General features: G+C 51.4%; 41 protein-coding genes (2 of these 41 only partly in view). 16 read left to right on the top strand and 25 right to left on the bottom strand.

Features of this window, described 5'->3' with window-relative positions:
- Positions 1–140 carry the end of an alkaline phosphatase PafA gene (gene pafA, locus ACYU8Y_RS20825; protein WP_460940018.1) on the top strand. Its footprint begins 1,531 nt before the window's first position, so 140 of the gene's 1,671 nt are visible here — the last part of the coding sequence; its start codon lies off the left edge, out of view; it ends in the stop codon at positions 138–140.
- Positions 141–178: 38 nt separating this feature from the next.
- Here the strand turns inward: pafA and ACYU8Y_RS20820 are convergent, their stop codons facing one another.
- Entirely contained in the window at positions 179–961 is a 783-nt protein-coding gene (locus ACYU8Y_RS20820) for a biotin--[acetyl-CoA-carboxylase] ligase (RefSeq protein ID WP_460940017.1), read from the bottom strand.
- A 111-nt stretch (positions 962–1,072) separates the two neighbouring features.
- On the opposite strand from ACYU8Y_RS20820, the gene rsfS reads away from it, so the two are divergent.
- Both rsfS and ftsH read left to right on the top strand, forming a co-directional pair.
- The gene (rsfS, locus tag ACYU8Y_RS20815; protein ID WP_460940016.1) at positions 1,073–1,468 is read left to right on the top strand and encodes a ribosome silencing factor; all 396 of its coding nucleotides are present in this window, start codon (positions 1,073–1,075) and stop codon (positions 1,466–1,468) included.
- 214 nt (positions 1,469–1,682) lie between these two features.
- On the top strand, positions 1,683–3,710 hold the full coding sequence (gene ftsH, locus ACYU8Y_RS20810) for an ATP-dependent zinc metalloprotease FtsH (RefSeq protein ID WP_460940015.1): 2,028 nt from the start codon (positions 1,683–1,685) through the stop codon (positions 3,708–3,710).
- A gap of 48 nt (positions 3,711–3,758) precedes the next feature.
- On the opposite strand, the gene ACYU8Y_RS20805 is transcribed toward ftsH, so the two are convergent.
- The 10 genes from ACYU8Y_RS20805 to ACYU8Y_RS20760 form a co-directional block, all read right to left on the bottom strand.
- The gene (locus tag ACYU8Y_RS20805) at positions 3,759–4,250 is read right to left on the bottom strand and encodes a metallophosphoesterase family protein (protein ID WP_460940014.1); all 492 of its coding nucleotides are present in this window, start codon (positions 4,248–4,250) and stop codon (positions 3,759–3,761) included.
- A 15-nt stretch (positions 4,251–4,265) separates the two neighbouring features.
- Positions 4,266–5,957 (bottom strand): fatty acid--CoA ligase, encoded by a 1,692-nt coding sequence (locus tag ACYU8Y_RS20800; RefSeq protein ID WP_460940013.1) that lies wholly within the window; start codon positions 5,955–5,957, stop codon positions 4,266–4,268.
- Positions 5,958–6,130: 173 nt separating this feature from the next.
- Entirely contained in the window at positions 6,131–7,372 is a 1,242-nt protein-coding gene (locus ACYU8Y_RS20795) for a NupC/NupG family nucleoside CNT transporter (protein WP_460940012.1), read from the bottom strand.
- A gap of 186 nt (positions 7,373–7,558) precedes the next feature.
- Positions 7,559–9,925: a polyphosphate kinase 1 gene (gene ppk1 / locus ACYU8Y_RS20790; RefSeq protein WP_460940011.1), complete on the bottom strand. Its 2,367-nt coding sequence runs from the start codon at positions 9,923–9,925 to the stop codon at positions 7,559–7,561.
- Positions 9,926–9,992: 67 nt separating this feature from the next.
- Positions 9,993–11,993 carry a DNA topoisomerase (ATP-hydrolyzing) subunit B gene (gene gyrB / locus ACYU8Y_RS20785; RefSeq protein WP_460940010.1) on the bottom strand — a complete coding sequence of 667 codons (2,001 nt, stop codon included), beginning with the start codon at positions 11,991–11,993 and terminating at the stop codon, positions 9,993–9,995.
- Positions 11,994–12,466: 473 nt separating this feature from the next.
- On the bottom strand, positions 12,467–12,871 hold the full coding sequence (locus tag ACYU8Y_RS20780) for a hypothetical protein (RefSeq protein ID WP_460940009.1): 405 nt from the start codon (positions 12,869–12,871) through the stop codon (positions 12,467–12,469).
- A gap of 11 nt (positions 12,872–12,882) precedes the next feature.
- On the bottom strand, positions 12,883–14,094 hold the full coding sequence (locus tag ACYU8Y_RS20775) for an alanine dehydrogenase (protein WP_460940008.1): 1,212 nt from the start codon (positions 14,092–14,094) through the stop codon (positions 12,883–12,885).
- A gap of 136 nt (positions 14,095–14,230) precedes the next feature.
- Positions 14,231–14,653 carry a tRNA (adenosine(37)-N6)-threonylcarbamoyltransferase complex ATPase subunit type 1 TsaE gene (tsaE, locus tag ACYU8Y_RS20770; RefSeq protein WP_460940007.1) on the bottom strand — a complete coding sequence of 141 codons (423 nt, stop codon included), beginning with the start codon at positions 14,651–14,653 and terminating at the stop codon, positions 14,231–14,233.
- A 331-nt stretch (positions 14,654–14,984) separates the two neighbouring features.
- Positions 14,985–16,742 carry a phospho-sugar mutase gene (locus tag ACYU8Y_RS20765; RefSeq protein WP_460940006.1) on the bottom strand — a complete coding sequence of 586 codons (1,758 nt, stop codon included), beginning with the start codon at positions 16,740–16,742 and terminating at the stop codon, positions 14,985–14,987.
- Positions 16,743–17,014: 272 nt separating this feature from the next.
- Positions 17,015–18,310: a DUF4249 domain-containing protein gene (locus tag ACYU8Y_RS20760; protein ID WP_460940004.1), complete on the bottom strand. Its 1,296-nt coding sequence runs from the start codon at positions 18,308–18,310 to the stop codon at positions 17,015–17,017.
- A gap of 623 nt (positions 18,311–18,933) precedes the next feature.
- On the opposite strand from ACYU8Y_RS20760, the gene ACYU8Y_RS20755 reads away from it, so the two are divergent.
- From ACYU8Y_RS20755 to ACYU8Y_RS20745, 3 genes are all read left to right on the top strand, one after another.
- Positions 18,934–19,386 carry a response regulator gene (locus ACYU8Y_RS20755; RefSeq protein ID WP_460940002.1) on the top strand — a complete coding sequence of 151 codons (453 nt, stop codon included), beginning with the start codon at positions 18,934–18,936 and terminating at the stop codon, positions 19,384–19,386.
- A gap of 77 nt (positions 19,387–19,463) precedes the next feature.
- Positions 19,464–20,543, top strand: a complete 1,080-nt coding sequence (dinB, locus tag ACYU8Y_RS20750) for a DNA polymerase IV (RefSeq protein ID WP_460940000.1) — start codon at positions 19,464–19,466, stop codon at positions 20,541–20,543.
- A 332-nt stretch (positions 20,544–20,875) separates the two neighbouring features.
- Positions 20,876–21,022, top strand: coding sequence for a hypothetical protein (locus ACYU8Y_RS20745; protein WP_460939998.1), 147 nt, complete (start codon positions 20,876–20,878; stop codon positions 21,020–21,022).
- Between the two features lie 149 nt (positions 21,023–21,171).
- Here the strand turns inward: ACYU8Y_RS20745 and ACYU8Y_RS20740 are convergent, their stop codons facing one another.
- From ACYU8Y_RS20740 to ACYU8Y_RS20730, 3 genes are all read right to left on the bottom strand, one after another.
- Entirely contained in the window at positions 21,172–24,084 is a 2,913-nt protein-coding gene (locus ACYU8Y_RS20740) for a PQQ-dependent sugar dehydrogenase (protein ID WP_460939997.1), read from the bottom strand.
- A gap of 12 nt (positions 24,085–24,096) precedes the next feature.
- Positions 24,097–25,074, bottom strand: coding sequence for a sugar phosphate isomerase/epimerase family protein (locus tag ACYU8Y_RS20735; RefSeq protein ID WP_460939996.1), 978 nt, complete (start codon positions 25,072–25,074; stop codon positions 24,097–24,099).
- Between the two features lie 83 nt (positions 25,075–25,157).
- A complete protein-coding gene (locus ACYU8Y_RS20730; RefSeq protein WP_460939995.1) occupies positions 25,158–27,764 on the bottom strand; it encodes a TonB-dependent receptor domain-containing protein in 2,607 nt (868 codons plus the stop codon).
- 256 nt (positions 27,765–28,020) lie between these two features.
- Here ACYU8Y_RS20730 and ACYU8Y_RS20725 point away from each other — a divergent pair, with 256 nt between their 5' ends.
- The 6 genes from ACYU8Y_RS20725 to ACYU8Y_RS20700 all read left to right on the top strand — a co-directional run bounded on the left by ACYU8Y_RS20725 (position 28,021) and on the right by ACYU8Y_RS20700 (position 32,551).
- The gene (locus ACYU8Y_RS20725; RefSeq protein WP_460939994.1) at positions 28,021–29,088 is read left to right on the top strand and encodes a sensor histidine kinase; all 1,068 of its coding nucleotides are present in this window, start codon (positions 28,021–28,023) and stop codon (positions 29,086–29,088) included.
- Entirely contained in the window at positions 29,085–29,849 is a 765-nt protein-coding gene (locus tag ACYU8Y_RS20720; protein ID WP_460939993.1) for a LytR/AlgR family response regulator transcription factor, read from the top strand. Before ACYU8Y_RS20725 ends, ACYU8Y_RS20720 begins: the two co-directional genes overlap by 4 nt.
- A gap of 98 nt (positions 29,850–29,947) precedes the next feature.
- Entirely contained in the window at positions 29,948–30,352 is a 405-nt protein-coding gene (locus ACYU8Y_RS20715) for a response regulator (protein WP_460939992.1), read from the top strand.
- Between the two features lie 39 nt (positions 30,353–30,391).
- Positions 30,392–30,775, top strand: coding sequence for a hypothetical protein (locus ACYU8Y_RS20710; RefSeq protein ID WP_460939991.1), 384 nt, complete (start codon positions 30,392–30,394; stop codon positions 30,773–30,775).
- A 203-nt stretch (positions 30,776–30,978) separates the two neighbouring features.
- Positions 30,979–31,581, top strand: a complete 603-nt coding sequence (locus tag ACYU8Y_RS20705) for a TetR/AcrR family transcriptional regulator (protein WP_460939990.1) — start codon at positions 30,979–30,981, stop codon at positions 31,579–31,581.
- Between the two features lie 229 nt (positions 31,582–31,810).
- Positions 31,811–32,551, top strand: coding sequence for an SDR family oxidoreductase (locus ACYU8Y_RS20700; RefSeq protein ID WP_460939988.1), 741 nt, complete (start codon positions 31,811–31,813; stop codon positions 32,549–32,551).
- Between the two features lie 216 nt (positions 32,552–32,767).
- Here ACYU8Y_RS20700 and ACYU8Y_RS20695 read toward each other — a convergent pair whose 3' ends face one another.
- Both ACYU8Y_RS20695 and ACYU8Y_RS20690 read right to left on the bottom strand, forming a co-directional pair.
- The gene (locus ACYU8Y_RS20695) at positions 32,768–33,496 is read right to left on the bottom strand and encodes a 3-keto-disaccharide hydrolase (RefSeq protein WP_460939986.1); all 729 of its coding nucleotides are present in this window, start codon (positions 33,494–33,496) and stop codon (positions 32,768–32,770) included.
- A 214-nt stretch (positions 33,497–33,710) separates the two neighbouring features.
- Positions 33,711–34,256, bottom strand: coding sequence for a GAF domain-containing protein (locus tag ACYU8Y_RS20690; RefSeq protein ID WP_460939985.1), 546 nt, complete (start codon positions 34,254–34,256; stop codon positions 33,711–33,713).
- Between the two features lie 195 nt (positions 34,257–34,451).
- Here ACYU8Y_RS20690 and ACYU8Y_RS20685 point away from each other — a divergent pair, with 195 nt between their 5' ends.
- Positions 34,452–34,697 (top strand): hypothetical protein, encoded by a 246-nt coding sequence (locus tag ACYU8Y_RS20685; protein ID WP_460939984.1) that lies wholly within the window; start codon positions 34,452–34,454, stop codon positions 34,695–34,697.
- A 90-nt stretch (positions 34,698–34,787) separates the two neighbouring features.
- Here ACYU8Y_RS20685 and ACYU8Y_RS20680 read toward each other — a convergent pair whose 3' ends face one another.
- Positions 34,788–36,305: a DUF4832 domain-containing protein gene (locus ACYU8Y_RS20680; protein WP_460939983.1), complete on the bottom strand. Its 1,518-nt coding sequence runs from the start codon at positions 36,303–36,305 to the stop codon at positions 34,788–34,790.
- Between the two features lie 122 nt (positions 36,306–36,427).
- On the opposite strand from ACYU8Y_RS20680, the gene ACYU8Y_RS20675 reads away from it, so the two are divergent.
- The 3 genes from ACYU8Y_RS20675 (at position 36,428) to ACYU8Y_RS20665 (ending at position 43,607) form a co-directional block, all read left to right on the top strand.
- Positions 36,428–38,614 (top strand): sensor histidine kinase, encoded by a 2,187-nt coding sequence (locus ACYU8Y_RS20675; protein ID WP_460939982.1) that lies wholly within the window; start codon positions 36,428–36,430, stop codon positions 38,612–38,614.
- Between the two features lie 379 nt (positions 38,615–38,993).
- A complete protein-coding gene (locus tag ACYU8Y_RS20670) occupies positions 38,994–42,215 on the top strand; it encodes a SusC/RagA family TonB-linked outer membrane protein (RefSeq protein WP_460939981.1) in 3,222 nt (1,073 codons plus the stop codon).
- Positions 42,216–42,224: 9 nt separating this feature from the next.
- Positions 42,225–43,607, top strand: coding sequence for a RagB/SusD family nutrient uptake outer membrane protein (locus ACYU8Y_RS20665; RefSeq protein ID WP_460939980.1), 1,383 nt, complete (start codon positions 42,225–42,227; stop codon positions 43,605–43,607).
- Between the two features lie 138 nt (positions 43,608–43,745).
- Here ACYU8Y_RS20665 and ACYU8Y_RS20660 read toward each other — a convergent pair whose 3' ends face one another.
- The 8 genes from ACYU8Y_RS20660 to ACYU8Y_RS20625 form a co-directional block, all read right to left on the bottom strand.
- The gene (locus tag ACYU8Y_RS20660; protein ID WP_460939979.1) at positions 43,746–45,524 is read right to left on the bottom strand and encodes a DUF885 domain-containing protein; all 1,779 of its coding nucleotides are present in this window, start codon (positions 45,522–45,524) and stop codon (positions 43,746–43,748) included.
- Between the two features lie 183 nt (positions 45,525–45,707).
- A complete protein-coding gene (locus tag ACYU8Y_RS20655; protein ID WP_460939978.1) occupies positions 45,708–46,616 on the bottom strand; it encodes an FHA domain-containing protein in 909 nt (302 codons plus the stop codon).
- 51 nt (positions 46,617–46,667) lie between these two features.
- On the bottom strand, positions 46,668–50,636 hold the full coding sequence (locus ACYU8Y_RS20650) for an FtsW/RodA/SpoVE family cell cycle protein (protein WP_460939977.1): 3,969 nt from the start codon (positions 50,634–50,636) through the stop codon (positions 46,668–46,670).
- A gap of 101 nt (positions 50,637–50,737) precedes the next feature.
- Complete coding sequence (locus ACYU8Y_RS20645) at positions 50,738–52,024, bottom strand: serine/threonine-protein kinase (protein WP_460939976.1); 1,287 nt, start codon at positions 52,022–52,024, stop codon at positions 50,738–50,740.
- A gap of 7 nt (positions 52,025–52,031) precedes the next feature.
- The gene (locus tag ACYU8Y_RS20640; RefSeq protein WP_460939975.1) at positions 52,032–53,606 is read right to left on the bottom strand and encodes a serine/threonine protein kinase; all 1,575 of its coding nucleotides are present in this window, start codon (positions 53,604–53,606) and stop codon (positions 52,032–52,034) included.
- Positions 53,606–55,069: a PP2C family protein-serine/threonine phosphatase gene (locus ACYU8Y_RS20635; protein ID WP_460939974.1), complete on the bottom strand. Its 1,464-nt coding sequence runs from the start codon at positions 55,067–55,069 to the stop codon at positions 53,606–53,608. The genes ACYU8Y_RS20640 and ACYU8Y_RS20635 overlap by 1 nt, the downstream gene beginning before the upstream one ends.
- A gap of 176 nt (positions 55,070–55,245) precedes the next feature.
- On the bottom strand, positions 55,246–56,262 hold the full coding sequence (locus ACYU8Y_RS20630; protein WP_460939973.1) for an FHA domain-containing protein: 1,017 nt from the start codon (positions 56,260–56,262) through the stop codon (positions 55,246–55,248).
- 277 nt (positions 56,263–56,539) lie between these two features.
- Positions 56,540–57,671 carry the 3' portion of an acyltransferase family protein gene (locus tag ACYU8Y_RS20625; protein WP_460939971.1) on the bottom strand. The gene runs 5 nt beyond the window's last position, so only the last 1,132 of its 1,137 coding nucleotides appear in the window; its start codon lies off the right edge, out of view; its stop codon occupies positions 56,540–56,542.

The following is a 57,671-nucleotide window of genomic DNA, read 5'->3' as shown; positions in this document are numbered from 1 at the left end:
TGTATGGCTGGGGTATCAAGCCAGGCCAGACGCTCCGCCGAACCCACGTTCACGACATTGCGCCAACGATCACCGCGTTGCTTAGCCTGCTCGAACCCAGTGGCTGCATCGGTAACCCGGTTGAGGAAGCGCTCAAATAACCAACCAGTGAAAGAGTGGATGGAGCCTGTTCACTCTTTCACTCCTTCATTCTTTCGCCTATCAGGAAGCTTACTTCTTTAAATCCGAAATGCTTCACCTCGCCATCAACGCTGATGGCTAGCCGTCCGCTGGGGTCTATACCACAAATTGTCCCCCTGAAATAACGACCTTCGCTTTCAAAGGTGTGCTCTTCCTGGTATCGGTATAAAATCTGTAAATAGTCTGTTTTGAGCGTATGGCGCTGGCCGGAAAGTAATTGTAGGTATCGTTGTTCCAGCGTCTCACAAAGCCGGTTGAGCAGACCGGATAAATCGTAAGCATTTGGCAGGGGAGCCTGACATTGTAACGACGTAGCCGTTGCGTAGCCGAATTCTGTCTGATTTACGTTTAGCCCTATACCCACGACCGACCAGGCAATATTGTAACCATGCAAGGTATTTTCAATCAAGATCCCGCCGAGTTTCTGATCATCGACGTAAATATCATTGGGCCATTTTATGCGTAATGAGTGACCGATCAAAGGTTGTAGCGCGTCGTAGATACCCAGTGAGATGGCCATATTGAGCCAGAATTGATCTGTTGCCATTAAGAAGGAAGGGCTCAGAATCAGCGAGAAGGTTAGGTTTTCGCCAGGCTTTGCTTCCCATTGATTGCCACGTTGTCCACGACCCGCCATTTGATTGTCGGTTATGACAAGTAGTCCTTCATTTGGGGCCGATTGGGCAATCAAAGCAGCCGCTTCGTCGTTAGTTGACTGACAGCTTGGCAGATATTGGATTATTTGTCCAATAAAAAGCGTTTTGGGATAGATTTTGTACAAAATATTGTATAGTTTAGTAGTAGAGAGTTGATGTATGGTGCTGCGGGCTTCTAAACACCCATAGGCAATGCACCCGCTGATTAGCTTATCGTGCAATGTTAAACCGAAAGCATGAGAATTAACAAAAACAGTGAATTTACCGCCGAGCAGATACGTGACTTTGTTGTTCGGGGCATGCAGGAAAAAAAAGGACAAGATATTGTCGTGATGGACCTGCGAAAAGTTAAGAATGCTATTTGCGATTATTTCGTTCTTTGCTCGGGTACCTCCGACACACAGATTGACGCTATATCGACTTCCGTAGAGGAAGAAGTCTATAAAGCCAGCAAGCAAGACCCCTGGCATAAGGAAGGTAAATTGAACCGAGAGTGGATTTTGCTTGATTATGTTGACGTAGTTGTTCACGTTTTCAAGAAAGATCGGCGCTCATTCTACGACCTTGAACAGCTTTGGGGAGATGCCGAGATTCATGTAATCGAAGATAACGATTTTGCCGTGGCGTCTTAAAATCAGTTTGTAAGCATTTTGCTGGTAAGATATTGATTTTTAGTGTTTTATGGTGAAATTGTGACGCAGCTGCTTTTGAATATAGTAATCGTGAACAGGCTCATTTTGGGCCGCTTATGGGGCTGACAGACCGTTCGTCCTAACCATTTCGTAGTAGAAACAATCATTCGCGAAACGGTGTTACCCTTGAAATCCGTTAGTACAACCTGAGGAAATGGCAGAAAATAATAAAAATCCGTTAGTACCCCGTGGTGGGCCACGTAAGCCCAACTTTCAGGGCTGGATTGTTGCATTGCTGATTGCCGCCATTCTTGGCATTACATTCTTTAACCGAAGTTCAGCTACGCGCGACATCACGCAAAAGCGATTTGAGCGTATGGTTAAAGACCACGAGGTTGCTGAAGCCATTGTTGTCAATGACAAGATAGCCGAAGTAACACTCACGCAACAGGCCGCCCAAAGCCCTAAATACCGAAATCTCTTTGCTGAGAAACCATATTTTGGCAATAACCAGGGACCACATTTTCAATTTCAAATCGCATCCGGCGAAACGTTCAAGAAAGATTTGGACTTGTTGCAGCAGGGCATGCCTGACAATGAGAAGATCGACCTCAAATTCGAAACACGAAGCGATTTTGGCAGTATTATTAGCACATGGGGTTTCCTCATTGTGATGATTCTGGCGATGTACTTCCTACTCGGACGTATGTCGGGAGCCGGTGGTCCGGGTGGTCAGATCTTTAATATTGGCAAGTCGAAGGCTGCGTTGTTTGATGCTGACAATAAGGTAAAGATTACGTTCAACGACGTTGCCGGGCTGGATGAAGCCAAGGAAGAAATTAAGGAAATCGTCGATTACCTGAAAAATCCAACCAAGTTTACCAAACTCGGAGCGAAGATTCCTAAAGGAGCCCTTTTAATTGGCCCTCCGGGTACAGGTAAGACGTTGTTAGCCAAAGCCGTAGCCGGCGAAGCAGGGGTTCCATTCTTCTCACTATCAGGGTCTGATTTCGTAGAAATGTTTGTTGGGGTGGGTGCCGCTCGGGTACGTGACTTGTTCAAACAGGCGAAAGAAAAAGCCCCCTGTATCATCTTTATCGACGAGATCGATGCGGTTGGTCGTTCACGAGGCCGTGGCTCTATGCCCGGTGCCAACGACGAACGTGAAAATACACTGAACTCTTTATTGGTCGAAATGGATGGATTTGCAACTGATTCCGGGATCATTATCCTGGCTGCTACAAACCGTCCTGATGTATTGGATCCTGCCTTGCAGCGTCCGGGCCGTTTCGACCGTCAGATCAGCATTGATAAGCCGGATATTATTGGTCGGGAAGCGATCTTCCGGGTTCACCTGAAGCCGATAAAATTGTCAGCCGATGTTGAGCCCAAAGAACTGGCTGCCCAAACACCCGGTTTTGCCGGAGCAGAAATCGCCAACGTTTGTAATGAAGCTGCCTTAATCGCTGCCCGTAGCGACAAAGAGTCGGTCGATATGAAAGATTTTCAGGATGCGATGGATCGTGTGATCGGTGGCCTGGAAAAGAAAAATAAAATCATTTCGCCGGAAGAAAAGGAAATTGTTGCTTACCATGAAGCAGGTCACGCCGTAGCTGGCTGGTATCTCGAACATGCCGATCCGCTCGTGAAAGTGTCGATTGTGCCGCGTGGGGTAGCTGCTCTTGGCTATGCGCAGTATCTGCCGCGTGAACAGTATCTGTATCGTACCGAACAACTTATGGACGAGATGGGTATGGCCTTGGGCGGCCGGGCTGCTGAAGACCTTATCTTTGGTAAGGTATCGACGGGCGCTCTGAGCGATCTGGAACGAATCACCAAGTTAGCGTACAGCATGGTGACTATGTATGGCATGAACGACAAAATCGGGAATGTATCGTTCTACGATTCCAAACAGTCGGATTACAACTTCAACAAGCCTTATTCCGAAGAGACGGCTAAGCATATTGATGAAGAAGTTCGTAAAATCATCAGTGCGGCATACGATCGGACGAAGAACCTGTTGAGTGAACACCGGGATGCCCTGGAAATTCTGGCTAAGGAATTGCTTGAGAAAGAGATTTTGTATCAAAATGATCTGGTACGTCTGATTGGCAATCGTCCGTTCGAACGGGAAACGGTTTACCAGGCTTACAAGAACAAAGGGGTAGCTGAAGAGGTGAAGGAAGAAATTGGTTTAGATTCTAAACCGGCTGAAACCGAGCCAGAATCGTTACCGATATAATTCGAATGACATAAAAAAAGGCGCTTCAATGAAGCGCCTTTTTTTATGTCATTTTTTACCTAGCTCAATGACCTGCATATCGAGAATCTTATCTGCATCAAGCGAGAACCGGATCACCGTTCGTATTTTGTGGAAACCAGTTTTGCCAGCCGCGCCGGGATTAATGAATAGCAAATTGTTTTTTGTGGGATCCCGTACGACCTTAAGAATGTGGGAGTGGCCACAAACAAATATGTCGGGGGGAGTGGCTGTCAGTGCAGGTCGTGTTGTTGGGTTGTAGGAGGGTGGCGTACCGCCGATATGCGTTATCCAGATATCCAGTCCTTCGAGTGTAAAGCGCTGATTGGCGGGTAAGTCGGATGATACCTTGTCAATGTTGCCGCTCACAACCCGTAAGGGGCGGAACGCCCGTAGTTGTTCAGCAACCGCCAGAAGTCCTACATCACCCGCATGCCATATTTCATCGCAGGATTCGAAGTGGGTGAAAATCTGTGGATCGAGGTAGCTATGGGTGTCTGACAATAGCCCTATTCGCGTCATACTGAAGTAGGTGTCTTAGGCAGCAAGAATCAATTCTTTCATTTCGCTTCGAATCTTCTTCTTATCAATCTTACCGACGCTTGTCTTCGGAATTTCTGATACAAACAAAATTCGGTCGGGCACATACCATTTGTGTAGCTCCCCCCGCTCTACTTTGGCTTGTAACTCTGCTTTTATACCGGCAGCAGTTAATGTGTAACCCGGTTTTTGGATAATGAGCGCATGAGGGCGCTCGCCCCAACGATCATCGGGCAGCCCAACAACGGCTGATTCGGCCACACCCTCAACCTGCGACAAAACATCTTCCATATCCAGAGAGGATACCCATTCGCCCCCCGTTTTGATAACGTCTTTGGTCCGGTCAGAAATAATGACCCAATAGTCCGCAGTAATACTGGCAACATCACCTGTATGCAGCCAGCCACCTTTCCAGAGGTCAGTGCCCCGCTCAGGATCCTCATAATACCCTTGGGTAAGCCAGGGACCGCGCGCGACGATTTCGCCAAGGGAATGGCCATCGTGAGGAACAAAGTTTCCATTGTCGTCCATAAGACGCATCTCAATAAAAGGCGAAATACGTCCGGCCCGTGTTCGAAGTTCAATTTGCTCATCAGCCGATAGCCCTTTCTCCTCCTCATTCAGGTAGCCGATCGCCATTACTGGAGCCGTTTCTGACATCCCGTAACCGGACATAACCGTAATTCCCAGATTTGTTGCAGCAATTGCCAACCCTCTCGTCAGCGCAGAGCCGCCAATCAACACTTTCCAGCGGCTAAGATTATCGCGGAATTTTAGTGCCGCCGGACTGTTGACAAGCATATTGAGGATCGTTGGTACACAGTGGGATAAGGTAACCCCTTCCGTAATGAGGAGTTTAAGCAGTAGTTCGGGATCATAGCGGCCCGGATACACCTGCTTGGCCGACATCATAGTTGCCAAAAAAGGAAACCCCCACGCATGCACATGGAACATCGGTGTTATGGGCATGTATACGTCTGTAGAACCCTTGAACGGCATAGCCTCGTAGCCGATAATATAGGTCAGTAAACCCATGGTATGCATGAACAATTGCCGATGGGAGAAGTAAACCCCTTTTGGATTTCCGGTTGTACCCGTTGTGTAGAACGAAGTAGCCCAGGTATTTTCGTCAAAATCCGGAAACTCGTACTGGTCCGAAGCGCCTTTTAGCAAGGCCTCATACTCACCCGAGAAACCGGCCGGTATTTCCTTTAGCGATGTTGTTTCAGTCTTGTTGACATAAACGTTGTCACTCAGGACAACGAATGTTTCAACCGTTGTCAACTGATCTTTTATAGCCGCTAAGATTGGCAGAAAATCCTCGTGAATCAGCACAATCTTATCCTTGGCATGATTCATCGTGTATAAAATCTGTGCAGGCGACAACCGAACGTTGACTGTGTGGAGAATAGCGCCGAGACTGGTAACACCAAAGAAACATTCAAGGTATCGATGGCTGTCCCAATCAAATACCGCAACCATATCGCCTGCTTGAATGCCCAGATCTATCAGCACGTTTGCCAGTTGCCGGACCCGCTGGTTAAACTGGATATAGTTTATCCGAAACAAGTCCCGATAAACGATTTCGCGCTGAGGCTCATACTTGAGCGACTGCGCCAGCATCGTTTTAATCAGCATGGGTGGTTCGTGTGCTTCGGCAGTACGCGGGATTAATTTTGTCTGAATCATAGGTAGTTAACGGTATTTGCGCAAAAACAGATAAATCGAAGGTATTATTGAATAATGGAAAGAAAAAATAGCCCGGCATAAAATAAGCCCGATCACCAAGTGTAGGATGATCGGGCTTATTTTATGGTAATTCTATTCGTATGGCTACCAGCCGTTTGTCACGGTAGCCGGGGTTACAGGAGCAGACCGGCAATCGTCGCTGACATGTAACTGGCCAGCGTTCCGCAAATGAGCGCCTTGAAGCCGATTCGGGCCAGATCGCTGCGCCGTTTGGGGGCCAGCTCGCCAATCCCACCTACCTGAATGGCAATGGAGCTAAAATTGGCAAAGCCGCACAACGCAAAGCTGACAATAGCGATGGTTTTAGGGTCGAGCGTGTTCTTGATTTTTACCAGGTCCAGATAAGCCACAAACTCGTTGACCACCATTTTGGTCCCCATCAGCGCACCGGCAGCTTCAATATCTTTACCCGGTACGCCCATTGCCCATGCAAAAAGCGAAAAGAGTTTACCCAGGAGATAGTTGATGCTTAGGTAGTCGATGCTGAAAACATAATAGCCCAGCCGGAACATAATACTGTCGATCAGGGCAATAAGCGCGATAAAACCAATAAGCATGGCAATGACATTAAAGCCTACTTTAAGCCCTTCGCTGGCACCAGCCGCAATGGCATCGAGCAAATTGGCGTATATTTTCTTGATCTCGACTTTAACCGTTCCCTGCGTTTCTGAAACCTGCGTTTCGGGCATGACAATTTTACTGATGACCAGGGCACCCGGTGCCGCCATGATGCTGGCCGCTAACAAATACGGGGCCGGAACACCAAGTGAGATATATACCGCCAGAACACCACCTGCAATACAGGCAAACGAGCCGGTCATACTGGCCAGCAATTCAGAGTTCGTCATGCCGTTCAGGTAGGGCTTAATCATAATCTGCGCTTCAACCTGACCCACAAACGTACTGGCTACATTGGACAGAGCTTCAGCACCGCTTACGCCCATGAGCCACTTCATCGCCTTCGCCATTACAGCAACGACCCGTTGCATAATACCCAAATGGTAGAAGATATTGACCAGTACGGCCACAAAAATGATGGTTGGAATAACTTTGAAGAAGAAAATGAAGCTGTTCTGCGGGCCAAAAGCCTTTGAGAGTTCATCAGGCCGTACCAGGGATGAAAACACAAATTCAGCGCCTTTATTAGCTTTTTGTAAAAGCCGGTCAACGTAGTAGCCAAGTCCCTGAAAAATATTGCGTCCGATATCCGTTTTCAGGACGAAAACGGCTAAACTGAATTGAAGAAGAAGCCCAACACCGACTGTACGATAATTGATTGCTTTCCGGTTATCAGAAAGGGCATAAGCAATGCCCAGAATTAAAACAATGCCTATGAGGCCAGTAAAACGCTCCATTCAGTGAAGATACAATTGCAGTTACGTTGGCGAATATACAAAAAGAAGGGATGCCAGGTGCCTCTGAAAAAGGACCCCAAACGAAAACCGTCTGATCCAGCGAAGAATATTCGCTAAATCAGACGGTTAAGTTGTCAATTAGTATGCATCCGACGGCGTCAAAGCGTAACTGTCGACAGCCGTCTACTAAATGTTTGCAATGGCCCGTTCGGCACCCTCCTGGTATTCTTCCTCAATCTGGGCCACATCGGCTGGTTTGATCTCGGGATCAAACAGTCGGGCTTCCATCGCTTCTTTTTCCGTTACTTCAAAGAAGCGCTGATGCATGTTGAACGGCTCGGCACCTTCGGGTACTTCGCATTTCTTGAAATCACCGTCTTCCTTCAACTCGTACGCATTGACATTGTCGCGCAGGTTATCTTTCAAAATAAGGATAGCCTGCTGCTTTACCCGTTTATCGGCCAAAATGAACAACGACTCAATACGTCGATCAAAACTACGTACCATCACATCGGCGCTACCGCCATATACTTTTGGATCGCCGTTGTTATGGAAATAGTAGATGCGCGTGTGCTCAAGGAAATCACCGACAATAGAACGAACCGTAATGTTCTCACTTAAACCGTCCCGGTGAGGACGCAGGCAACAGATGCTGCGGACGATCAGCCGGATGGGGACACCCGCCTGCGACGCCTTGTACAACTCGTCGATAACCTGCTTGTCTTCCAGGGAGTTGACCTTGATGCAAATGCCGCTCAGTAAACCGCGCTGGGCGTTATCCGCTTCAACCCGGATTAGTCGAAGCAACTGTTCACGCATGTCACGTGGGGCCGTTATCAGGTATTGATATTGATTGGGAACCGAATGACCAGTGATTACATTGAAAAACTCCGAAATGTCATGCGTGTACGTCTCGTTGGTTGTCAGCAGGCCAATATCCGTGTATAGTTTCGACGTGTCTTCATTGTAGTTACCCGTAGCCATGTGGGCATAGCGCACCACGCGGCTCCCTTCATTGCGAACAACCAGCAACAGCTTGGTATGGGTTTTGAACCGGCTAATGCCGTAGATAACGAAGCACCCTGCTTTCTGTAATCGCTGGGCTTCCCGAATGTTATTCTCCTCATCAAAACGGGCCTTCACCTCAAACAGAACCGATACGTGCTTGCCGTTTTCGGCCGCTTTCAACAGAGCCTCCGTAATGCGGGACCGTTTGGCCAGCCGGTAAACGGTAATTTTGATGGCCAGCACATTCGGATCTTCAGCCGATTGTTCCAGCAGTTGCAGCACCGGTTCAAAATTGTTGTAGGGATGGTGCAGTAACAGATCACGCTGTTTGATCAACTCAAAGATGTCTTCGGTCTTATCGCGTCCTACTCCCAGCGGAGGTACGGGTGCATGCGGAACGGGCATGCCATCCTTAAATTCCGGGTTGCCAATGATCTGCCACAAAGACGAAAAGTCGAGCAGGGTATGGGATTCGAAAATGTTTAAGTCATCAATTTCCCACCGCTTCTTGAGCAGATTCAGCATCCAGGGCGAACCTACCGACGACTGGCTGTCGGCTCCACTGCCTTTGGTTTCAATTTCAACCCGTGTTACGCGACCCAGACGCCGATTTTTGATCTTCTGCCGAACTTCATCAATGAAATCGACCTCATCGTCGTCATTCTCATCAAGTGTAAAGTCACCATTCCGCGTGATGCGGAACAGGTTGACCGATTGAATTTCGACGTTTCTATACAGCTTTTTAATGTTCTGCCGAACGATTTCTTCAATGGGTATGAAAACGATGGTGTCTTCGCGCTCGAACGAAATAAATCTAGGCAGGTTAGCCGGAATCTGGACAAAGGATAAACGCTGGCGGTCATCCTCATCTTCGGCCCGCAGGCTTTTTACTTCTGCTTCGTCAGGATTTTGGGTAACCACACCAAAAATGAGAACCTTAGCCAACAGGACCGGGAAGGTATGCGTGTAGTCATACAACATGGGGGTCAACGTTGGGTAGATGGCCCGATCGAAGTAGTTCGTCGCTTCTTCCTGCTCTTCAGGTGCCATGCTGGCGTAGGTAACGAGTTGCAGTCCGTTTTCGGCAAAAAGGGGAAGTAGTTGCTCGGAAAAAACAGCCTGTTGCTCCTGAAAAAACTGATGCGCCGTTGTGTATAAAGCTTTCCGGAAGGGTACTTCGCGCAATCCTGAATAGTCGACCCGTTGCTTATGATAGTCGAGGTAGTTATACAAACTCCCCACACGAATCATAAAGAACTCGTCAAGGTTTGACGCCGAGATGGCCAGGAACTTGAGTCGTTCCATGAGCGTGCGGTTCTTCAGCGGAGACTGCACTGTGCGCGCCTGATCCAGTACACGCTCATTAAATTTAAGCCAGCTCAAGTCACGGCTTAAATAGTCGCTCTGGTCAATGACGTTGATAACTTTTTCGCTAACCTTCGCCAGCTTATCTGTTCCCTGGGCAGGCGCATTGGCCGGCCGGTTCGTAAAACGGGAAACCAGGTTACCCAATATGGTGCGGTTTGAGTTGAGGGAATAACGCATACTCGTTTGAAAGGTTGAAGTACAACAAAAAAGCGGACTAAAAAGCCCGCTTTATGTTATTTTTCGGTTAAACATCCACTCGGGCGTATTTTGCATTTCGTTCAATAAATTCACGCCTTGGGGCCACTTCATCGCCCATTAGGGTTGAGAAGACGTGATCCGCATCGGCCGCCGACTCAACCGTGACGACTTTCAGGGTTCGGCTGTCGGGGTTCATGGTGGTACTCCAGAGTTGTTCGGCGTTCATTTCGCCCAGACCTTTGTAGCGCTGAACCCCTACGCTCTCTTCCTTACCGCCACCGGCCAACTCTTTCACCGCAGCTTCGCGCTGTGCTTCTGTCCAGCAATAGCGTTCCTCTTTCCCTTTTTTGATGAGGTAAAGCGGAGGTTGCGCAATGTAAATGTATCCGTTGTCGATCAGCGCTTTCATATTGCGATAAAAGAGCGTTAGAATCAGCGTACGGATGTGACTGCCATCCACGTCGGCATCGGTCATGATGATGATTTTGTGATACCGGAGTTTATCCAGGTTCATTATGGTCTCATCATCTTTCTTTTCAAGGCGTACACCGAGGGCAGTCCAGATATTCTTGATCTCTTCGTTTTCGTAGATCCGGTGCTCCATAGCTTTCTCCACGTTCAGGATCTTACCACGAAGGGGAAGAATGGCCTGAAACGCCCGATTGCGCCCCTGCTTGGCCGTTCCGCCCGCCGAGTCACCCTCAACCAGATACAGTTCACATTTTTCAGGATCGGTATCGGAGCAGTCGGCAAGTTTGCCGGGAAGACCCATGCCGCCCATGAAGTCCTTGCGCTCAGTCATGATGCGCTTGTAGGCCAGATCGGCCGCGATGCGCGCCTGGGCTGAGACCAGGACTTTCTTGACGATCCCCTGGGCTGTTTTAGGATTTTCCTCCAGCCAGGTTTCCAGCATATCAGCCATGGCCTGGCTCACTGCGCTCACCACTTCCTGGTTACCCAGTTTCGTTTTGGTTTGGCCTTCAAACTGCGGTTCGCCGACTTTTACCGAAATTACGGCGGTGAGACCTTTGCGAAAATCCTCCCCACTGAAGGCTACCTTACCCGAGTTTTTAGGCAATACTCCCGGATTCTTATCGGCGTAGTTTTTCAAAACACGGGTCAACGCAGAGCGAAAGCCCTGCACGTGCGTGCCTCCTTCGTGGGTATTGATGTTGTTGACGTAGGAAAGGACATTTTCACCAGCCTCATAGTTGTACACCAGAGCGACCTGAACGGGTGTCGATCCCTTAATATTTTCCATGTAGATGGGTTTCATGCCATCCAGAGAAGGCCGGGTTTGATCGAGGTATTCGACAAACTCCACCAGGCCACCTTCCGAAAAGAAATCGTCCTGACGCAAGGGCTGGCCGTTTTCGTCCAGTTCCCGTAAATCGTTCAGGAAAACGTGAATGCCTTTGTTCAGATAAGCTAACTCACGCAGACGTCCGGCAATGGTATCGTACTTGTAAACAGTATCGGTAAAGATGCTGCCGTCGGGCTTGAAGTGTGTGCGGGTGCCGGTGTCTTCAGCATCGCCGATGATCCGAACGTCATACAGCGGAATGCCGATTTTGTATTCCTGTTCAAAAATTTTGCCCTCACGGTGGACTTCCACGCGTAGGTCGGTTGACAGCGCGTTTACGCAGGAGACCCCAACGCCGTGCAGACCACCCGAGACTTTATAGGTATCTTTATCAAATTTACCGCCAGCGTGCAGCATGGTCATCGCCATCTGAAGGGCCGAAACGCCCATCTTGGAGTTGATGCCCGTCGGGATACCCCGGCCGTTATCCTGCACGGTAATCGAATTATCGGGATTGATCGTTACCGTAATCTTATCGCAGTAACCTGCCAACGCTTCATCGATGGAATTATCGACAACCTCCCAGATAAGGTGATGGAGACCACGTGTACCAACGTCGCCAATGTACATGGATGGACGTTTGCGTACGGCTTCCAGTCCTTCCAATACCTGGATATTATCGGCGCCATAGTTGCCTAACGCAGTTTCAATGGGGGCGTCTGCTTCAATAAGTTCGTTGGTCATATCAGAATGGGAGCGTGTCAGAATTATGTTGTTTCTGGCCTAAAAAGGGCCTGATTGTATGGGTCTAACAGATTGTAAAAATACAAATTTTTTTGTTTTTTTCCTACCCGTATCCTATAAGATTAGCTGAATCTATAAAAAAATACTCAGCGCCATAATGTCGACAGTAGTTAAGGGCTCTGAGCTGGTTTTTATGCCCTTTTAAGTCTCTTTTTTGCCAAAAGCTCTATCATCTGTTCAGCCCAGAAATGGTGACCTTTAACGGGCTGTCGGTCGCTAAACCATTTCTGGAAAAAGTATCATTGCGATCGACAAATGGGAAAGATTCCTTACGGTACCTCAACGCTTCAGGCTGGCGTAGAAACGTAGCTAAATCAATCCTTTCATTGCGTGTCAGCAATAGAAAGTGGTTACTAAAACAAAAGCCGGATCAGTACGATCCGGCCTGGCAGGAAATTTCAGAAAAGACGGGGCTAATCTTCTGGATAAGGAATGTAAACAAAGCCCGCAAAATCGCCGTGAACAACAAACAGGCAGCAGTATTCATCAGGCTTTTTGTAGTTCTCTTTCCAGAGTTCGAGCGACTCGTTACTGATGAGTTCACGTTGAATAAACTCGTCGACGAACGATGCTTTATAGTTCCAGATATTTTCCAGCTCGTTGGCGGCAAGCAGAATCTGACCGATGGGCACATCACGACGTGACGCCACAAAAATGGGGAATTCTGAAAAGCCGCGTTTCCGGATTTGATAAGAAGCCTCCTTTAGCTGGTCGGCCACCTTCACGAAATCCGACGAGATAATGCCCATGAGTTCTTTGTTGACGTCGTAAGAGTTCGCGTCGTCGAGCAGGGTATTTTCGTTGCTATGGTTGATCATCAGAAGAAAGGTTAAAATCGGGCAGCCAGCAAGAGGTCCAGATCTTTAAACCGCATGTTGAACTTGCGGGCGATATAGGCGTTGGTGAGCGTTCCCTTATGACTATAAACACCTTTCATAAACCAACGGTTCGCATACATCATCTGTTCGATGCCGCCCGTGGTGCCCGTTTCGAGTAGAAAGGGGAGAAAAATATTACTCAGCGCCATGCTGGCCGTGTAGGCAACGCGCGCGGCTATGTTGGGTACGCAGTAATGAATGACACCCATGTGTTTGAAGGTAGGCTGCTTATGGGTTGTCATGCGGGAGGTTTCGAAATTGCCGCCCTGGTCAATCGACACGTCGATGATAACCGAATCGGGTTTCATTCGTCCAACCATTTCTTCGGTTACAACGACCGGGCTGAAAGCATCGTCGGCCCGCATAGCACCAATCACGACATCGGCCCGCTGGATGGCTTCGGCCAGGGTATCGGAGTCGATAATGGAGGTGTAAATGTGATGCCCAACGGCATACTTGAGTCGCTGCAGTTTGTACAGATGCTTGTCGAATACTTTCACATCGGCACCCATGCCGATGGCCGTACGCGTAGCATATTCGGTAACCGTTCCGGCACCGAGCATCACTACTTTGGTGGGTGGCACCCCCGTTATGCCGCCGAGAATAATGCCCCGGCCATTGTCGGCATTGCTCAGGTATTCTCCGGCGATAAGCATCACGGTACTGCCCGCAATTTCACTCATCGAACGGATTACGGGTAAGTTACCGCCCTGATCTTCAATATATTCGTAACCAAACGAGGTTAGGTTCTTGCTATTGATTTTCTCGAAATAAGCCCGGTCATGAGTCGGTAAGTTTACGGCTGAAATAACCGTACTGCCCGATTGAACATGCTCAAACTCGGCATCGACCAGGGGCTCGACTTTAAGAATCAGGTTTGCTTCGTAGACTTCTTTGGGTGAACGGGCGATCTGAGCACCGGCTTCGCTGTATTCGGTATCTGAGAAGTTAGCTTTCTCCCCCGCGCCCTGTTCAACGATCACGTTATGCCCGTTTCGCACCAGAATTGCCACGGCTTCGGGGGTTAAGGCGATTCGGTTTTCCTGAAGCGATACTTCTTTAGGCAGACCAATGAGCAGGCTGTTCCGATTGGTCTTCACGGCCAGCGGAGATTCTTTCGGGTATAAGGCCGTTTGTTTGGCCAATTCCTCAAATCCAGTCACTTTATAAGCGTTTGTAGTTTTAGGGTACTCGGTTTTTCGTTTACGGCATTCAGTGTTAAACTACTCGTTGCGATGGGCTATGTAGAACCCAACGGCGCTAGCATGAACAGAATACCGCAAATCGCTTGGCAATAACCTATTCAACCAATTTTGATTCGATTAGTCTACGGCCATCTGATTTTGCCGAAATGTGAACCTGGTAATAAGTGGCAGGCCATAGCGATGTGATGCGCTCGGGCCACTCGATGAAGCAATAATTACCCGAATCCATGTACTCTTCCAGTCCAATGTCCAAGGCTTCGGCTTCATTTCGGAGCCGGTAACAATCGAAGTGATAAACCGAATGGCCCTCATGCGTCGTGTACTCATTGACGATCGAAAAGGTTGGACTTTGCACCAGACTAACAACCCCCAACGTTCGGCAGATTGCCTTGATCAGCGTTGTTTTACCCGCGCCCATATCGCCTTCAAATAGCCAGACCGATTGCTCTCTGCCATTGGCCAGTAGTTGGCGGGCAAGGGTATCCAGTTCATCCAGATGGTCAAGGTGCAGCATCATAGGCGGTTCAACTATAAACCGCAAAGATATGATTTTAGATTGTCCATTTTCGCTGCCTGGGATAACTTGACTCCCGATTTGTTAGCCCACTGACTTTATTGAGTGCGCTTTCTGAGGCCGGGAGCGGAAAGGTACAATGATGACAGCAGTGTTTTCTATGATTACAGGCATTAATGAAACGAGGCCCAGAGGTCGTGTCGGGTGTGTTCCAGCATGCGATCAATGGCCATAAATGACCCATAATGAAAAAGATCCGCTGATTATGATCAACGGATCTTTTCGCAATGTAAACGTAAATGGGGTACCCAGGAATGCCGATTTCGAGCAATTATTAGGTTAATTGCAACTCGTCGATAACGCGTTGTACTTTGGCTTTCAGTTGAGCGTACGTATCGTCGAAGGCTTCTTTGCTGGCGAGTGGCTCGACTACGCTGACGTAGAACTTAATCTTGGGTTCCGTTCCCGATGGGCGAGCCGACACCTTGGTGCCGTCTTCCGTGAAGAACTGCAATACGTTTGACGACTCAATACCCATCTTGCCCGCTTCGATGGCCGATGTCTGTCCACTTTGTGGATCCAGCCGTGTGAGGGCTTTGTAATCGTCCACCCGAACCACCGTCGATCCGGCAATTGATTTGGGCGGATTGGCCCGGAAACCGGCCATCATCTGTTGAATGGCCTCGGCGCCTTCCCGGCCCTTTTTTGTCAGCGATACCAATGCTTCATAGTAAAAGCCATTTTCCTGATACATCGCCATCAGCATGTCGAACAGGCTCTTGCCCTGATCTTTGGCATAAGCAGTTAGCTCGGCAATAATAGCGCAGGACGCGATGGCATCTTTGTCGCGCACGAAATCGCCGATTAGATAGCCGTAGCTTTCTTCGCCCCCGCCGATAAACTGTTCTTTCCCTTCCAGCTCCCGGATTACCTCGGCAATGTATTTGAAACCGGTTAGTGTATTGTAGCAGTTTACTCCGTACCGGGCGCACATCTTGTCGATGAGGTCGGTGGTGACGATGGTCTTGGCTACAAATTCCTTACCAGTCAGTTTGCCCGCATCTTTCCAGGCATTGAGCAGGTAATAAATAATCAGGCTGGCCATCTGGTTGCCGTTGAGCAACTCAAATTCACCATGATGATTGCGGGCCCCAGCCCCAACACGGTCGGCGTCGGGATCGGTGGCCATAATCAAGTCGGCGTTTAGTTTGTTGGCCAGATCAAGGGCCAGTTGCATGGCTGCCCGTTCTTCAGGATTCGGCGATTTTACCGTCGGGAAGTTACCATCCGGCGTAGCCTGCTCTTCCACAATGTGAACATTGTTGAAACCCAGCGCGTCGAGTACACGGGGTACCAGGGTAATTCCTGTTCCGTGAATAGGTGTGTAAACGATATTCAGGTTGGCCTGCCGCTTGATGACATCCGGGTTAACAGCATTCGATTTAACCCGCTCCACATAGGGCGCATCGATTTCTTCGTCAATCAGGTGGATCTTCTCCGGCACACCCTCAAACTTGATATCATCGACGGAGGTGATCTTGTTCACCTCCGCAATGATGCCTTTGTCGTGGGGGGCTACTACCTGACCGCCGTCATTCCAGTACACTTTGTACCCATTGTATTCGGGCGGGTTGTGCGAGGCCGTAACGACAATGCCGCTTTGGCAGCCCAATTGGCGGATAGCAAAGGAGAGTTCGGGCGTGGGGCGCAGGCTGCTGAACAAGTATACTTTGATGCCGTTTGCCGAAAAAATATCGGCCACCAAACGAGCGAACTCCGGACTCATCCGACGGCTATCGTGCGCAATGGCGACACTGATGTCTTCGCCGGGAAAGGCCGCATTGATGTAATTGGACAGCCCCTGTGTAGCGGCTCCCACCGTGTAGCGGTTCATGCGATTCGAACCTACGCCCAAAACGCCCCGCAGGCCGCCGGTGCCAAATTCAAGGTCCCGGTAGAACGAGTCAGTTAGCTCAGCGATATTGCCGGAGTCGATCAGGTGCTGAATGGCTTCTTTGGAATTAGCGTCGTAATTGCCACTAAGCCACTGGTCAACGCGTTGCTGAGTAGAGGAATCAAGGGTTACTTCCATTGGTCAAGAGTAATAATTTTGAGTTAGTTTAAACGCTAACTTGGTTAGCATACGGGTTATTAAGTGAACGGAATGAGTTGGCAATAGATAAAAATAGTTTTCTTTTTCACTCGGTTGTAACAGATCAACGCTGTTCTAAATAGCCTTGATGACTCCTATACGATTCGTTCGTTAATTCGCCAAAATTACAATTCCACCTTCGCCAACCAAACCTGCACGATAGAATCAGGACTGGTTTTTACGAAATCGATATTCAGCGGTCCTGAGATCAGTCAATCCTGCCAGCCATCCGGCTTAAACGGCGTTCGGTTATCGCTGGAAACACAAATGGCCGTTACGGGTCGGGGAGGGCCACCCCACAGCTGAACATAAGGGACTGCGAGTTCAGGATTGGGTTGTCGTAGCGTGAGCGAATAAAACAGTTCCGAGCCGGGCAACGTAGAGCGCCCGGTTGGGTCTGTCTGGCCAAAAGGAAGGCCAATGACATCTTTCCGATCCAGCCAGTACCGCACAGCCGATACCGCCGAAGCGGTGAAATAACCCACAATGGCCTCCCGCTGATTGCCGGTATTCTGAATGTTGCCAACGGGAGCGGATGGGAGCGGATCGGCCAGCCCCTGGGTGTTCTGGGTCTGGTTCTGAAATCGGTTGAAATAGGTATAGGCCGACGAAGGTAAAGACAACTGTCTGATTTCGACCAGCGCGGCCGTGCTGTCGTAGTAGGGAACCTGGGCTATTTTTCGTCCTGAAATCTGCCTGCCGTTGCTGTACTGATCGTCGAAGGTATTGAGTGACGAACTGTAGATGATTTCCCAGCATTGCGTACGACAGGGGTAATCATACACAAACAAGCCGGTATAAAACGGGGGCTGACCAGCCTCGGCGTAGTTTGTGGGCACGAAACAGCTTTCGTAAGGGTCATTGCTGGAAACATAATACGACCTGTCTTTATAGACATGGGGCAGGATCGCATTGATCGCATAAACGCCCTGATGACAACTTTGGCACCACTTCTGTTTTTCGAAGAGTTTCCATTCCCAGCGGTAGTAGTTGTGCTGATTTGCCGGGTCTGTCCAATCGATCGATACATCATGCCCGCTTCGATAGCCACCTGTCAGTTGCTGTTCAACGGGTAGGCTGGTGGCGTTGAACTTAGCCGATACGCGGCCGATGGTCGGTACCGGCTGCATAATTTGCTGCGTTGACACATAGTGCGTTCCGTCACTCAGCGTGAATTGTAACTGATAGGCATGGCCGACTAGTCCCTTAAAATCGCTGGGTAGTTGATAACTGCCGGCCACCGTTTCATGGCAGGCGATGCGCTGAACAGAATCAACAAGAACGTTAACAGATGCATTGGTAATCGGTACGGCGCCAAAGCGGCCGCTCAGGGGGTCTGATTTTGATCGGTTAAGTCGAATAATCTGGGGCTCGGGTAGGTTGGTGATGGTGCCATCAACAACCAGAATATCCACTGTCTGAATAGTTGTTAACGCAAGAGGATCTATACAAGCTGTGAGCAGGGAAGCCAGTAGCAAGCTGATCAAAGCAAAAACTAAAAAGCGCATATCAATTAAAAAAAGGTAATTTAATTAGAAATAGTTGATAAATATCAAGCTGGTGTCGACCCTGAGTAGAATTTCTTGATAAATCACAATTCATTCAGCACTGTCCAGAATGTCAAAAATAGAAGCTCAATTACTCCTTCCGGCGGATAACGAGTGGGAACGACGGTCGGTTTAAATGGTTTATCCAGATTATTAACCAACTACGTTTGTAGAGAGCAAGGTGTCCACTTTACCGGATTACGTATTAAGTTACTGTATTCGCCTAAAACAAAAGGGTTAATTGCCCGTTTCTGGTGAGTATGCTACGAGATAAGCTTTATTGACTGCTTTGTAAACTAAAGCGAGATTTGATCAACAGTAATTTTTTGCTGTCGTGCATCCTTATTGGTTTGCAGATCGTTTATCTGGTAGTTAGAGTACAACTGGTTAAGTAGGTATTGGGTTGTTCCAGCAGGGCATTCGGCCATATACTGTACCTTATCTACTCTAAGTGGCTTCATCGTTCGTGTGAATGGAAACGAGCCTTTGCACCCGTTGGCAAGCAGAAAGACGTAGACAGACCAGGCAGCAGGTTCGCTTTAGGAAGCGTTCCGGTTCTTGTTATCATACAACATTTAGTACTAATGCCGAATCAATTCCTTGTCTTGTTAGTAGACGATGATCAATCGCTGATGAATGTACTGGTACAGGCAGCGAAGAGTAGTTTTCCCGAAGCCTCGTTCAAGCAGGTTAATCGTTTCGACGAAGCCAAAAAGTATATTGACGAACTCGATGGAAAAATTCCCAAACTTGTGTTACTGGACGTAGATTTACAGGATCGTGTTGATGGTCTGGATTTCCTGGCGCTGATTCGGGTGCATCCCAAAGGGCGTGCGTTGCCGGTTATTATGCTGTCTGCCCATCATACACCGCAACTGGTTGAACGGGCGTACAGTTTTGGCGCATCCTCATTTACGGTCAAGCCTTTTACACTGGATGACTGGAAGCGTTATTTGCTCCGGTTGCGCATGTATTGGTACGAGACGGTTACCCTGCCCGATGTTCGGTACTACAAAAGTGACACTACTGACCAGTGAGTTGCTGGCTGGTAGTAGGGTGAAGATAAACGTCTGTTCATCAGCACGCTACCCTATTTGAATAAAGAGCCTTGGGCGTGGAGCAGCCAGCTACCAGAAAAATAATTCATATTGATATGGATGCGTTCTATGCATCCGTAGAGCAGCGGGATAATCCCGAACTTCGAAATCGGCCGCTGGCGGTTGGTGGTTCCCGCGAACGGGGCGTGGTGGCTGCGGCCAGTTACGAGGCCCGCCAATTCGGTGTCCGATCAGCTATGGCATCGTCCATTGCCCTACGAAAATGTCCTGATTTACTTTTTGTAAAGCCACGCTTCGATGTTTACAAGGCTGTTTCTAATCAGATAAGAGGCATTTTCGCTCAATTTACCGATCTTATCGAACCCCTCTCTCTGGATGAGGCTTATCTGGACGTAACCGACCATCTGCCCGCCAACACCTCAGCTACGCAAATTGCCTTATCAATAAAAAAGCAAATTAAAGAAGAGACCCAGTTAACCGCTTCAGCGGGCGTATCTTACAATAAATTTCTGGCCAAACTAGCCTCCGATTACCGTAAGCCAGATGGCCTTTACGTCATCAAACCGCACCAGGGTCTTGCCTTTGTTGAAGGGTTGAACGTCGGGCAGTTTCATGGAATAGGTAGCGTAACAGCCAGCAAAATGAACAAGCTGGGCATTTTTACCGGGCTGGACCTGCGCCAGCAAACGGAAACGTTTCTGGTGCGGCACTTTGGTAAGGTTGGGCACCATTATTACAGCATTGCCCGAGCCATCGACCACCGACCCGTACTAGCCAACCGGGTTCGTAAATCCGTTGGGTCAGAAACTACGTTCGCCGAGGATTTGCTCGTGCCGTCAGACTTGATCGATGCGTTGCAGCCAATAATTGACAGCGTCTGGAGCTACTGTGAGCGGACGTCCAGCCGGGGGCGGACGATTACCCTGAAAGTAAAATATGCTGATTTTACGCAAATCACACGGAGTCGTACGTCACCGGGAATTATAACCCATAAAGCGCAGCTAGGACAGGTGGCTTTGGATCTGCTGGATACTCTATTTCCTCTGGCTAAAGGTATCCGGTTACTGGGAGTGTCTCTTTCTAATTTTCAACTCAACGATCGGCCTGCGAGCGGCCAATTATCCTTAGAGTTGTAAGCTGATACGTGTCATCTGCGTTTCGTGTTAAACAATAATGTTTCAGAATACTTATAATATATAAGTTGTGTTAATTATAGATATGCTATTTGGTGGTTACAGTAAATCTTATGTAAATACGAAACAAAAGGAGTAAACTCAACGAATGGCCAAGTTCGTTAGCCTTCCGAATGTAGGGACAAGGCGTTAGTTTGATAAATTGACTTAAAATATAGGCGATAAGGACAAACCAGAGCCTGCTAAGTATTTGCCGTCTATACAAAATACGCTTTGTTGGTATTGCCTACCGTTTACCTTTAGCCAATCTATTCCGTACCTAATTGGTTTTCGTGATGCGTAAACCTTTACTGATAACGGTGCTGGTAGCTGCGCTCCTGACACCTGTCTGTTTAATGGGCTACCTTAGCTCGTTTATTATGGCCCCTATATGCCTGAGTGTGCTTTTGTACCTCATGGTGAAGGATGCCCAGAAAAAATAGGACCACTCAATAGTAGTAAGCCCCATCCAAATCGTGGCCTGGGAAAACAATCCTATTATTTACCGGCGGATCGTAACGAAACAAAAAATGGATTGGCCGTTATGAACCTATCGTTCATAACGGCCAATCCATTTTTTGTTTCGTTACACTTATTTTTCCCGATTCAGAAACTTGATGCTTGATAGCGATAGCAAAGGCTGAATGGATTTAGCCTGGTCGTTTTTGAAGACGAAATACACATCATGGACTCCTTCTGCATTCCTCAGCGTCAGGTAGACGGGTGGCCGGGCAAATGGGTTAAAGCTGGGTTTTGCTGCTGCTCCTGCACCACCCGCTGGCGAACTACCGGGCGTGGATGCTGGACTGCCGGTGCCACCGGCTGGCGGTTTCGGCCCAGCCTCCATCTGGGCCATAAGTTTTTCCATATCTACTTCAGGTGCTAATTCAAGGGTGGTTTCGCCAATTACGGGCCCGTTTGGCGCATTCAGGTGAACTTCAATTGTGCCACCGGCACTCCCTTCCCGCCGTTGTGCAGAAGCTGCCAGTTCAAGCTGCTTAATGCCCGTAAGGTCCAGTTGCCGGAATCCAATGTAACTGTTGGCATAGGGAATCACATTCTCGCCTTTACCCATACCTCTTGCCTTAACCTCGGCCCCGTGAATCACCGGAGCTGACGATGCATCGAGTTGCGGACTACGAAGGATGACTAATGTTTCGCTGGTTTGGGCCGGAACGGGCTTCGCTGTTTTCAAGATGCCGCCCCGGTCGGTATAGGCCGCCCGAATCAGCACCGAGCCATTGCCTTTATCGCCTTCCGGAAGTTTTAGGGTATACGTGCCCTGCATGGGTAAGCTGCTGAGGGTTTTCTCATTAATGTGGAGAATGTAGTTCACCAGAATGCCGGCATCGGCTACGGACATAGCTGGATGACCCGGCATGGCTACATCGCCCCAAACGCCTACGCCACCCTGTCTGATTTTAGTCACCAGTCGCTCCGGAGCGCCCGCATCACCTTTGTACTTTGTGGCAACCGCCGTAAAGGCTGGTCCAACCGACTTGGTCGCAATCTGGTGACATACTTTACAGTCGCTTTGGTTGATCAACGCCTGGGCAACAGCGTATTGCGTGGAAGCATCGACGCTGCGTTGCCCCTGAGTAACTTCGGCATAATCGAACCCTTCGGATGCGTAATCGATGCTCATGGCAACACGGGCCGGACTTATTTTGCCGGTTGCCAGGCTACCATCTTCCTGATCCGATACGTTTACGGCGTATTGAATCGGCTGATCGGGGAAAAAGAACGTTCGGTTGCCGGTGAGGTTTACGCTGACGGCTGGGGCTTCGTTACCGGCAATAATCCGTACCGACTGGCTATTGGCGGCTCCGTGCGTGTCCGTAACGGTCAGCGTGGCGGTATAAACGCCTGATTTATCGAATGTGACTGCCGGGTTGGCAGTTGTGAAAACGCGCGGAGCTCCGCCTGGTGTGGTTACTTTCCACTGATAGCTGAGTGCATCGCCATCATTGTCTTTGCTGCCAGCCGCCGATAGCGTGAGTTTAAGCGGCACCGTACCGCCGGGTTTACTGGCCGAGGCCTGCACGATTGGCTTGCGGTTGCCGCTATTGTATTCGATCCGAACGAGTCGTGCATTATCACTTTTTCGGAACCAGTTGCTGCCGTATTCCAGCACGTACATATCGCCATCGGGGCCAAACTTCATGTCGATGGGTTCAACCGGGTGGTAGGTTGGCAACACGCGTTCCATGGATTTGTAATTGCCGTCGGCATCCATAGAAACAGCCATGATCCAGCCCCGCGAGAAGTCCGTAATCAACCACTTGCCTTCATAATAAGCAGGCCAGGGGCGTTTGGCGTTCTTGAAATCGGCCTGATGATAGACCGGCCCGCCCGTTGCCGACCGCGACCCTGTACCCACCAACGGAAACTCTTCCGAAACGGCGTACGGGTAATAAATAAACGACGGTGCCGTTGGGGGCAGGTTAGTCAGGCCAGTGTTGTTGGGGGAGGTGTTGACCGGATTTTTCGGGTCTTTCTTTTCCAGCGGTTTCTTGTTGGCATAGTCATACACCGGGAAAGCCTGGTTGTTTCCCACAAACCAGGGCCAGCCGAAGTTGCCCGGCTTGCGGGCCTGATTCATCTCATCGTAGCCACGCGGGCCAATGTCCGAATCTTTGGTTGCATCGGGACCGATTTCGCCCCAATACACATAACCCGTCTGGCTGTCGATCGAAATACGCCAGGGGTTACGATGCCCCATCGAGTAAATTTCGGGCCGTGTTTTGGCCGTTCCTTTCGGAAACAGGTTCCCTTCGGGAATGGTGTAGCTGCCGTCGGCTTCGGGGTGAATACGCAGGATTTTGCCGCGCAGGTCATTGGTATTGCCCGCATGGCCCTGATCGTCCCAGCTGCTGCGGTCGGGTCGTTCGTCGGTTTGTGCTGCCTGCTGGTTGCCGGTATTGTTGCCCACCGTCAGGTACAGGTTGCCGGTTCGGTCCCAGGTCATACCTCCGCCTGTATGGCAGCAAACTTCGCGTTGGGTAGGCACTTCCAGCATGACCTTCTGCGAGTTTTCGGCCAACTTCTCGTTGTGGTATTCCCAGCGGGTCAGTAGATGCTTTTTCTCAGTTGGATGGGCGTAATAAAGGTAAATCCAGTGATTCTGCGCAAAGTTGGGATCCAGTGTCAGGCCAATCAATCCTTCTTCCGCTTCCGAAACTTTTCCCTGTGCCGATGTATACTTGGTGTTGACCGGAATTGTCCCGACCAGGTCAACGGTTTTGGTGACGGGGTCGTATTTTTTCAGAGCGCCTTTGCGCTCGATGATGAACACCGTTCCGTCGGTCGTTACCTCGAAAACCATAGGCTCATCCAGATCTTCGGCAAGCACGACGGGTGTAAACCGGGTTTCGTCGGGTTTGGCGGGGCCGTCCTGCATCACAAAAGAAGCCAGGCCCATCAGCAAACAGCCGTGCAGCGAAAGGCTGACCAGGCTGCTCAACGGTGTTTTTCGTTTTCCGGCTGTCGTTATACGTTGATTCATACCGCGATTGAGTTAAGCCAGTATCTTTTTCAGGTTGGTAATGCTGGTTGTGATGCTTTCGATGCCGCCGGGGGCCATGTCCTGCTCCACGAAGAAGTATTTCAACCCAGCTACTTTAGCCGCCGAAAAAATCCGTTTGAAATCGACCATTCCGTTACCCACTTCCGTTATCGTTTTCTTATCGTCTTTAATGTCCTTGATGTGCCACAAGGGGAACCGACCCGGCTGCTCGTTGAACAACGCCACCGGATCTTTGCCTGCCTTGGTCGCCCAGGCGAGGTCGAGCTCCATCTTCACCAGTTCTTTGTCGGTTTGAGAAAGGATCAGTTCGTAGGGCGTTTTTCCGCCCTCCACGGGGTCGAATTCGGTTGCGTGGTTGTGGTAGGCGAAACCGATGCCCGCTTTTTTAGCGGCCTCCCCCGTTTTCTGAAATACCTCGATCGATTTGTTGATTTCGTCGACCGTGCTTACGGGTGTGCTGGAGCAGACCAGATACGCCAGTCCGCCTTCAACCGCTTCATCCACCAATTGCTGGTAGTTGTCGCGCAGGTTAAGCATGGGCGGCATTTTAGAGAAATCCATCGCTGGGCGAGCCGGGCGCTGGGCGTCGCCAGCGGATGGCGTTCCGGCGCCCGCGGGCGCTGGTGGAGGTGTTGGGCGAGGGCGGAAGGGGGCACCTCCGGCATGATGCGCCCGCCAGGTCATGCCCAGGTCGCTCACCAGTTTTCGGAAATCTTTCGCCGAATACCCGTAGTAACCGCCCCGGGTGTTGAAGGCCGATTCTATTTCTTTGTAACCGGCGGCCGCTACTTTTTGAAGCGTCCCTTTCGGATCTTCATTCATTGGGCCGAAAAGCGTGAATAGTTGAATACCAATGGGGTAGGGGTTTGCCGTTGAAAAAAGATCATGGGCGTTGGTGAGCGATGGTAATACAAGACCACTGAGTGTTAAGGCACCGGCATCGCGGAGAAAATGTCGTCTGGTTGTCATGGAAAAGGTTAGTGAAACTGTAAAATTGATTGTTGTAATATACTTCTTTTAAGGCGGTAGGGAACGCCTATCTGGCAACCACCCTACTTCGGACGGCCACCCGCCGGAGCAGCCGCTGGTGCTGCCTGTTGCTGGCCACCGCCGTCGCCTTCTCCTTTCACATCGTCATTGCTCACCGAGCGGCCTTTCCGGCGGGGCGAATCGAAGCTCATCTTGCCAATACGGTACGTGAACGTCACCTTCACGTTCTGGTTGTAGAGGTTGGTGACGTTTACTTGAGAAAGCAGGGGCGAGTTCAGCGTGGTCCGCATCGTTACGCCACCACCAATGAAGTTCTCGGCGGCCAGTCCGACGCTGCCGCGTTTGTTGGCAACGTCTTTTCGAACCCCCACCGAGTACATGTAGAAACTACCCATGGTGCCCTGCAACTGGGGCATCGGCCCCCGGAAGAAACTGAATAGCTGAGCGCTCCAGCCTTTATCGAATTGCAACTGGCTCATCAGACGACCACCAAGGCTCACGCCGGACTTGCTGATGGTGATCGACTTCCCGTCGGCTCCGGGTGTTAGGCCCTGCATGTACACGTAATAGCCGTCCAGTCCGCCGTTGATGGTCCATTTGGCGGTGATGCTTGTATTGAAGAAAACGTTGGCTCCAACTGTCCGTTGTACCCCGATATTCTGATACGTGGTGATGATACTCCCGGCCAGCGTATCGGAGGGTATCCGGATTTGCGAAATAGCGTTGTTGGTCAATCGGCCGAAGAGAGACGCGTTCAGGTACGTTTTCTTGATGGTTGCGCTTGCGCTTAGTTCAACGTTATCTGTCAGTTCGGGGCTCAGATTCGGATTACCCACCATAATCATCTGTGGGTTGGCGGCATTCACGTTTGGGTTTAACTGCTGTAAACCCGGCCGCTGAATCCGACGGTTATAGGCAGCTTTGAGCGTCGTGCCCCCTGTCAAACTTTTCGACACATTAATGCTGGGAACCAGATTGCTGTAATCAGGAATGTTGAGGGGCGTGTTTTCGTTAGCTGTTGCCGATATGCCCGTGTGTTCGTATCGCGTGCCAATCTTGAAGGTGTACTTGCTGGGCGTTACGTAGGTATAGGAGATATAACCCGCTCCGATGTTCTGATTATACTTGAGCGAACCCGATGGATTGGTTGGGTCAAAAATCAGTTCGCCCGTACTGCCACCGACCTGGTACTGGTACCGGCTATCTACCTGGCGCATAATGGCTTTGCCGCCAAATTCAAGCAGTTGATTTTTGCGGATCGGCGTTTGATAGTCGGTCTGGAACGTTACTTCCTGGTTGGTATTGTTGTTCAGGTTTCGCTGACGACCCGTCAGTTCACCCGTCTGGCCCAGCAGGTCGGCATAGAAATTATTGGTCAGGCCCGTGCGGCTGTACTGCGTCGAAATCGACCACTCCTGCTGCGGCTTGAAGGTGCGAATGTAGTCCAGATTCATATCGACCGAATTGGACAGGTCTTTTCGATCCACATCCCGGTTGGTCATACCCAGCAGCGATTCATTGGCGTACGTACTGGTGAGCTGATTCTGCTGCTGAATAAAATTGCGGGTACCATACCGGACGTTGGCCGACAGCGACTGATCTTTCGCCAGGTCATAGTCGATACCCAGCGTATACTGACCAAATATAGGTTTATCGAAGGCCGTACCCGTCTGGCTGGTCCGCAGCGCCTGCCCACCAACCATCGTCGTCTGGTCCAGTGTGGAGGAAGCCCGGTTGTACATGGCCCGGCCGAAACCACCGAGGGTAAGCCCTAATTTTCCTTGCCGATAGGAGCCATTCAGTCCCAGGTTAGAGGCCCGCAAGCCCGCTCCCGCGTCAACATTCAGCGTCAGGCCATGCAGTGTATTCTTTTTGGTCACGATGTTGATAATGCCGGCAGCGCCTTCGGCGTCATATTTTGCCGACGGGCTGGTGATCACTTCCACCGATTTGATCATGTCGGCCGGGAGTTGCTTGAGGGCGTCGGCCACGTTGGCCGCTACAATGGTAGAAGGCTTGTTGTTGATCAGTACGCGGATGTTCTGACTGCCCCGCAGGCTCACGTTGCCATCCAGGTCGACCGAGAGCATCGGTACCCGTTTCAGCACATCGGAGGCATCACCCCCTTTGGCGGTTATGTCTTTGTCGGCGTTGAAAACTAGCCGGTCTACTTTCTCTTCAATGAGTGCCGCCTGACCCGTGACCACCACCTCACCTAAGGTCCGAATGTCGGCTGGTAATTTGATCGACCCCAGGTTCAGGTCCGTACCTTTTGCCACGGTAATCTTCTGGGATTCTCGGGTCTTGTAGCCAATAAACGAATACTGAAGCCGGTAGTCGCCCGGAGCCAGTTTGCTCATTGAGAATTGACCTTTGGCGTCCGACGTGGTGCCGTCGATGGGCTTGTTCGTGGCTACGTTGATAAGCGCAATGGTGGCAAACTCGACGGGTTTACCCGAAGTCGAATCGACCAGCAGACCCGTTAGTTTACCATTCCCTTTCGGGCTGTCTTCGGCTACACCCGTAAACTCCTGCTTCCGGCGGTTTTCCTGGCCGCCCATACCGGGAGGGCCGCCACCCGGAGGGCCAAATTGTGCCTGTATGGTCTGGATCTCGGTCAAACCGCTCCACAGACCGAGGGTGAGTAGCAGAAGCAAGAATGGTTTCATTGTGGTCGGGGTATTGCTGATTGATAAACCAAAACAACACGGATTCCGGCACCCGTAAAAACCCAATAGACCGTTGGGGTATAAACGTCGACAGAGAGCCGGTTTTAACCGATGGAACAGAAACCGGGCGTACCGGCTATCCCGGAGGGGCATCTATCGGCTGGAACGGGTGACTCATCGGTAAATTTGATCCAACCAGCGATTGATGGATGAGCAGTTTATAAATTGGTGTAAACTTGCAGCTTCTCAATCGATTATGGCTGCTACTCCATTTTTTCGCCGGTATGTTCCCCTGCTGAGTCATGTGCTGGGCTGGGGTTTATTAGGCTATCTGCTTTTCTTTGCTCAGTCCTTTAGTTCAGAGATCCGGTTTCCCAATTTATTCTGGCTGAGGCAGGGTATCTTTTTCTGTCTCATGGTAGGCACCTTCTATACAAACTCGCATTGGCTCGTTCCGAAAGTACTGCTGCGCGATCAGACTGGTCGCTACCTGCTGATGCTGGTTGGCGTTATTCTTATTATTCTTCTGATTTTATGGGGTATCGAAACCTGGTTTAACTTACCTGTACTGGTGCATCGGGCTTTTCATCCTGACGGGAAAGGAGAGCCCCGATTATATGGCTGGATTGTGCCAAACCTGTTCACCATTCTGCTGGTACTGGGCATCAGCACCAGCCTTACGCTGTTGCAAAAGTGGCAAACGGACGCCAACCTCAGGTTGTCGCTGGAGCAGGCCAAAACGGCTTCTGAACTATCGTTCCTGAAAGCCCAGATCAATCCGCATTTCTTTTTCAATACGCTCAACAACATTTATGCGTTAACCCTGCTCGATGTCGAAACCGCCCGGGAAGCCCTGCACCGACTCTCGCGCATGATGCGCTACGTGCTGTACGATACACAAACCAGTACGACCCTGCTGAGTAAAGAACTGGCGTTCGTGAACGATTACATTCAGCTTATGCAACTTCGGCTTACCGATAAAGTAACGGTCACGCTCGAATCACCCGACCCGTTGCACGACCGGCCCATTGCACCAATGCTCTTGTTACCTTTCGTGGAGAATGCGTTCAAGCACGGCGTCAGCGCCCTGTACCCGAGTCAGATTCAGATTACTATCCAGCAGCGGCAGAACCAGCTTTTGATGGATGTACGAAACACGCTGTTCGCCGATAAAGCCCCCTCACTCGAACGAGGCAACGGCATCGGGCTAATCAACACACGACGACGACTTGACTTGCTTTACCCGGATCAGTATGCGTTGCAGATTGATGAGCAAACCCCGGCGGGTGAGTACCGGGTTCAGTTAACCCTCGACCTGCCATGATACTTTCCTGCATTGCCGTTGACGACGAACCACTGGCCCTGGGCCTGGTTTGTGCGTTTATCGAAAAAACGCCTTTCCTGCACCTGACGGGCCGCTACAGCAGCGCCGTTGAAGCGTTGCAGGGATTGTTATCGGGTCCACCCGTCAACGTTATTTTTCTGGATATTCAGATGCCCGATCTGACCGGACTGGAGCTGGCCCGGGTTCTGGAGCGCAGCAACCGGGGCGCGCACATCACCCGGATCATTTTTACAACGGCATTCGACCAGTTCGCCCTCGATGGTTTTCGGGTCGATGCGCTGGACTATTTACTCAAGCCGTTCAACTACGAGGAGTTTCTGCGGGCCGCCAGCAAAGCGCGTCAGTACTTCGATCTGGTTCAACGGACCGAGACGGCTCCCGCGCCACCACGCCTTACACCCCCCGCCGAACCGGCTGAAGATTACCTGTTTCTGAAAGTCGAGTATCAGTTGGTGCGTATTGCCTACACGGATATTTTGTATATCGAAGGTCTGAAAGACTACGTAAAGCTTTATCGCCAGAGTGATCCTGATAAGCCGGTGCTGTCCTTAACGAGTTTGAAGAGCTTGGAAGAGAAACTTCCGGCAAACCAATTTATGCGGGTCCACCGGTCGTTTATCGTCGCCCTGCACAACATCAGTGCGTTTACCAGAAACTCGGTACAGATCGGCTCCACCGTAATTCCCGTCAGCGATCAGTACAAAGATGTTTTTGGCCAGTTTATCAGCCGCTGGTTATAAACGCAGGAGGTAGTAAGTAACGAATAAAACAATACGGCCCACAAAACGGTATAATCTGTACAAGCTCTATTGGTAAATAGGATAGAGCTGTGTACTGTATGAATACGAATCGGCAATGGGTAGCCTTGCTAACTGAAGACGAAGATGATTTTGCTTATTGGCAGTTCGGTTTCGCGAACTGGGCCAATCACATAGAGCTAAACTGGTTTGCAACAGGGGATGCGTTTTTTGACCGGCCCGACCTGACCGCTTCCCCACCCGTTGTGCTGCTTTTGGATGGCTTGATACCCAATAATGACGAGCCTCACTGGCTGCGTCGTATTGTCGCGCATGAATGCTGCCGGAAGATGGCCATTGTTATGCTGGCCGACCATTTTACGGATGCGGAACGTCAGCAGTATGGGGAACTGGGAGCCATTGATTTTATCATCAAACCTGTCAATCAATCTGAGCTGGAAAGAGCCATCCTGTCCGTTCGTCAGTATGCTGCTGGTGTAAACTAAGTCTCGGCCTTATTACTAACAATAGTCACGAACCGTCTTATGGAAACGATTTACAACTGGTTGCTTCAAAGCATGGGCAATGAAGGAAATACGTACACGATTTTAAATTGCCAACGGACCAGACGGACTGAGGGAGGAGAACACATACAGGTAATGGCCCGGCTGAAGGATTTCAGTATGGTCAACTTGCTCATTTACGATGGGTCATTAACCGAAGACGAGACGACTAAACTAGCCGGAGGGAGCACCGCGTTTGAACGCCATACCTTTAGCCAGCCAAAAGAAGTACTTGATTTCCTGCACACAGGCCAAATCGATGATGCCACGACGTTGACGGGGGACGATGCCATACAGGTACTCGTGTTTAAGCCGGTCGGTGAAGCGGGCGAACTTACCTTTCCCCCTGAGCAAACCACCAATTAATTGTTTCCTCTTTTCTGCCGTAACCAGCAGGCTCGCTGCCAGACTGCGTCCAGGATAAGGATGCCTCAAAACAGGGAACGGGCCAGGCTATGCGCAGTTGAAAAGACGGTAACGCAGGCATCAGCGGACCCGATGGTGTTACTGTGCTGAAAATTAATGGCGATAAAGTTAGGGCGTAAAATACCAATCGGTATATTTGTGCCATGAATAGCGAATTGTCAAAAGCCGACCGGACCCGTCAGTTCATCATTGAGATGACGGCCGGGGTGTTCAATACCAAAGGATACGCCGGTACATCGATTGCTGACCTGACGGAGGCTACCGGACTTACCAAAGGCAGTATTTATGGCAACTTCAATAACAAGGAAGAAGTAGCTTTAGCCGCCTTTGACTACAATCTGTCGTTGGTATTGAAAGCGGTACAGGCCCGAATGAGCCAGGCAAAAACCTGTCATGAACAGTTGATGGTGTATGCACAGGCGTACCAGAGCTTCAACCAAAGGAGCTTTCCTGTAGGTGGCTGCCCTATCCTGAATACGGCCATTGAGGCCGATGATACAAATAACTTATTGAAAGACCGGGCGGAGAAAGCTATCCTGACCTGGAAGCGCACCCTGATCGACATCATCAAAATGGGCAAGGATTCTGGGGAGTTCAGCGCTACCGCCGAACCCGAATCAACCGCTTTAGCCATGATTGCCCTGATTGAAGGCGGAATTATGATTGCCAAAGTGACCAATAACCCGGCCAGTCTGAATAAAATCCTGAAGACGGTAGAAAAACTTGTCAATCAGTTGCTCAAATAGCCCATCGATCTTTCCCGGTCACTTTAATCTTCCAGCCTTATGCTTGTTGTTTTATGCTTAAAAATATACCGATCGGTATTTTATAGAGTCGCCTACTTATTTTACTGACGACGACCGGCGCTACGGTTGTAGGGTGGCCTGACTGGGGCAACAGACCTACTCCAAAGCGATATTGACGTTGAATAGCTGTCCCATTTACTTACCAATAAATCAATTAAAATCAGAAACCATGAACACAACATCGAACACCGTACTCATCACCGGCGGCAGTGCCGGAATCGGGCTGGAAATGGCTAAACTATTAGCGGCTACCGGCAATACAGTCATCATCACCGGTCGGGACCAGGCGCGTCTCGATAAAGCCCTGACCCAGCTTGACGGGGCAACCGGAATTCTCAGCGACATTAGCAAAGAGACCGACGTCGAAGCCTTGGTCGCTACGCTGACACGTGATTTCCCCAAACTTAATCTGGTTATCAACAATGCAGGCCGGGCCCTCGTCTACAACATTGCCGACAGCGAAGGGGCTTTTGCCATCGCTCAGGACGAAATGTTGACCAACTATTTATCGGTTATTCGGTTGAATGAAAAGTTATTGCCGGTGTTGAAGGCGCAGCCGGAAGCCGCCATTGTCAATGTTTCTTCGGTCGTTGCGTTCGTTCCCGGCAGTCTGGCCACGTATTCAGCCAGCAAGGCGGCCCTGCATTCTTATACCCAATCATTACGGGTCGCTCTTAGTCGCAGCAGTTCGGTGAAAGTGTTTGAATTGATGCCACCCCTGGTTGATACTGAGTTTTCGGCACCGATCAATGGCAAAACGGGCATTGCTCCATCGGTGGTTGCCCAGGCCTTCGTTGAGGCTCTTGCAAACGACACATATGAAATTCGGGTTGGCAACACGCAAACGATCTATGACCTTTACCTGCAATCGCCGGATACGGCCTTACAGGTGATGCAGCCTGCCGCTTAACGAAGCGGGTAGATGAGTACGTAAAATGGGTGCGTAAATGGTCTATACAGACGTTTACGCACCCATTCTGTGTATCTGAAAACTCGACAGGCCGCGAAGGCTGGGCTACCGTTAAAATCTCCGCTTTCTACCGCAATTCCTGCTATTTATACTGCTTTCATCAAGCCATTTGCCCCTGTGACAGCGGTGCCTAACGGAACGAATAAATACCAGATTTTAGAGAGTTCTCAATTTGATGTCTCGGAACCAGACGCTGGTGTTCCAATCCTGCAAACCAATCCGTCCGCTAAACTTTCCCTGGCCAACCGGCGTATTTTTAAGCTTGCTGGCCGACATGCGCTGTTTCCAGTCAGCACTCGTCAGATCGTGTTCCTGAACCGTGTAGCCATTGAGCATCACCGTCAATTTGTTTTTTCGGAGGCTGACCGTGAGCTGATTCCAGCTTCCAAGTGGTTTTGGTTCCTGGATCCGCACATCAGCCAGGCCAAACAGATCGCCGGAACTGTGCGGATGGTTTACCTCTTTCTGGTAAAGCTTATCATCGCCCACCTGAACCTCGATAGCGGTATCGAATATTTTTTTGTATTTCGGCTCTTCCTGCACAAAGAAAAAGAAGCCACTGTTGGTGTACTTCTCAATTTTAAACTCCGCCTTGAACTCAAAATCACCCGATACACGCGCGTCGGTCACTAAATCGCCCGCGTCGCGCGATGGGCCAGTTGCCGTAGCGGGTACATCCAGATGAAGGGCACCCTGTTCGATTTTCCAGGATGCGGGCGTATCTTTCCCGTTGTAGCGGTGCCAGCCTTTCAAATCCCGGCCGTTAAAGAGAAGTTTCCAGCCATCTTTCTTTTCCTGAGAGGATAACGTATTGGGTGTTTGCGCCTGTACAGACGTGCAGGCAAGACCTATGAGCAAACCGAAAGCAATTGATTTAGCGAACATTTGAATTACGATAAACAGGAGTTATTTCCCGTAAAGTAAAGAATAAAGCCGAAGAGAATTACTTGCGTTACGTATGCACAACGGTCTGCTGCCCTTTAAAAAAGAGCCAGCAAGGCGTACCTGCTCTGTAAAACAATGGAATAGACCCACACACTCCGCTGACAGATTACTGGTGAATCAACGGCCAGAGCAAATGACGGAACATGCTGCCGCCTTAGACCGCCTGGTCAGTCGCTACGTAAGCGGCAATTACGGGCTGCAAACGTGGTAGAATAGCCTCGATCTGCCTCTTTTCCTCTTCTGTCCAGTGTCGGGCATGCCCAAACAGGCAGGGCTGTAGAATTCCCCAAAGTTTATTGTCGGCCTGAATATGCGCATGAATCAACGACCGATGGCCGAAGGTTTCCTGCTCAAACTGCCGGTTGAGAACTTCAGGGCCTGCCGTGTCAACATCATCGACATAAACCGATGGTTTCATGGCCAGCCCCGCCCGAATCAGTGGGTCCTGGGCTGGCAACTCATCGGTATCGGGCTGCCAGCGGGGCTGTATGGTGTTTTTGTCGGGAATGGCCTGGCTTTTTCGCCAGCAAAAAGCGGTTCGTCCACGCGCCTGATCGGGCTGCCGCACATAGAGAAAGCAGCGATCCGCTTCTAAAGTCGTCCCAACGATTTCGACAGCCTGATTGAGGGTATGAGCGGGGGAGTGGCCAGCCTCAATGAGTTTTTCAATGGTTGCCGACAATGTGTTTAGGGAAGTCATGTAAGCTTAACACCTGAAGCCCGGCCGGAGTTTATTGATTTTACGCTGATTGGTCGCCCCGCGGTTGATCGACCGTCTACTTTTCGATCTACGTATAGTCCCATCAATGAGCCGTGTAACGGGTGGAAGCCTAAACTGAACAATGGCAAATGATTGGTAGTTGTGTGGCTTATCAACCTAAACACGATAGCAGCCATGCAAAATCAAGTAGCCGCCTATTTACCGAGTCCCAGTCCTGTTATTCTGATCGTATACAAGAAAGAGCCGTATCAATATATTGCCGTTTTTGTCAATCAGACCCGCCAGCAGGCCGAAGACACCTTTAAGCAGAAATACAACCTTGAGGGCGAGGAAAACTATGAGGTCAAAGAGTATGAAGATGTTGAAAGTTACTCGGTCACCGAAGACGGAAATCTGCTGGTCAATGGCAGCTACAAATAAAAAAAGCCTGCATTAACTGTGCAGGCTTTTTTGCTGGCTTGGCGAAACGATTTTTACATTTATTTCCTGTTGGCGCGCTGCCAGGCCCAATTACGGCCCAACGATCAGGGTGTGATTTAGTTTGTTGTAACCCGTCTGGGCCTCCCAAATTTCTGTATTGGCCAGCCTGATGCTGTAAACCGGATTTTGCGCCAGTGACTGATAGCCGTCAGGCAGATTGAGCAACAGCTCATAGCGACCGGCCTTCATGGCTGCCGGAAGCTGGAGCTTATGGCGAAGCAGATGCGCACCGGGAGACAACCGACGGGCATCCGCTTCTATCGTAATACGATGAATGGCTCCACTCGCCGTGTTCCGCAGAATAAGTTCAAGGGGTCTTGGGTTGTAAGGGGCGCTATAACCCACGTTGGACAGGGCCAAATCGATTGGCAAGCGCTCGCCTGCTTTAATTCGGTCGGGGATGGTTGCGGACCGTAGCACGAACCGGTAGCCCAATCGGCGTTGAATACGACCCATGCATCCCTGGGTTTGCCAGTCATTGTTTACATCATTATTATAACTGGCATTCAGGTAGCTATAATGCATCAGGGCCATTTCCTGCTCGGCCCGCCCCAGCGGTTCGCAATCATTCTGTGGACTGAATGCATCATCACAGGTTTCGCCCCCTACGGCCGTGTAGCGGCTATCCTGCGCCATGTACCGACGTAGTATATCGGTAGCGGGACCGCGTTTGGTCGATGAGTTGCCAACATCATAAAAGGTGCCGTAGTCATCGGCGCTGGCTAGAAAACAGTCGTTGTGAAACCCGATTCGGGCGGGATCAGAACGTTGGTACGGTTCCCCAACGCCCATGGCAGCCGAGCTAACGGGCGCTTTGGGTCCATATACAAACCGCTGCTTGATCTGCGGGGTACGAACCTGCACCATGCGGTCTTTAGGCAGGGCTTTTAGCAGAGCGGCCAACACCTGGTTGCGATCCTGCCAGCTACTGTCAGGCACCACGCCAAGGCTGTTGGTGGACGCGTCGCCAAAATAATCCGTGAAGTAGTTCTCACCCCAGATTCCGATAAAGCCCATTTGCAGTACGGAAATAACATCTGCATTCTTCTGAAACAGCGGACTCAACTGGCTGATGTGAGCTAACACAATGGCTTTGGGGGCGTCGCCGTAGGGGGGACATATCTTATACTGATCCGGGCAGTTACCCGAATTGGCCTGTTCCGTATAGGCGAACCGGAGAATGAGCTTGACCCCCGCCTGGCGGGCAATGGCAAAATCCTGATCTACTTTTTCGAGAAAATCCTTACTCAAGGGGCTGTTCTTGAAGGTTTCCAGCCGATAACTCCGATACACCAGGGAGCACTGGATAGGGTAGCTGGCCTTGGAAACATGCTGGGCCTGGGTTCGGTAACTGGCTAGCGTAGGCCCATCGAGGGGAACGAACCGGGCCGAAGAGGTGCTGATCGGAACATAAAATCCCCGTTCGGGGTTGGGGAAATCCTGCTGGCTTTCTGAATACGTCAGGCGGTGGTTCTGGGCCAGGAGGGCCGTCTGGCTAAGGAAGGTAAAAAAGATGAAGCCTGACAACCGTCGGAAAGAATAGATCATGGATGCATGAGTACGTGGTACGCGTTAAAGATAAGCAAAACCGCAGCAGGTTTAGCTTGCCGGGGAGTCTGGGCGAAAGCCTGACTTTTGTTCAGCAAGCCTGGCGGCTGTAACTTAGCCCAATGATGCGATTCTTGTGCCTACTGGCGTTGAGTGTAGGGCTGCTGGCCGGTGCGGGCCAGGCAACCGCTCAAGCCATCGTGATTAAAGGCTCGTCAGACGGCCGGATAGCCTTCAGCGGAAAATGGTTGTTTCGGGCTGGTGACAGCACTGGCTGGGCTAGTCCAGTCTATAATGACCGCCACTGGACCGCCATTGCCCCCAACATTGACCTGGACGAAAACCCGCAGCTTTGGCAAGCCCGGCAGGGCTGGTTTCGGCAAAAATTTCGCTTCCGGCGACTTCCGGGCGAAGACCTGATGCTGACCTTCCAGCAATTTGGCCACTCGGAGATTTTCCTGGATGGACGACGGCAGGCAGTGCTCAAGCCGGTTCGCTACGATTCCGGAGGTTCGCAGCGGATCGTGGCCTTCCTGCCCATACGAATTAAGGATACGAATCAACACACACTGGCGGTGCGCTACGCTTTTCGGGCCGACCCGCTGGTTGGCGCGGTCGTTGACAAAGCTCCGTTTCTAGTGGATATTGACCCGGCAGACCGGGCCGGCATTCACTTGCTGGACGGACAGCAAACGGGAGCGGGCCTATCGGGTCTGATGGTGGGGATTTTCGGCTTGTTGAGTCTGCTCCATTTCCTGTTTTACCGGGCTAATCCAACGCAGACTGTACACCGGGCACTAAGCGCCACCATGCTGGCTTTTGCCCTGTCGTTTCTGACTGATCTGGCCGATCACTACGTCGGTACCCTCACCTTAGATTCCCTGCGTGGGGCGCTGGCCATACTGAGCATCAACGCGGCTTTTGCCTTATTGCTCCTGTCGGTCTATACGTACCTGGGGCGACGGCCCGGCCGCTTGTTCTGGGGCCTGGTGGTCGTGCAGATGGTGACTGCCTTCTACACGGTTTCAGTCGCACCCCCGTCTGACAAACTGTTCCTGATCCCTTTCGTGGGCATACTGATCGAATACATCCGGGTAAGCTGGCTGGCCAAACGCCATAACCCGGATGTGGACGCCAGATTGCCCTGGAACTCACTGAAAGTGACGCTGTATGCCGTACTGGCGATGATCCCGGTGGCAATCCTGATGGGTATTTTGGAGAGCAAATACAGGATGAGTGCCGCTGAAGACTGGGTGATGCTTCCCCTGGTGATACTGGTCCTGCTGGCTTTGTTCAGCATCCCGCTGGGTTTATCATTCTCGCTTGTGCGTGATTATGCCCGGACGTATCGGACGTTGCAGAATAAATTGCAGGAAGTCGAACAACTGTCGGCACAGGCAATGATCCAGGAGCAGGAAAAGCAACAACTGCTGGCTCGCCAGAATGAGATACTGGAGCTCCAGGTGGCCGACCGGACCGCCAAACTGAGCCGATCCTTACGCGACCTGCAAAATACCCAGCAGCAACTCATTCAGAAAGAGAAGATGGCCAGTTTGGGGGAGCTGACGGCGGGTATTGCCCACGAAATTCAGAACCCGCTCAACTTTGTCAACAACTTTTCTGAGGTGTCGGATGAACTGGTAGACGAACTACGGGCGGAACAGCAAAATTCCGTCCGCGATACTGACCTGGAAACGGAGCTGCTGGACGACCTTAAACAAAATCTGCAAAAAATTACCCAGCACGGTAAGCGGGCTTCGGCCATTGTGAAGGGCATGCTCGAACACAGCCGCTCCAGTCTGGGAGAGCGTCAATCCATTACTATAAATGCTCTGGCCAATGAATATCTCCAGATCGCTTACCAGGGCCTGCGGGCCAAAGACAAGGAATTTACGGTTGAGCTGACGACTGATTACGGGGCTGATTTATCCTCGCTGGAGGGGATACCCCAGGAGATTGGTCGGGTATTGCTGAATCTATTCAACAATGCTTTCTATGCGGTACGCCAGAAACAGAAAACGACAAGTCTTGCTTATCAGCCCAGAGTTACCGTACAAACTCGTCAGGCGGATGGGCGTACCCTGATTCGGGTGAGCGATAACGGGACAGGCATGCCCGAATCGGTTCAGGAGAAGATCTTTCAACCTTTCTTCACCACCAAACCAACCGGGGAAGGTACGGGACTGGGCTTGTCGCTCTCGTACGACATCATTACCAAAGGGCATGGGGGATCGCTGCTGGTGGAAAGTCAGGAAGGAGAGGGGAGCACGTTTATCGTTGAGCTGCCCAATCCGCGCGTCAACGCATAAACAATCCGAAGCGTTTAAGAACGACCACCGTAGGCGAATACGGATGAAAACTAAGGAAAGAAGCTTCCAGGGGAATTGCGTTATTGCAAGCTGTTGATTGTAAGTGAGTTGGGCAATTGATGAGAACTGGTCGACAATCAAAATTGGTTGCTGCCGAAAAAAGGAAACGCTCCGGCATAGGTGAGCTGTAGCTTGCGTTTAGTGTAATTATTCTGGAATTAATTTGACTAAAAGGAAGGTATTGGAATTTAAGCAGAAAATTGTCTGGAAATAAACTGGTAATAGATATTATTGTACGCTACAGACCTGCTTAGCTGTAGTAGGCCAACTGCTTAGCATCAGATTAACAGCCTATTTTTTTATGATAAACTAATTCTACATGATGATTTCATTACCTGATTATGCCAGGAGCAGACGCCTGAAATGGCTACTGGCGGGCCTTTTTTTATTGGCCGTTCAACTAAGTTATGCCCAGTCGAGTATCACAGGCACCGTAACGGACGGAGCCACGGGTGAGGGACTGGCCGGTGCTACGATCCAGGTTAAAGGAACCAACGTCGGGGCAACGAGCGATGCCAGTGGGAAATACCAGATTTCGCTACCCGCTGCGGGTAAGGTGCTTGTTGTCTCATTTATCGGCTATCAGCCCACCGAGATTACCGTAGGGAGCCGGAGCGTTGTCGATGCTAAATTAACCAGCTCCGATAACGCACTCAGCGAAGTGATCGTCGTTGGGTACGGTGTACAGAACCGGCGCGACGTGACCACGGCCATTGGTTCGGTAAAAGCCAGGGATCTGGCCAACCAGCCCGTGGCCAGTTTCGATCAGGCACTGGCCGCAAAAATTGCCGGGGTGCAGGTAACACAAACGTCCGGTGCGCCGGGTGCGGCACTCTCGGTTCGGGTTCGGGGAACGGGCTCCATTAGCGCCGGTAATGACCCGCTCTACGTGGTGGATGGAATTCCTCTGTCGCGCGATACCAAATTCGCTACGGGCGGCACCAGCACGCAGTTTCCTGACAACCCGATCAACGTACTCAGCACACTCAATACGGACGATATTGAAAGCATCGAAGTCCTGAAAGATGCGTCAGCGGCTGCTATTTACGGATCGAGGGGATCGAACGGCGTTGTGTTACTGACAACCAAACGGGGTAAAGAGGGAAAAACGGTGGTCAGTTACGACGCATATGCCGGGGTGCAGCAAGTATCGAAAAAGATCGATCTGCTCGATGCGTATCAATATTCGCAGATAAGCTACGAAGCGAAAAACAATGCCTACATCGACCGCAATCCAACCGGAAAACCAACCGACTCAAACGATATTCGGAACAAGGGCGTGGGGGCACCGAGCACGCTCATTCAACCCGAAATTGTGCCGTATCTGTCAGGTCAGCCTGGTTTGACCAATACCGATTGGCAGGATGCCATTTTTCGCTCAGCCGCTATTCAGAACCATACGTTGTCTATTTCTGGTGGCAAAGACAATGTTAAATTCTATGTATCGGGAAATTACATGAATCAGCGGGGTGTCGTGATTAGTTCGGGCTTTAAACGCTACAGTACCCGGGCCAATGTCGAAGTGAAAACCGGCCGACTGACGACGGGGATCAACCTCAATCCAACCTATTCGTACCACGATCTGGTTAAGGCTGAAGGCCCCTATCTGGGCGAAGGCGTTGTGGGGCTGGCTTTACAGGCGGCTCCTATTTTCCCAGTCACCAACCCCGACGGAACGTATAATTTCGGTAATAATGGCTGGGGGTACGGCGCTACATCAATCCTGAATCCGGTAGCGATTGCCAATCAGGTGAGCGATAAACTGAGCCAGCTTCGAGTACTCGGCAACGTCTATGCGCAGTATGCCATTACGAAAGATTTGTCGTACCGGATTAGCCTGGGTGCCGATGTGAACAGTTTTCAGCGCGATTACTACCGGCCATCGACCCTCGAAATCCGGGATCGGAAAGGAGCTTCGGTGCCAACGGGTTTCTCGCGGGCGCAGAATTTTGTAGACTGGCTCGTTGAAAATACGTTGAACTATAACCATTCCTTCGGCTTGCATAACGTCTCGGCGCTGGCCGGCTTCTCCTCGCAGAAAGACCGTCGGGTAGCGAACGAGCTTACCGCCACCAACTTCCCGAATGATCTCGTCTACACGCTCAATGCCGGTCAGGTTTCATCGGGTAGTTCCGATGTTCAGGAATGGTCGTTACTGTCGTATCTGGGCCGGGTGCAATATGACTACAATGGCAAATACCTTCTGTCGGCGGCCGTGCGGGCCGATGGGTCTTCCCGCTTTGGTAAGGACAACCGCTGGGGTTATTTCCCGTCAGTATCGGCGGGCTGGAATCTATCACAGGAGTCATTCCTGAAACCTGTTTCGTGGTTGAGTGACCTGAAATTGCGCGCCAGCTACGGGCTAACGGGTAATTTCCAGATTCCAAACTACGGATCCATCAGTCTGCTTGGTTACCAGAACTATATTCTTGGCAACGAAACCATCGTGAGTGGCCTGGCTCCTGGAAATTCGGCCAATGATAAATTGAAGTGGGAAAAAACGGCCATGTTTGACATTGGATTTGACGTTAGTTTCCTTCGCAATCGCCTGAATCTGACGGTCGATTACTACAATGCCAATACATCGGACCTGCTGTTGAATGTACCCGTACCGCGTGCATCGGGTTTCAGTACGGAATTACAGAACATCGGTAAAGTGAATAACCAGGGTATCGAATTTACACTCGGTACGCGTCAAACATTCGGCCAGTTCCGCTGGGATGCCAGTGCCAATATTGCTGCTAACCGCAATAAGGTGAAAGCGCTCGGACCCTCTGGTGATCCGATCATTGTAGCTGGTGGCGTGGCGGGTGCGCAGTTTATCACCCAGATCGGTCACCCGATCGGCGAATACTACACATATGTCAACGATGGCGTTTATAAAAATCAAGCCGAACTGGACGCCAACCCCGCTTTACACGTATCTACCTCCCGACCCGGTGATTTTAAATTTCGCGACGTTAGCGGGCCTAATGGTGTACCGGATGGTAAGTTCGATCTAAGCAACGACCGGACCGTGACGGGCAGCTATTTCCCGAAATACACGTTTGGGTTCACGAACAATTTCGCCTACAAAGGTTTCGATTTGAGTTTTGCTATTCAGGGCGTTCAGGGTCATAAAATTCTTAACCTGCTGCGTCGCTACGTGTATAACATGGAGGGTAATGGCAACCTGTTCGTCGGCGCACTGAATCGCTGGCAGTCGCCCGATAATCCGGGTAACGGTCTGGTGAACCGCGCTAACCGGCTAGCGTCGGGTTCGAACGGAGAAATCTCGACCTGGCATATCGAAAGTGGCTCATACGTGCGGATTCGGAACATTACACTTGGCTATACCCTGCCGACGGCTCTGTTGCAAAAAATACGGCTGACCCGGGCGCGCCTGTACGTGACAACCCAGAACCCGTTCACGTTTACCAAGTACCTGGGGTATAACCCAGAGGTAAACAGCCGCCCCGACAGTGCCCTCTCATCGGGTGAAGACTATGGGACGTATCCATTGCCCCGCACAACATCGGTCGGTCTCAACCTATCCTTTTAAGAAACAGCTATGAAAAAAATAACGTTAGCCGTGGCCCTGTTGGTTAGCCTGTCGGCTTGTCAGAAAGATTTTCTGGACCTAAAACCGTTGTCACAACCCAATGTAGATAACTTTTATAAAACCGCCAATGACTTCGGAAATGCGGTTAACGGGGCCTATGATGCCTTGCAGAGTTCAACGCAATACGGAGGTGATTACAATACGATTATCGAAACCCGGAGTGATAATGTGCTCGATAACGACCCATCTTCGGGTGCTGGTTTACGGTATAATATCGACCGGTTTATCGAGCCAACGACGAACTCTGTTCTTCGCGATACGTGGGGAAGCCTCTATACCGGCATTAACCGCTGCAACCTGATTCTGGACAAGATCGACGCGGTCACGATGGATGCGACGCTGAAAGCCCGATATAAAGGAGAAGCGCAGTTTATCCGCGCCTTGTCTTACTTTAATCTGGTTCGGTTGTGGGGCAAAGTGCCGCTCGTGCTCAAGGCTGGTTCGACAACCGACGCCCGTTCGTACGTTCGAAACGAAGTGGCCGATATTTACACCGCCATCGAAAAAGGCCTGACCGACGCGTCGGCTGGTTTGCCGGCTACTTACACCGGTACCGATATTGGCCGGGTCACATCGGGTGCTGCCAAAGGTTTGCTGGGGAAAGTATATGTAACGGAGAAGAAATACGATCTGGCCGTATCGACGCTGAAAGACGTTGTGAACGGAACGACTTTCCGGTTGCTACCCAACGTAGCCGATGTGTTCTCGGTTGCCAACAAGAACAACGCAGAAATTCTGTTCGCGGTCAAATTCAAAAAAGGCGGTCTACAGGGCGAAGGCCACGGTTCCTGGTATGGTACCAGCATTGGCGACAACATCGAACCGTCATTGCGGGCGGCCTATTTGCCCGCCGATAAGCGGCTTCCGCTGACGGTGCAGGTGCCCGTGCCGACCAGCATCAACGCCGTTCCAAGAAAGTTTTATGATGAACTATCCGGAACAAATGACGTGGGGAACGACTTCCCGGTACTGCGTTTTGCGGATGTGTTACTGCTGTATGCCGAAGCCCTGAACGAGGTCGCCTATCAGGCCGATGGCGAAGCGTTCAAAACGCTCAATCTGGTCCGAACACGGGCGGGTGTACCCAGCTATACGGGTGCTGAACTGACAACCAAAGAAGCTTTTCGGACAGCTGTCATCAACGAACGCCGACTGGAACTAGCTTTGGAAAACGACCGTTGGTTCGACCTCATTCGTACGGGTACGGCGGTAGACGCCATCAAGGTGACGGGCATCACCATGCCCGCTTATCGGACGTTGTATCCCATTCCGCAATCGGAAATTGATACGTATAACAACAAAACCACGTTTGGGCAGAATCAGGGATATTGATTCATTGCCCGTAGTTGTTTTACCACAGAGGCACAAAGGCCACAGAGAACTCAATCCTCTGTGGCCTTTGTGCCTCTGTGGTAAAAAGAATCTGTTTCTGTATCCGTGGTTCGTGTCCTCACGAGCCACGGCTATATTTTACTTCTGTCGCTCGGCCCAGGCATCCATTTTACGCTCCAGCACGTCCAGAGGCATACAACCGTCTTTGAGGAATTCCTCATGAAAGGCCGCCAGACGGAATTTGTCGCCCAATTGCTTTTCGTACTTCGTGCGGAGTTCGCGAATTTTCAACGCGCCGATTTTGTAGGATAACGCCTGGCCAGGAATCGCCATATAGCGCTCTATTTCAGCCGTAGCGCCCTGTTCGGCAATGGGTTCGTTGTCCATCATGTACTTAATGGCCTCTTCGCGCGTCATGTGCTTCGTGTGTAAGCCCACGTCGACCACCAGCCGGATAGCCCGATGCATTTCATCGCCCAGCGCACCCATGTATTGATAGGGGTCCGTGTAAATACCCAGCTCTTTGCCCAGCGATTCGCAATAGAGCGCCCAGCCTTCGCCGTAGGCACCGTACCACGCAAACCGCCGGAACTTGGGCAGGCTGGTATTTTCTTGCTGCAAAGAGACCTGGTAATGATGCCCCGGAATGGCTTCGTGCAGAAACAGCGATTCCATACCCGACGTGACATTGAATTTGGTCGCATCCGGAATGGGCACGTAAAAAATTCCCGGCCGGCTGCCATCTGCCGAGGCCTGGTTGTATTCCGCACTGGCGGAGGCTTCCCGGAATTTCTCCGTCTGCCGGATCTCGAATGCTGACTTAGGCGTGTTGATGAACAGCTTTTTTAGATTTGGCTCAATTCTCGCCAGAATGGTGCGAAAAGCGGCTAGAACCTCCTTGGGCTGTTTGTAAGGGTAGAATTTCTTGTCGGTTTTGAGATGCGTAAAAAACTCATCCAGCGTGCCGTTGAAGCCGACCTGCGTTTTCACTTTCTCCATTTCTCCCCGAATGCGGGCTACCTCTTTCTGCCCAATTGCATAAATTTGATCCGGCGTATCGTTGGTGGTAGTCCAGGTTCTGACCAGATACCGGTACAGTTCCGGGCCCTGTGGCACAACATCGATACCCGATGTTGTACGAGCTTTGGGCAGGTACTCGGTCTTTAAAAAAGTCCCTAGCTTCTGGTAAGTGGGTACGATTTGTTCGCTGATGGCTTTTTTGTACGAAGCGGTCAGCCGGTCTTTATCGGCCGCACTGAAGGTCGGAGGGAGTTTTTTGATCGGTCCATAAAACAGACTTTTTGTCGGGTCACTCACGACCAGGTCGGTCATCTGCGGGATCATTTTGACGACCAGACTTTTGGGTAATACGCGCCCGGTAGCCATGCCCTTTCGGAACGCAGCAATGGCCGTATCGCCCCAAACGGTAAAGGCAGAAACGCGCTTTAGCCAGTCGTCATAATCCTTGACGGTCTTGAATGGCTGCGATCCTTCGCCACTGCCCAATTGACCAAAAGTCAGCGTCAATCCAGTGAACTGGTTGAACGGCATTTCTTCCTGATGGAATGGGTATTGCTCCAACTGCAGGGCTAATTCGCGCTTAAGAATGTCGTAGGAAATCTTGTCCTCGTCGGAGAGCTTTTCCCGGTCAAACGAGGTTAACTTCTCAAGGGTAGTGGTATAGAATGACTTCGTTTGATCCAGAAACGCCTGCGAAATATCGTTGGGTAATTGGTCATTGTACCGATTATCTCCCTGCTGCGTAGCTTCCACCGGAAACAGTTTTAACCGCTCCTCATAATAGTTGTCCAGGACGGTGGCAAAAGCTGTGTTGGCGGTGGTTGTCTGTTCGCTCTTTTTCGAATTGCAGCCAATCATCGTGGCGATAAGTAAGGGTAATAAAATGCGTTGCCTCATAAACGAATGGTCGGTTTTTAGGGCAGTAAGTTAAGTAATTTATGGAAGGGCATTATTGTGCTGCCGGTTACTTATAACCAACAAGCGAGGTTTCTTAAAACCTCGTTGAAGGACAGCGTAAGGTTTTGAGAAACCTCACTGGCCAGTTTTGAGAAACTGACATCACTATGGTACGCCTATCCATCAGAGTAATTCAAACAACAGCGTGACAGCACCCCCCAACTCAATCTGGTCACCGTGCTGAAGCGGGTAGCCCATTCCGGCAATGTCCGCTCGTTCCATGCGGCTATCCGGATGGAAGATTTTCGTTTTGTTGCCGCTGGCCGGGAGTCCACCCGGATCGACGAGGAGCGAATACTGGCGCTTGGCCGCATCGTACCGAATGGTGGCGTGAGACCGGCTGACCGCTCCGTTATCGGCTCCTTTCTGTGGGTCAAAACCCAGGTCATCGTCATTGAGGATAACAATGTCGTTTGTGCGAATACGCCCCGATGTGGTTTGCGTGGAGCGGCCCCGTCCAATGCAGAAACTGGTTTTTTGAGTAGGGTCCAGTCTATAATCGGTCTGTTCAGCCTGGCCGCTCAAGGCCACCACCCGTGCCAGTAGAGGAGTGCCCTGCGTCGTTGTATTGTCCTGCACAATCAATCCCAGGGTACCCTCCCGGTAGGTCGTTTCGGGCAATCCATCCGGATAAAATGCGTAGTCGAAGCGCCAGGGGTTGGGCAGTTTAATATAGTTGTCGGCGAGCTGTCGGCTTACCTCTTTTTGAAACTTTCCGGGCTGACTAGCCCATAACGCAACCCGATCAATTGCTTCCGCTTCGGGATTGGTCGAAACAATGCATAAGGTCACACCTACAGGCATTGTCTCAGGCTCATTCTGGTACGGACGCAGCTTATCGACGATAAAGTGAATCAACTGATCCCGTCGCTGGCCAGCGGGCGGTGGCCCCTGCGAAACGGCTTTGGGTAGTTCTGAAATCGGCTGGGTAACCTCCTCCGAATCGAAAGGCTGATCCGTCGGCTTAGTGGGTTGCACAGGTGGGGCAGACGTGAAGCCGAACAGGTTTTTTAGTGTATCGAGTAGGCTCATGGCATGTGACGTTATTTGGTTGTTCGCAGCGTAAACTTCCTGTCCGTGTTTCTAAAAGCTACCTAGATAACCGCGTTGTTTCAGGATGGGTGCCACTATGGTGTTGGCTAGCTGGACGGCTTCGGCTGATGACTCACCCAACTCTATACGAACACTAACGACCGTATGCGACTGGCCATTGGGTGTTGGGGCAAAAAATACGAACCAGCCGTCGTTCCGGCGAATTCCCTGTACAATGCGTTCGGGTGTTCCAGTTTTGCCCGCTACTCGTGCCACACTGATTTTACTGCGTCCTTCGGATGGATTCGACTGATCGATCATAAACGACTCTAATTGATCCGTATAATTGGCTTGGCGAGCTACCCGTTGACCTGTTCCGACGGGTTGTGGTTTCCCCGCCTGATTCAGCACATACCGCGATGGTTGCAACACGCCTTTATTCGCAATAGCCCCCGCCATGCGGGCCAGGGCAACCGGAGTCGAGGTGAGCTGGCCTTGCCCCCAGGCGAGCCCCGAGAACTCACTGCGGTACCGTTTGGGGTACTGCGTGCTGCTATAGAGATTCCGGCGGACGACAAAAGAGGAGTCGCGCCAGTGCTTCCGAATCAGAGCACGCTCGGGGTCTGTCCGCGTATCCGAGAAGGAGTAGCCACCCACAAAGTCGATGTTCATACCTGTGGCTAAGTATAGATCAGCCATTTCGTTGTCGAGCGTATGGTCGTTTGCCGTTCGAATGAAATAAACATTGCTCGACCGGACAATGGCTTTTCGCATATCAACCGATTCATTGCAGGGTTCTGATTCGCGGGTGCCCCGGCGAATAATCTCGTCGCACGAAATTTGGTAGCTAACGTCGGAGGCCGACGCGCCAAGCTTGTTAAAAGCCGCTAGGGCGGTGAGTATTTTGGCAGTCGAACCGGGCGCCGTCGGATAGGTCATGCCCAGGTCTCGCTCCGTTACCAGGTACGGCAATTTCTGCCGGTCGCGGTCGGCCATCTGCATCACATCCGGTGTTTGCAGGTTGGGTAACGGGTGTAGCGCCGAGGCCAGCACATCGCCCGAACCCGCATCGAGTACCACGACCGACACGCGCCGGTTCCGGAAATCGGATGTGGCCAGTGCCTGCTGAATGGCCACCTGAAGGTCTGCGTTGATGCTCAGGTGAAGGTCGCGGTTTTTGGCTTTACGCTCGGCCACTTCGCGGCTATCCAGACCAGCCCGAAGGGCGGGAGCCAGCTCGCTGTAATCGTATACCGACAAGGTGCGCGTTTGCTGAACCGACGGGCTAAAGCGGTCGGCCCGGTAATCGGTCGTGACGAGGTTCGTTTTGCGGGGGCGGCTATTGAAACCCCGTAACTCGCTGAGGTGCGTAGCTTCCGCATAATACCCATTGCTCTGGCCCCAGAAGAGTTGTGTGTTCAGATCACCAAGCCAGAAAAAAAGTTGGTTACCGAATGGGTAATAGCGCTGGAGTTGTTTTCGGGTCAGCACGTTAACCTCGTCGGCGCTAAGGCCGCTTCGCTGTAACTTGGTGGCTTGTTGGCGAATAAGTTCGGGTGAACTTGACGCCAGTACCAGGCCCGTTCGGTCATAAATCGTGCCTGCCGCCAGCGCTCGCGTAAGTCGTTCGATACGGGGGTTATAGCTGTAAACGGGATCGCCATTACGCGTTACCACCCGCGCGGGGCGCACAATATACGCACTACCCCGCCAGCCTACGATGGGCAGTAAATGAACAATGAGCACAACGACGCCCGCCAGGAATCCGGTAATACCCGCCATCAGAACAGTATCGTAATGGGTTGACAGGTATTCGCGTTGAGCCACTTCGCCTGGTCGGTGCGCTACACTAAAAGCGGCACCCATAGCCGTAAGATTGATAATCAGTGAAATCTTTCCGTAACTCAAAAACGGTACACTGATACCCGTAAGGGGCAGTAACCCAATTGAGCCGCCTGCTATAATCAGGAACTGAGCCCCTGTAGCTATGGCAATCCCCGCGATCAGAAAAAAACTAAACGGCTGCCCCGCCCGGCGCGCATGCAGAAATAGCCGATGCAACAGCACGCCAAACAGCAGAAATACGCAAACGACGCCCAGACCACCCAGTTCTTCGCCCAGACTGGGCAGAATCATGTCGGTATGAGCGGCCGGAATGGCATTGGCGAATCCTTTTCCCAGTCCCTGACCGGTCCAACCGCCGGATGCCAGCGCCCAGTAGCCATGTGCCAGGTGATCACCTCCATACACATCGTTGTTCCAGGGGCTGAGCCACATGGCTTTCCGGTCGGCCAGCCGGTCGCCCACAAACGGTAACTGATCGCCAAAGGCAAACATGGCCATAACGAGCAACAGCAATACGGGGGCTTCGGCCAGCAGAGCGATCCACCCTGTGCCGGTTTTGGAGCGAGCATCCCCTTTCCAGAATAGGTACCCGATTACGGCTACCAGACAGAGCAGCGTGGCCACGGCACCCGGCAACAGCCACAGCGCAACGCCATACCCGACACCCGTTGCGAGGGTAAGCGGAAGATTTCCTCTGGCAATGCTATAGAAGAGCAGAAACGTGAAACACACCACCAGGGCCGGACCCATATCGCCCAGCAGCAGGTAAAGCAGCATGAGCAGACCAGCGCCGGCCAGGGCACCAAAACTGACGGCAAACCGCCAGCGCAAATCGGGTAGCTGGCGTAATTGCTGTTCATTGGCTGCAAAGAAGCCGGCGAAAAATAACAGCAACAGGTATTTGGTGATCTCGCTGGGCTGAAATGTTAAGCCCAGCAGCGATAGATTCACCCGTACCCCGCTTCCTTCGGGCCCCGACCCGATGAGCAGCGTAAGTGCGGCTAATCCGGCGGCCAGCACCAGCCATGTCCAGCCCGATAATCGGACCGAAGCCCGGTTTCGTAACGTAAAGAGCCAGTCGTAGCGCCAGCTAGCATAAAAACGACCTACATTAAGCTGGGATAAAATCGTCATACCGACCAATCCGATAAGAACGCCTTGTAGGGTTTGTCCGGCAAAGAGGGTGTCCTGCAACGGGTCCTGGATGGCCAGTAGCGTAAGCACCGACAAGCCCGTAAGGAGCAGTAAGATCGGCAGCAGAAAAGGGTCGGGGTGAAAGCGCCGAAGGGACCAGACCCCGTTGACTAACCAGAAGGCCAGCAGAAATCCCGCGACAATTCCCCAAAATTGCCAGGTGAATGTGGCTGGTGTTCGGATGGTGAGCGCGTGATCGGTTTTTAGCTGCCCATAAACGGTCGGTCCAATGAGCCGAAGCTGGTGCGGCCGGGCGGTAAAGTCAACGGTTTTGTTGCTGGTTAGGTGAGCGGTACCGCGTCGGCTACCAAATTCAACGCCTGGTTTTAAGGGAACCACGCTATACCCCGCCCCCGACTTCAGTCCGGTGAACGTGAATCGGCCGTCAGTATCCGTTCGGGCATAAACGAAACGGTCAGGAAGCGTATCGGGCTGGGCCGTTGCCGGGTGGCGTTTTAGCTGGACCAGTACACCCGATAGGGGATGGTCTTCCCGACTGACCCGCCCGGTAAGTGAAACCGAGCCGCTCCCGACCTGAACGACGGCCGGATACGTTTTGGGATTGGTCAGTTCCCGATTATACAGCACCGAGTCGAAGCCCATCTGCTGGCGTGACAACCGGAGTCGGCTTTGAAAGTCGACCCCGCCGATTCGACTGCGCCAGGTTAGTGGAGTCACCACCGAAAACTGACGCTTGTTGAGCGCTCCCAGGTTGTCGAGGGTGCCGTTTTGTACAAGTTTGGCGGGTAGCGAATCCGCCACCAGGTCAATATCCCGGCTATCGGTATAGTAGTTGCCGCTTGTTAGCAACTGGCGAATAGCGGAGGATTTAACTCCTCGTTCAAGATTGAGTGACTGCCCGGCGGTGTACGCCTGTTTGGCCCGATCAAGTGTCGGCAGGAGGTTGATATACAGTCGTATAAACAACAGCAGCAGGACAATTGAGGCTCCCGGCAAATACAAACGGTCGAGTGATTTCATTCAGTAGGGAGTTACGGGTTGATTAGGGGTGCCAGACAATGAACCGCCGAAGCGGCAGGATGCTGTATGGTACAAGGGCATTCGCAAATCTGGACGTAGGGTCAGTTGTTTGTCGAATCAGGGACTGCTGTTGAATCGGCTGGTGAAACCGGTACCGTGTTCGTCGTCGTCACTGAAGGGGGTACTGTGATGAAGACTGTGTCATGGGCCGTTTCTTCTTCGACAGGCTCGCTGAAGGGCGCTGCTGTTGAATCGGTGGCGACCTCGTTAGAACCCAGCGAATCGGTGTTCGTGATCGTCGAGTCCGGGAGCGTTTGTCCCGGCGATTCTTTATGGCGCATTTTGTACATGACAGCGAAGATCGCCAGTATGACTACAAAGATGACTGCCAGAATGACCGGCCAGTTGGTTGAACTGCCTGTCGGTTCAGTCTCTGGATCAGGTGAATACACGTTGGCTGGCTCAGGCGGGGCTACCGGAGCGACCTGCGTTTGTGACCGGGGCACGATGGGAGGCTGGCGATTCCCGGAACGATTGGCCTGCAACAATTCTACATTTGCCTGACCCAGCAAAAGGGCCAGTTCCGTTACATCGCTCAGGCGTTCGGCCGGGTTTTTGAGTAGCGTCCAGTCTAGCAATGTCGTCAGGCTAAGTGGCAGGTACTGACCGTCAGGCAACGGGATCGCCGGTGGCGGTGTGTGTAATACCTGGCTCATGAAGGTGGCAATCCCCGTCGTATCGGCCATCGAAAAGGGCACTTTTCCAGCCAGACATTCGTAGAGCACAACCCCCAGCGAATAATAGTCAGTAGCGACATCAACACCTTTGGGATTGTCGAACTGCTCGGGCGAGGCATATTCATAGGTCATCAGCGACTGGCCCGTCATGGTTTGCGACTGCTCCCGAATGCGGGCTACCCCAAAGTCGGTGAGCAGGAAATGCAGTTCGCCACTGGGCAAGGGCCGATACAGGATGTTCTCGGGTTTAATGTCCCGGTGGATAATGCCCTGAGGATGAATGGCATGAAACGCTTCGGCCATCTGTAGCCCCAGCCGGATGGTTGTGGCTACGGTCAGTCGGCTCTGTTCGTCGATAAGTGTCCGCAGGCTCCCGCCCTCCACCCATTCCATGACGATGAAGGGCAGGGGCATATCCAGTTGCACTTCGCGTACCCGTACCACATTCGGGTGACGGATACCGGTCATAATTTCGGATTCGACCCGAAACCGGCGAAGCGTTTCCGGGTCGGTGTGCAGGGTGAAGTGTTTAATGGCGACCAGATCCCCAGATTCCAGATGGCGGGCTTTCAGAACGCGGGCGTTGGAGCGCCCCAGCTCACCTATAATTTCGTATCCCGGGAAATGGGTATTTATACTAACAGTTGGCATTGATACCTTAGTTTAGCGACTCGGCTGGCGTAGCCAGCGAGTCTGAATTCTGGGGGATATCCGGCGACTCGTACCGTAGCACCTTACACGTCACCTTCGTTCCCCGATCACTATCTGGAGCCGTCTGGATGGGCGATGAATTCGGCTCCACATTATTGAAATAGACGGTCTCTGTTTTGTAGAGGCCGCCCCCATCCTTGATGTACTTTACCTGCACTACTACATAGGTAAACCGTAACCGCGTTGGATTACTTAATTGAAGCTGGAGTTGCTTGATGCCACCGAACAGGCCAACCTTGAAATTTGTCGCCTTTACCGTAACGCTTCTGACGGCAACCAGGGCTTCCTGCCGGAGCCGCTCCAATCGTTGGGCTTCCTCGGCCTGTTGCTGGGCCCGGATGACCGCCGTATCGGCCTCGGCGCTGGTTGCCCGTGACGTCGCACTATCAGCAGGCAAGTCGGTTACGACCGTACGGCCTATACCTGTTCTACCGGTCGATCTTGCCGTCGGTTTTGTTGAGACGTAATATACGCCCGCCAGGATGAGTAGTACGAAAGCCAGGAACGCGATGATTTTGGGTGTCCCCACGCCTTTTGCTGAGTCCGGCTCCTTCACGGTTGACGCGGCTCTGGGCCTGACTGGTTCTGGCGGTTGTTGCTGCGTTACCGGACGTGACTCCGCAACGGGTGCTGAAACCAATACTGGCTGATCCGAGCGGCTGGTCCGACTGGCCTGTAGATAGGCCAGTTCCGCTTGTTTGAGCAACCACGTCAATTCGTCGGGGTCGCTCAACCGCTCCGTTGCTTTTTTCATCAGTAACCCTTCCAGCAAAGGGGTAAATGGCCCCAGCGACTGCCCGTTAGCGGCAACCGTTAACACGGGTGGAGCGTCGGAAAGCACCTTGTTCATGAAGGTAACGATGCCCGAATGATCGCCTAGGGCAAAGGGCACTTTTCCCGTCAGGCATTCGTAGAGCACGACCCCCAGTGAATAATAATCGGTAGCGACTCCCACATGTTTAGGGTCGTTGAACTGCTCGGGCGAGGCATACTCATAGGTCATCAGCGACTGGCCCGTTAAGGTAGTCGACTGTTCATGCAGCCGGGCCACGCCAAAGTCGGTGAGCAGAAAATGCAGTTCACCACTCGGCAAAGGACGGTAGAGAATATTATCCGGTTTGACATCGCGGTGAACGATGCCCTGTGTGTGAATGGCCCGAAAAGCGCCCGCCATTTGCAGCCCCAGGCGAATGGTAGTTGGCACGTCCAGATGACCCTGCGCTTTGAGGAGATCACACACGCTACCCCCTTCGATTAGTTCCATCACGATATAGGGTAGTTCGGCCTCCAGTTGCACCTCCCGAACCTTCACGATATTAGGATGGGCGATGCTGGTCATAATGGCCGATTCGCGCTGGAATCGATGAAGGGTTTCGGCATCCGTGTTCAAGGCGAAGTGTTTGATCGCGACCAGATCGCCCGTATCCAGATGGCGGGCCTTCAGAATTCGGGCGTTGCTACGGCCCAATTCACTCAGTATTTCGTAGCCGGGAAACTGGGTGTTAAATCGAACGGTAGCCATCAGGGACGAGTGGGTTTAGGCGCAGCCGTTTGTTTGGGCACAATAGGCTGCTTTTGTATAGAAACTGAAATCACGGTGTTCAGGCAGGTGTCCTGCCGAACGGCAGCCCGGATAGGAAGGTCCACCTGGTTGAAATACACCCTGTTTACGTGAAGGCTGGCTTCGCCGGTGGTTTCGATCCCCGTTTTAAAGCCACTGATGACCACATTCTCCAGCGTAACGGCACCCCGGCGATCGACACGCAGGGCGAGCTGTGCACGGGTTGAATCAAGGGGCATGATAACCGTCTGGGGGCTACTGCCGATAACCGCAAGTAATGAATCGGTGAGTAGCAATGGCTGGTCGATACGGATCGTGTCGTCGGTCAGAAGCAGCCGATGGTCTGAACGTCGATTCGCCATGTCGATTAACGAATCAATTCGGGAAGGACTTGTTGATAGCAGAAACGTTGTATCACCCGGCGCTGAACCGGTCGTGCGGAGGCTATCGCTCGGCGGGTAGGCATTGCCCGATGGCCAGGACTGGTACCAGACAATCCCCGCGATCAGGAGTGCCAGCAAGGCAAACAGCGCCACCCAGCGACCAATCGATGATCGTTTGACCGGTGCCGTTGTGGCCGTCGCTTGAGACGAAACAGAAGTCGCCGATGGACTGTGGTCAGCCGGGAGCGTCGGTGTCGCCACTGATTCATTGGTAACAGCACCAGCGCCCTTCGCCGTATTTTGGGCTAAAACAACCGTAATGTTGTCATTACCTCCCTGGTGATTCGCTAACTGGATCAACTCCGAAAGTTGTTCTTCCTGCGAGATTTTCCGGTTCAGAATCGCCTTTATCTGGGCCTGCGTGATCATGTCGGTCAGGCCATCGCTGCACAGCAGCAACTGGTCGCCTGGCAGAAAGTCGGATTCGTCCGATTCCAGAAAATCAGGATCATCGACCCGGTGCGTGGTCGAGCCGACTTCGCGTAGGATCTCGTTTCGGCGCGGGTGGCTCATCGCTTCGGCTTCGGTTAGTTCGTTGGCGTCTTCCCGAACGCCCACCATCGAATGATCGTGGGTGAGCTTTACCAGATCGCCCTGCCGGTAGCGGTACAGACGCGTGTCGCCAACATGGACAAAATAGAGTTTGCCCGAACGGCTATCCGCCAGAGCTGCCGTTAATACGCAGCACATCTGACCCAGCCGGGGATCTTTCAGCCGTTCGTCGTTGATCTGGTTATTGGCAAAAACGACGGCTTCGCGCAGCATGGACAATGGATCACCATTCGGCGTAGCCATGTAGCGTTCGATCGACTCTCTGGCAATGGCAGCCGCCCGGTCACCCCCGGCGTATCCGCCCACGCCATCGATCACGGCCAGTAAGGCGCTGGCATCCGACCAGAGTGGCGTACAGATAAACGTGTCCTGATTATCCTTGCGCCGTTGACCCACATCGGTTTTTCCGGCAATCAGTAAGTCATTCATGTAACGTCAGTCAGAATTAATGGTTGTCGCTACCGATTCGTAGTGGTTGCTCTTATCCACAATCACAAACCGGTCCCGGCAAACTGAATTAGCGAGGTAGGTCCTGAAAATGCCTGACCACTAAAAAGCCGACAAACAGGAAGAGCAGCAGCACAAGCAGCGCGTCGATCATGGGCTTAGGTGTTGCTTTGAAACGTGAGTGTTACCATGCTGTTGAGCAAAATCTGGGCTTTTTCGGGAAGCTCAAACCAGGTCGGGCTAGCCGGTTCACTACGTGGAATGAGCCGCTCATTGACGCGGGTTTCGTTGCGGCTAAAGGAGGCTATCTGAAACGATTGAGTAGACTCATTGTACCGAATCCGGGCGTGCGGATTCGACACGTAAGCCGATTCGAGAAGGAGGTAATTCGGAAAATTCGGATTGTCGGTGTCTTTCCGGGCTATAACGATTTCCCGGTCACGCATTGAGTATGTATCCTCTTTGTTCAGCTCGGCAATATAGTAGCTAATGTGGGCCAGACCCGCATCAATACTCCGGGGAAGCACCGGCGTAGCCGCGTTCGTTGCCCCCGCAAGCGAGGCACTCCCGGTTGGGCCAGGTGAGTTAAGGGGTTTTTCAAAAGTAAATTTTACGACAAATGCTCCCGGCTCGCGAAAATCAATGTGCTGAAAAGTATGCAGATCGACATCTACCTTTTCGTAGCGGTTCGTTTGTTTAACCCGACGCGTAACGTTTATTTTCTCGGCTGGGGCATTGGCTGGCGCATTACCGGGCAGAATACCGGTCAGCGCCCCAATTACTTTGACATCCGTTGGGTTGATCTCTTCCCCGCCAAACTCCCGGCCTGCCCCAAACTTAAAAAACCAGCTCGAAGCAACCGGCGACACGCGCCCATACGCACTCTTATTCGATTCAATGATGGCTTTGAACGACTGAACGGCTTCATTGACCACCACCGGAAATGCATTCTGGCGATCTTCGTAGGTGTCGGGGTGCAGAATAATCAGAAAGTGCGCATTGAACAGCATACTCGTTCCGACAGATTCGCGTTGGATGGAGTCTTCGAAACTAGCGATGAGTTCGTCGAGAATACGTTTGTTGGTAACGGTAGGTGCCGTTTTTGTATCGGTCTGGCTGGGCGGAATAATAAGGTTACTTAGCTTACCGAGCCAGCCACCGGGCTGATTGGCCATGTATGAACTGTTTAGGGAGGATTTTCACTCCTATAAACGTTAACTACCTTGGCTTTCGTTGGTTTGATCCAGGGTATTTTTAGTTTTCGGAGCTAAACAAACATACAAGAAGGTCAGTAGCTTGTTACTATTTTTGCTGGTTGGCCTCTGCTGTCAGGTATGGGCTTCCTCTGTCTCCACGGTTTGTGTCCTCACGAACCGATCACGCGCCAGCTAGATTTGCCTTCCGGATGCGCGGTCCGTGAGGACACGAACCGTGGAGCTATTAATTTAACGCTTACACCCGAACGTAAATCTTCCGGCGGTCGAGGAGCCAGCCGACACTCCAGCAAACCATCATAAACGAGAGTGCAAATAAAAGCGAGCCAACAGGTCCCGGAGCCAGTTTTTGGTATAAGCTGCTGTTGATCCACGAAAACAGACTTCCTCCCGACGCGACCGGAATCATGTAGAGAGCAATGACCAACAACTCGGAGAGGAGGTAGATAAACAGAGGGTTCTTGCCGGGAATGACAAAGAACCTGGTCCAGTTGGCGTTGTTCCACTGCCGAATCTCGATCATGTAAATCAGAGCCGCCATAATCGCCAGATCGAGTCCTGTCGTCAACAGGACAAACGAACTGGTCCACAGCTTTTTATTGATGGGGAAAACCATGTTCCAGCAGAGTGCGGCAAAAATCAGGGCACTACCGACGAGTAATAATTTTGCTACACTCTCGTAGTTTTTGCCTTTATGCTGCACAAACTGGCCCGCGTAATAACCAATGACCACATTCACAATAGCGGGTAGCGTACTCAGTAACCCTTCCGGATCAAAAGCAACGCCCTCGCCATGATACAGGTGGGCATCACCAATCAGAAATCGATCCAATTTTAAGACCGCATTCCCCGCCAGACTAAATGGATCGGCGGGATCGCCCCAGCCGAGCAGAATAAGCCAGTAGCCCACCAAAAAGACAATACTTAGCATGACAACCGTTCGGAACGACAGGAAATAAACCAGCAGCGATGCAAGGCCATAGCAGAGGGCAATTCGTTGCAAAACGCCCCAAATACGGGTTTCGCTGATGGGAAACCCGGTTACATGACCCGAGTCGCTGAGCCGGAAAAAAGGAAACCAGTACATCAGGTAGCCCAGCAGGAAAATCAGCGCCGTTCGCTTGCCAATCTTAGTAAGTACGGCAGCGGTACCCACCGAACTGTGTTTTTTCATGGCGAAACTCATGGCATTGCCCACCGCAAAAAGAAAAGACGGAAAAACCAGATCAGTAGGTGTGAAGCCATGCCACTGGGCATGCAACAGAGGAGCAAAGGGTGTGGCACCACTCCCCGGCGTGTTCACCACGATCATGAAGCAAATCGTCATTCCTCTGAATACATCCAGAGACAAAAAGCGCGTATTGGTATCG

The sequence above is a fragment of the Spirosoma humi genome (genome assembly GCF_054776575.1).
The sequence above is the reverse complement of the archived record's forward strand: the minus strand, read 5'-3'. Positions and strand labels throughout refer to the sequence as shown.

What these genes read in the sequence shown, in the direction of transcription:
- rsfS (WP_460940016.1), top strand. Translation starts at nt 1,073, where the DNA reads ATGAGAATTAACAAAAACAGTGAATTTACCGCCGAGCAGATACGTGAC.
- ftsH (WP_460940015.1), top strand. Translation starts at nt 1,683, where the DNA reads ATGGCAGAAAATAATAAAAATCCGTTAGTACCCCGTGGTGGGCCACGT.
- ACYU8Y_RS20805 (WP_460940014.1), bottom strand. Translation starts at nt 4,250, where the DNA reads ATGACGCGAATAGGGCTATTGTCAGACACCCATAGCTACCTCGATCCA.
- ACYU8Y_RS20800 (WP_460940013.1), bottom strand. Translation starts at nt 5,957, where the DNA reads ATGATTCAGACAAAATTAATCCCGCGTACTGCCGAAGCACACGAACCA.
- ACYU8Y_RS20795 (WP_460940012.1), bottom strand. Translation starts at nt 7,372, where the DNA reads ATGGAGCGTTTTACTGGCCTCATAGGCATTGTTTTAATTCTGGGCATT.
- ppk1 (WP_460940011.1), bottom strand. Translation starts at nt 9,925, where the DNA reads ATGCGTTATTCCCTCAACTCAAACCGCACCATATTGGGTAACCTGGTT.
- gyrB (WP_460940010.1), bottom strand. Translation starts at nt 11,993, where the DNA reads ATGACCAACGAACTTATTGAAGCAGACGCCCCCATTGAAACTGCGTTA.
- ACYU8Y_RS20780 (WP_460940009.1), bottom strand. Translation starts at nt 12,871, where the DNA reads ATGATCAACCATAGCAACGAAAATACCCTGCTCGACGACGCGAACTCT.
- tsaE (WP_460940007.1), bottom strand. Translation starts at nt 14,653, where the DNA reads ATGATGCTGCACCTTGACCATCTGGATGAACTGGATACCCTTGCCCGC.
- ACYU8Y_RS20765 (WP_460940006.1), bottom strand. Translation starts at nt 16,742, where the DNA reads ATGGAAGTAACCCTTGATTCCTCTACTCAGCAACGCGTTGACCAGTGG.
- ACYU8Y_RS20760 (WP_460940004.1), bottom strand. Translation starts at nt 18,310, where the DNA reads ATGCGCTTTTTAGTTTTTGCTTTGATCAGCTTGCTACTGGCTTCCCTG.
- ACYU8Y_RS20755 (WP_460940002.1), top strand. Translation starts at nt 18,934, where the DNA reads ATGCCGAATCAATTCCTTGTCTTGTTAGTAGACGATGATCAATCGCTG.
- ACYU8Y_RS20745 (WP_460939998.1), top strand. Translation starts at nt 20,876, where the DNA reads ATGCGTAAACCTTTACTGATAACGGTGCTGGTAGCTGCGCTCCTGACA.
- ACYU8Y_RS20740 (WP_460939997.1), bottom strand. Translation starts at nt 24,084, where the DNA reads ATGAATCAACGTATAACGACAGCCGGAAAACGAAAAACACCGTTGAGC.
- ACYU8Y_RS20735 (WP_460939996.1), bottom strand. Translation starts at nt 25,074, where the DNA reads ATGACAACCAGACGACATTTTCTCCGCGATGCCGGTGCCTTAACACTC.
- ACYU8Y_RS20730 (WP_460939995.1), bottom strand. Translation starts at nt 27,764, where the DNA reads ATGAAACCATTCTTGCTTCTGCTACTCACCCTCGGTCTGTGGAGCGGT.
- ACYU8Y_RS20725 (WP_460939994.1), top strand. Translation starts at nt 28,021, where the DNA reads ATGGCTGCTACTCCATTTTTTCGCCGGTATGTTCCCCTGCTGAGTCAT.
- ACYU8Y_RS20720 (WP_460939993.1), top strand. Translation starts at nt 29,085, where the DNA reads ATGATACTTTCCTGCATTGCCGTTGACGACGAACCACTGGCCCTGGGC.
- ACYU8Y_RS20715 (WP_460939992.1), top strand. Translation starts at nt 29,948, where the DNA reads ATGAATACGAATCGGCAATGGGTAGCCTTGCTAACTGAAGACGAAGAT.
- ACYU8Y_RS20710 (WP_460939991.1), top strand. Translation starts at nt 30,392, where the DNA reads ATGGAAACGATTTACAACTGGTTGCTTCAAAGCATGGGCAATGAAGGA.
- ACYU8Y_RS20705 (WP_460939990.1), top strand. Translation starts at nt 30,979, where the DNA reads ATGAATAGCGAATTGTCAAAAGCCGACCGGACCCGTCAGTTCATCATT.
- ACYU8Y_RS20700 (WP_460939988.1), top strand. Translation starts at nt 31,811, where the DNA reads ATGAACACAACATCGAACACCGTACTCATCACCGGCGGCAGTGCCGGA.
- ACYU8Y_RS20695 (WP_460939986.1), bottom strand. Translation starts at nt 33,496, where the DNA reads ATGTTCGCTAAATCAATTGCTTTCGGTTTGCTCATAGGTCTTGCCTGC.
- ACYU8Y_RS20690 (WP_460939985.1), bottom strand. Translation starts at nt 34,256, where the DNA reads ATGACTTCCCTAAACACATTGTCGGCAACCATTGAAAAACTCATTGAG.
- ACYU8Y_RS20685 (WP_460939984.1), top strand. Translation starts at nt 34,452, where the DNA reads ATGCAAAATCAAGTAGCCGCCTATTTACCGAGTCCCAGTCCTGTTATT.
- ACYU8Y_RS20680 (WP_460939983.1), bottom strand. Translation starts at nt 36,305, where the DNA reads ATGATCTATTCTTTCCGACGGTTGTCAGGCTTCATCTTTTTTACCTTC.
- ACYU8Y_RS20675 (WP_460939982.1), top strand. Translation starts at nt 36,428, where the DNA reads ATGATGCGATTCTTGTGCCTACTGGCGTTGAGTGTAGGGCTGCTGGCC.
- ACYU8Y_RS20670 (WP_460939981.1), top strand. Translation starts at nt 38,994, where the DNA reads ATGATGATTTCATTACCTGATTATGCCAGGAGCAGACGCCTGAAATGG.
- ACYU8Y_RS20665 (WP_460939980.1), top strand. Translation starts at nt 42,225, where the DNA reads ATGAAAAAAATAACGTTAGCCGTGGCCCTGTTGGTTAGCCTGTCGGCT.
- ACYU8Y_RS20660 (WP_460939979.1), bottom strand. Translation starts at nt 45,524, where the DNA reads ATGAGGCAACGCATTTTATTACCCTTACTTATCGCCACGATGATTGGC.
- ACYU8Y_RS20655 (WP_460939978.1), bottom strand. Translation starts at nt 46,616, where the DNA reads ATGAGCCTACTCGATACACTAAAAAACCTGTTCGGCTTCACGTCTGCC.
- ACYU8Y_RS20650 (WP_460939977.1), bottom strand. Translation starts at nt 50,636, where the DNA reads ATGAAATCACTCGACCGTTTGTATTTGCCGGGAGCCTCAATTGTCCTG.
- ACYU8Y_RS20645 (WP_460939976.1), bottom strand. Translation starts at nt 52,024, where the DNA reads ATGCCAACTGTTAGTATAAATACCCATTTCCCGGGATACGAAATTATA.
- ACYU8Y_RS20640 (WP_460939975.1), bottom strand. Translation starts at nt 53,606, where the DNA reads ATGGCTACCGTTCGATTTAACACCCAGTTTCCCGGCTACGAAATACTG.
- ACYU8Y_RS20635 (WP_460939974.1), bottom strand. Translation starts at nt 55,069, where the DNA reads ATGAATGACTTACTGATTGCCGGAAAAACCGATGTGGGTCAACGGCGC.
- ACYU8Y_RS20630 (WP_460939973.1), bottom strand. Translation starts at nt 56,262, where the DNA reads ATGGCCAATCAGCCCGGTGGCTGGCTCGGTAAGCTAAGTAACCTTATT.